Source organism: Buttiauxella agrestis ATCC 33320, assembly GCF_000735355.1.
GTDB classification, from domain to species: Bacteria; Pseudomonadota; Gammaproteobacteria; order Enterobacterales; family Enterobacteriaceae; genus Buttiauxella; species Buttiauxella agrestis.
Genome location: NZ_JMPI01000029.1, coordinates 1 through 57,501, shown reverse-complemented (window position 1 = coordinate 57,501; position 57,501 = coordinate 1). Strand labels below are relative to the sequence as shown.

General features: G+C 51.7%; 54 protein-coding genes and 1 pseudogene (1 of these 55 only partly in view). 32 read left to right on the top strand and 23 right to left on the bottom strand.

The genetic code is table 11. The annotated features are described in order from the left end of the window. Positions 1-300 carry the end of an aminobutyraldehyde dehydrogenase gene (gene patD, locus GBAG_RS09700; protein ID WP_034495481.1) on the top strand. The gene continues 1,125 nt to the left of window position 1, outside the view, so 300 of the gene's 1,425 nt are visible here — the last part of the coding sequence; the start codon falls outside the window, past its left edge; its stop codon occupies positions 298-300. A 47-nt stretch (positions 301-347) separates the two neighbouring features. On the opposite strand, the gene GBAG_RS09695 is transcribed toward patD, so the two are convergent. The 3 genes from GBAG_RS09695 to GBAG_RS09685 all read right to left on the bottom strand — a co-directional run bounded on the left by GBAG_RS09695 (position 348) and on the right by GBAG_RS09685 (position 2,419). Beyond that, complete coding sequence (locus tag GBAG_RS09695) at positions 348-812, bottom strand: YybH family protein (protein WP_051873679.1); 465 nt, start codon at positions 810-812, stop codon at positions 348-350. Positions 813-948: 136 nt separating this feature from the next. Continuing rightward, positions 949-2,085, bottom strand: a complete 1,137-nt coding sequence (locus GBAG_RS09690; RefSeq protein WP_034495479.1) for an HlyD family secretion protein — start codon at positions 2,083-2,085, stop codon at positions 949-951. 4 nt (positions 2,086-2,089) lie between these two features. Continuing rightward, a complete protein-coding gene (locus GBAG_RS09685) occupies positions 2,090-2,419 on the bottom strand; it encodes a DUF3302 domain-containing protein (protein ID WP_034495476.1) in 330 nt (109 codons plus the stop codon). A 232-nt stretch (positions 2,420-2,651) separates the two neighbouring features. Here GBAG_RS09685 and GBAG_RS22120 point away from each other — a divergent pair, with 232 nt between their 5' ends. Together GBAG_RS22120 and yqfB are read left to right on the top strand one after the other, a co-directional pair. After that, positions 2,652-2,825, top strand: a complete 174-nt coding sequence (locus GBAG_RS22120) for a GhoT/OrtT family toxin (RefSeq protein ID WP_072011164.1) — start codon at positions 2,652-2,654, stop codon at positions 2,823-2,825. Between the two features lie 45 nt (positions 2,826-2,870). Continuing rightward, positions 2,871-3,200, top strand: coding sequence for a N(4)-acetylcytidine aminohydrolase (gene yqfB / locus GBAG_RS09680; protein ID WP_034495473.1), 330 nt, complete (start codon positions 2,871-2,873; stop codon positions 3,198-3,200). Between the two features lie 68 nt (positions 3,201-3,268). Here yqfB and GBAG_RS09675 read toward each other — a convergent pair whose 3' ends face one another. Next, positions 3,269-3,496, bottom strand: a complete 228-nt coding sequence (locus GBAG_RS09675) for an HP1242/YdcH family protein (RefSeq protein ID WP_034495470.1) — start codon at positions 3,494-3,496, stop codon at positions 3,269-3,271. A gap of 265 nt (positions 3,497-3,761) precedes the next feature. Here GBAG_RS09675 and GBAG_RS09670 point away from each other — a divergent pair, with 265 nt between their 5' ends. The 3 genes from GBAG_RS09670 to tsr all read left to right on the top strand — a co-directional run bounded on the left by GBAG_RS09670 (position 3,762) and on the right by tsr (position 6,863). Next, positions 3,762-4,523: a siderophore-interacting protein gene (locus GBAG_RS09670; RefSeq protein ID WP_034495467.1), complete on the top strand. Its 762-nt coding sequence runs from the start codon at positions 3,762-3,764 to the stop codon at positions 4,521-4,523. Positions 4,524-4,533: 10 nt separating this feature from the next. Further along, the gene (locus GBAG_RS09665) at positions 4,534-5,112 is read left to right on the top strand and encodes a PadR family transcriptional regulator (protein ID WP_081908397.1); all 579 of its coding nucleotides are present in this window, start codon (positions 4,534-4,536) and stop codon (positions 5,110-5,112) included. Positions 5,113-5,198: 86 nt separating this feature from the next. Next, a complete protein-coding gene (tsr, locus tag GBAG_RS09660; protein ID WP_034495465.1) occupies positions 5,199-6,863 on the top strand; it encodes a methyl-accepting chemotaxis protein in 1,665 nt (554 codons plus the stop codon). A gap of 114 nt (positions 6,864-6,977) precedes the next feature. On the opposite strand, the gene GBAG_RS09655 is transcribed toward tsr, so the two are convergent. Genes GBAG_RS09655 through GBAG_RS09645 form a run of 3 tightly spaced genes read right to left on the bottom strand, consistent with a single transcriptional unit; the run spans position 6,978 to position 8,640 of the window. Beyond that, positions 6,978-8,015, bottom strand: coding sequence for a type II toxin-antitoxin system HipA family toxin (locus GBAG_RS09655; protein WP_034495463.1), 1,038 nt, complete (start codon positions 8,013-8,015; stop codon positions 6,978-6,980). A 2-nt stretch (positions 8,016-8,017) separates the two neighbouring features. Further along, a complete protein-coding gene (locus tag GBAG_RS09650; RefSeq protein ID WP_034495460.1) occupies positions 8,018-8,332 on the bottom strand; it encodes a HipA N-terminal domain-containing protein in 315 nt (104 codons plus the stop codon). Beyond that, positions 8,317-8,640 carry a helix-turn-helix domain-containing protein gene (locus GBAG_RS09645; RefSeq protein WP_051873678.1) on the bottom strand — a complete coding sequence of 108 codons (324 nt, stop codon included), beginning with the start codon at positions 8,638-8,640 and terminating at the stop codon, positions 8,317-8,319. The genes GBAG_RS09650 and GBAG_RS09645 overlap by 16 nt, the downstream gene beginning before the upstream one ends. Positions 8,641-8,951: 311 nt before the next feature. On the opposite strand from GBAG_RS09645, the gene GBAG_RS09640 reads away from it, so the two are divergent. From GBAG_RS09640 to GBAG_RS09605, 7 genes and pseudogenes are all read left to right on the top strand, one after another. Then, positions 8,952-9,974 (top strand): MsnO8 family LLM class oxidoreductase, encoded by a 1,023-nt coding sequence (locus GBAG_RS09640; RefSeq protein ID WP_051873677.1) that lies wholly within the window; start codon positions 8,952-8,954, stop codon positions 9,972-9,974. 10 nt (positions 9,975-9,984) lie between these two features. After that, positions 9,985-11,106 (top strand): amidohydrolase, encoded by a 1,122-nt coding sequence (locus GBAG_RS09635; protein WP_034495458.1) that lies wholly within the window; start codon positions 9,985-9,987, stop codon positions 11,104-11,106. 17 nt (positions 11,107-11,123) lie between these two features. Beyond that, positions 11,124-13,415 (top strand): annotated as a pseudogene (locus GBAG_RS22910) (NtaA/DmoA family FMN-dependent monooxygenase). A gap of 10 nt (positions 13,416-13,425) precedes the next feature. Then, positions 13,426-13,932, top strand: a complete 507-nt coding sequence (locus tag GBAG_RS09620; protein WP_034495449.1) for a GNAT family N-acetyltransferase — start codon at positions 13,426-13,428, stop codon at positions 13,930-13,932. Positions 13,933-13,941: 9 nt separating this feature from the next. Further along, entirely contained in the window at positions 13,942-14,892 is a 951-nt protein-coding gene (locus GBAG_RS09615; protein ID WP_051873676.1) for an amino acid ABC transporter permease, read from the top strand. Next, positions 14,876-15,655, top strand: coding sequence for an amino acid ABC transporter ATP-binding protein (locus tag GBAG_RS09610; protein WP_034495446.1), 780 nt, complete (start codon positions 14,876-14,878; stop codon positions 15,653-15,655). The genes GBAG_RS09615 and GBAG_RS09610 overlap by 17 nt, the downstream gene beginning before the upstream one ends. Before the next feature lie 9 nt (positions 15,656-15,664). Further along, positions 15,665-16,561 carry an ABC transporter substrate-binding protein gene (locus GBAG_RS09605; protein ID WP_034495443.1) on the top strand — a complete coding sequence of 299 codons (897 nt, stop codon included), beginning with the start codon at positions 15,665-15,667 and terminating at the stop codon, positions 16,559-16,561. Here the strand turns inward: GBAG_RS09605 and GBAG_RS09600 are convergent, their stop codons facing one another. Then, entirely contained in the window at positions 16,562-17,149 is a 588-nt protein-coding gene (locus GBAG_RS09600; RefSeq protein WP_034495441.1) for a TetR/AcrR family transcriptional regulator, read from the bottom strand. A gap of 95 nt (positions 17,150-17,244) precedes the next feature. On the opposite strand from GBAG_RS09600, the gene GBAG_RS09595 reads away from it, so the two are divergent. Continuing rightward, complete coding sequence (locus GBAG_RS09595; RefSeq protein ID WP_034495438.1) at positions 17,245-18,135, top strand: ABC transporter six-transmembrane domain-containing protein; 891 nt, start codon at positions 17,245-17,247, stop codon at positions 18,133-18,135. Here the strand turns inward: GBAG_RS09595 and tyrP are convergent, their stop codons facing one another. Next, on the bottom strand, positions 18,136-19,347 hold the full coding sequence (gene tyrP / locus GBAG_RS09590) for a tyrosine transporter TyrP (RefSeq protein ID WP_034495436.1): 1,212 nt from the start codon (positions 19,345-19,347) through the stop codon (positions 18,136-18,138). 352 nt (positions 19,348-19,699) lie between these two features. On the opposite strand from tyrP, the gene GBAG_RS09585 reads away from it, so the two are divergent. Further along, positions 19,700-20,173 carry a DUF2846 domain-containing protein gene (locus GBAG_RS09585; RefSeq protein WP_034495433.1) on the top strand — a complete coding sequence of 158 codons (474 nt, stop codon included), beginning with the start codon at positions 19,700-19,702 and terminating at the stop codon, positions 20,171-20,173. A gap of 61 nt (positions 20,174-20,234) precedes the next feature. Here the strand turns inward: GBAG_RS09585 and GBAG_RS09580 are convergent, their stop codons facing one another. Beyond that, entirely contained in the window at positions 20,235-21,155 is a 921-nt protein-coding gene (locus tag GBAG_RS09580) for a DMT family transporter (RefSeq protein WP_034495430.1), read from the bottom strand. A gap of 155 nt (positions 21,156-21,310) precedes the next feature. Here GBAG_RS09580 and GBAG_RS09575 point away from each other — a divergent pair, with 155 nt between their 5' ends. Continuing rightward, entirely contained in the window at positions 21,311-22,225 is a 915-nt protein-coding gene (locus tag GBAG_RS09575; RefSeq protein WP_034495427.1) for a LysR family transcriptional regulator, read from the top strand. 40 nt (positions 22,226-22,265) lie between these two features. On the opposite strand, the gene tynA is transcribed toward GBAG_RS09575, so the two are convergent. Together tynA and paaZ are read right to left on the bottom strand one after the other, a co-directional pair. Continuing rightward, positions 22,266-24,527 carry a primary-amine oxidase gene (tynA, locus tag GBAG_RS09570; RefSeq protein WP_034495425.1) on the bottom strand — a complete coding sequence of 754 codons (2,262 nt, stop codon included), beginning with the start codon at positions 24,525-24,527 and terminating at the stop codon, positions 22,266-22,268. Between the two features lie 186 nt (positions 24,528-24,713). Next, positions 24,714-26,744 (bottom strand): phenylacetic acid degradation bifunctional protein PaaZ, encoded by a 2,031-nt coding sequence (gene paaZ, locus GBAG_RS09565; RefSeq protein ID WP_034495422.1) that lies wholly within the window; start codon positions 26,742-26,744, stop codon positions 24,714-24,716. Between the two features lie 286 nt (positions 26,745-27,030). Between paaZ and paaA the strand changes: the two genes are divergently transcribed. The 11 genes from paaA to paaK all read left to right on the top strand — a co-directional run bounded on the left by paaA (position 27,031) and on the right by paaK (position 36,648). Then, the gene (gene paaA / locus GBAG_RS09560) at positions 27,031-27,948 is read left to right on the top strand and encodes a 1,2-phenylacetyl-CoA epoxidase subunit PaaA (protein WP_034495420.1); all 918 of its coding nucleotides are present in this window, start codon (positions 27,031-27,033) and stop codon (positions 27,946-27,948) included. A 67-nt stretch (positions 27,949-28,015) separates the two neighbouring features. Then, positions 28,016-28,303, top strand: a complete 288-nt coding sequence (gene paaB, locus GBAG_RS09555) for a 1,2-phenylacetyl-CoA epoxidase subunit PaaB (protein ID WP_034495418.1) — start codon at positions 28,016-28,018, stop codon at positions 28,301-28,303. An 8-nt stretch (positions 28,304-28,311) separates the two neighbouring features. After that, positions 28,312-29,067, top strand: coding sequence for a 1,2-phenylacetyl-CoA epoxidase subunit PaaC (paaC, locus tag GBAG_RS09550; protein ID WP_034495416.1), 756 nt, complete (start codon positions 28,312-28,314; stop codon positions 29,065-29,067). 10 nt (positions 29,068-29,077) lie between these two features. After that, positions 29,078-29,575, top strand: a complete 498-nt coding sequence (paaD, locus tag GBAG_RS09545; RefSeq protein WP_034495414.1) for a 1,2-phenylacetyl-CoA epoxidase subunit PaaD — start codon at positions 29,078-29,080, stop codon at positions 29,573-29,575. 7 nt (positions 29,576-29,582) lie between these two features. After that, a complete protein-coding gene (gene paaE, locus GBAG_RS09540) occupies positions 29,583-30,650 on the top strand; it encodes a 1,2-phenylacetyl-CoA epoxidase subunit PaaE (RefSeq protein WP_034495412.1) in 1,068 nt (355 codons plus the stop codon). Continuing rightward, entirely contained in the window at positions 30,650-31,417 is a 768-nt protein-coding gene (gene paaF / locus GBAG_RS09535; protein ID WP_034495410.1) for a 2,3-dehydroadipyl-CoA hydratase PaaF, read from the top strand. Before paaE ends, paaF begins: the two co-directional genes overlap by 1 nt. Positions 31,418-31,419: 2 nt before the next feature. Next, a complete protein-coding gene (gene paaG / locus GBAG_RS09530; protein WP_034495408.1) occupies positions 31,420-32,205 on the top strand; it encodes a 2-(1,2-epoxy-1,2-dihydrophenyl)acetyl-CoA isomerase PaaG in 786 nt (261 codons plus the stop codon). A 2-nt stretch (positions 32,206-32,207) separates the two neighbouring features. Next, positions 32,208-33,689: a 3-hydroxyacyl-CoA dehydrogenase PaaH gene (paaH, locus tag GBAG_RS09525; RefSeq protein ID WP_034495406.1), complete on the top strand. Its 1,482-nt coding sequence runs from the start codon at positions 32,208-32,210 to the stop codon at positions 33,687-33,689. Then, on the top strand, positions 33,679-34,104 hold the full coding sequence (gene paaI / locus GBAG_RS09520; protein WP_034495404.1) for a hydroxyphenylacetyl-CoA thioesterase PaaI: 426 nt from the start codon (positions 33,679-33,681) through the stop codon (positions 34,102-34,104). Before paaH ends, paaI begins: the two co-directional genes overlap by 11 nt. Beyond that, complete coding sequence (gene pcaF, locus GBAG_RS09515) at positions 34,101-35,309, top strand: 3-oxoadipyl-CoA thiolase (protein WP_034495402.1); 1,209 nt, start codon at positions 34,101-34,103, stop codon at positions 35,307-35,309. The genes paaI and pcaF overlap by 4 nt, the downstream gene beginning before the upstream one ends. A 22-nt stretch (positions 35,310-35,331) precedes the next feature. Then, a complete protein-coding gene (gene paaK / locus GBAG_RS09510) occupies positions 35,332-36,648 on the top strand; it encodes a phenylacetate--CoA ligase PaaK (RefSeq protein WP_156104873.1) in 1,317 nt (438 codons plus the stop codon). A gap of 22 nt (positions 36,649-36,670) precedes the next feature. On the opposite strand, the gene GBAG_RS09505 is transcribed toward paaK, so the two are convergent. Both GBAG_RS09505 and GBAG_RS09500 read right to left on the bottom strand, forming a co-directional pair. Continuing rightward, entirely contained in the window at positions 36,671-37,048 is a 378-nt protein-coding gene (locus GBAG_RS09505) for an HVO_A0114 family putative DNA-binding protein (protein WP_034495400.1), read from the bottom strand. Then, the gene (locus GBAG_RS09500) at positions 37,045-37,410 is read right to left on the bottom strand and encodes a toxin-antitoxin system TumE family protein (protein ID WP_034495398.1); all 366 of its coding nucleotides are present in this window, start codon (positions 37,408-37,410) and stop codon (positions 37,045-37,047) included. Before GBAG_RS09500 ends, GBAG_RS09505 begins: the two co-directional genes overlap by 4 nt. A 288-nt stretch (positions 37,411-37,698) precedes the next feature. On the opposite strand from GBAG_RS09500, the gene paaX reads away from it, so the two are divergent. Together paaX and paaY are read left to right on the top strand one after the other, a co-directional pair. After that, entirely contained in the window at positions 37,699-38,631 is a 933-nt protein-coding gene (gene paaX / locus GBAG_RS09495; RefSeq protein WP_034495396.1) for a phenylacetic acid degradation operon negative regulatory protein PaaX, read from the top strand. Between the two features lie 9 nt (positions 38,632-38,640). Beyond that, a complete protein-coding gene (paaY, locus tag GBAG_RS09490; protein WP_034495394.1) occupies positions 38,641-39,237 on the top strand; it encodes a phenylacetic acid degradation protein PaaY in 597 nt (198 codons plus the stop codon). Between the two features lie 32 nt (positions 39,238-39,269). On the opposite strand, the gene feaR is transcribed toward paaY, so the two are convergent. Further along, positions 39,270-40,178 carry a transcriptional regulator FeaR gene (gene feaR / locus GBAG_RS09485; RefSeq protein ID WP_034495392.1) on the bottom strand — a complete coding sequence of 303 codons (909 nt, stop codon included), beginning with the start codon at positions 40,176-40,178 and terminating at the stop codon, positions 39,270-39,272. A 247-nt stretch (positions 40,179-40,425) separates the two neighbouring features. Between feaR and GBAG_RS09480 the strand changes: the two genes are divergently transcribed. After that, positions 40,426-41,925 carry an aldehyde dehydrogenase family protein gene (locus GBAG_RS09480; RefSeq protein WP_034495388.1) on the top strand — a complete coding sequence of 500 codons (1,500 nt, stop codon included), beginning with the start codon at positions 40,426-40,428 and terminating at the stop codon, positions 41,923-41,925. 330 nt (positions 41,926-42,255) lie between these two features. Here GBAG_RS09480 and GBAG_RS09475 read toward each other — a convergent pair whose 3' ends face one another. The 6 genes from GBAG_RS09475 to GBAG_RS09450 form a co-directional block, all read right to left on the bottom strand. Next, complete coding sequence (locus GBAG_RS09475) at positions 42,256-43,563, bottom strand: glycoside hydrolase family 10-like protein (protein ID WP_034495385.1); 1,308 nt, start codon at positions 43,561-43,563, stop codon at positions 42,256-42,258. Between the two features lie 68 nt (positions 43,564-43,631). Next, positions 43,632-44,966, bottom strand: a complete 1,335-nt coding sequence (locus tag GBAG_RS09470; protein WP_034495382.1) for an HlyD family type I secretion periplasmic adaptor subunit — start codon at positions 44,964-44,966, stop codon at positions 43,632-43,634. 6 nt (positions 44,967-44,972) lie between these two features. Continuing rightward, positions 44,973-46,712 carry a type I secretion system permease/ATPase gene (locus GBAG_RS09465; RefSeq protein ID WP_034495379.1) on the bottom strand — a complete coding sequence of 580 codons (1,740 nt, stop codon included), beginning with the start codon at positions 46,710-46,712 and terminating at the stop codon, positions 44,973-44,975. Positions 46,713-46,722: 10 nt separating this feature from the next. Further along, a complete protein-coding gene (locus GBAG_RS09460; RefSeq protein WP_034495376.1) occupies positions 46,723-52,047 on the bottom strand; it encodes a peroxidase family protein in 5,325 nt (1,774 codons plus the stop codon). A gap of 736 nt (positions 52,048-52,783) precedes the next feature. Then, positions 52,784-53,743 carry a YbgA family protein gene (locus GBAG_RS09455; protein ID WP_034495374.1) on the bottom strand — a complete coding sequence of 320 codons (960 nt, stop codon included), beginning with the start codon at positions 53,741-53,743 and terminating at the stop codon, positions 52,784-52,786. An 88-nt stretch (positions 53,744-53,831) separates the two neighbouring features. Beyond that, a complete protein-coding gene (locus GBAG_RS09450) occupies positions 53,832-54,560 on the bottom strand; it encodes a MerR family transcriptional regulator (protein ID WP_034495372.1) in 729 nt (242 codons plus the stop codon). 118 nt (positions 54,561-54,678) lie between these two features. Here GBAG_RS09450 and GBAG_RS09445 point away from each other — a divergent pair, with 118 nt between their 5' ends. After that, entirely contained in the window at positions 54,679-55,203 is a 525-nt protein-coding gene (locus GBAG_RS09445; protein ID WP_034495371.1) for a lipocalin family protein, read from the top strand. Between the two features lie 89 nt (positions 55,204-55,292). On the opposite strand, the gene GBAG_RS09440 is transcribed toward GBAG_RS09445, so the two are convergent. After that, positions 55,293-55,784: a DMT family transporter gene (locus GBAG_RS09440; protein WP_034495369.1), complete on the bottom strand. Its 492-nt coding sequence runs from the start codon at positions 55,782-55,784 to the stop codon at positions 55,293-55,295. Between the two features lie 9 nt (positions 55,785-55,793). Then, positions 55,794-56,228 (bottom strand): DMT family transporter, encoded by a 435-nt coding sequence (locus GBAG_RS09435; protein WP_034495367.1) that lies wholly within the window; start codon positions 56,226-56,228, stop codon positions 55,794-55,796. 97 nt (positions 56,229-56,325) lie between these two features. Here GBAG_RS09435 and GBAG_RS09430 point away from each other — a divergent pair, with 97 nt between their 5' ends. Further along, on the top strand, positions 56,326-57,261 hold the full coding sequence (locus tag GBAG_RS09430) for a LysR family transcriptional regulator (protein ID WP_034495365.1): 936 nt from the start codon (positions 56,326-56,328) through the stop codon (positions 57,259-57,261). Positions 57,262-57,501: the final 240 nt, after the last annotated feature.

The following is a 57,501-nucleotide window of genomic DNA, read 5'->3' as shown; positions in this document are numbered from 1 at the left end:
CAAAAAGAGGTGTTCGGCCCGGTTGTCAGCGTCACAACGTTTGACGATGAAGAGCAAGTTCTGGGCTGGGCCAACGACTCCAGTTATGGGCTGGCTTCATCAGTCTGGACGAAAGACGTGGGTCGCGCACATCGCCTGAGTGCGCGGTTGCAGTACGGTTGCACCTGGGTGAATACCCATTTCATGCTGGTGAGCGAAATGCCACACGGCGGGCAAAAGCTTTCGGGTTACGGTAAGGATATGTCGCTATTCGGGCTGGAAGATTACACCGTGATTCGGCATGTGATGATTAAGCACTAGCTTTTCGTGAAAGTGGATAGCGATTATCGCTATCCACTTTTATAAATTCACACGTAACCTAACTGCGTAAATAACGTTTTCAGGCTATTGAGAAGGACAGAGTGTTGCGCAAACGACCAGTTGGCATGGGCGATTTTCCATTGACCATCCGTCAGGCGATACACCTCGGTGCAGTTCCACAGCGGAATTTGATGTAATTCGTCATCATTTTTACTGCGAATGTGATTTTGCTGGTTGTAAGTCAGAATAGCGGTATTTGCCGATTCGTTGACGACGACATTAATATTTGACCATTCCGCCTTTTCTATCTGAACGCCTAAATAAGATTTATCGAAATACGCCCTCACTGCATTTTTATCAGTGAGCACGCCGGGTGTCATCGGGTCAACATACGTGACGTCATCATGGTAAATATCCAGATATCCGGAAACATCCCCTTTATTGAAACGCTCACTCGCTGCGCGTTCAATTTCTAATATCGTGCTGATAATCTGCTTATGTAGATGTTCCATTTACAAATCCCTGTATGATTTATTGCCACTCATCGTAATCTAAAAACAACTCAAATAAATGCCAGTTATTCACAGATCTTAATGAGCAAAACAAAATCAGAATTTGTTTAAAGCGTTTGCTTATAAGTTCTTAATATTAATGATCAAGATACAGATAGTGCATCCAACTGGTCATCCGCAGCAGGACTTTACGCATCACCGAAACGTGAGTGAAGTGGTCAGAGTAAACGGCGACCTGCGCAAAAATCCCATCCGGTAGAGCATCGACTTGCTGGTTTGGCTCAAGCTCAATAACTGCGAGAACTCCGTCACTGCCGGGTGTGAGCGTTAATGACTGCAATGTTCCTTGTGCCTGGTAACTGCCGCCAGGCACCACCGGGAGAATTGAAGTGAGTTTTCCACGGAAAACCTGGCCGGGAAGAGCGTTAAACACCACTTCAGCTTCATCACCCGCTTCCAGGCGTAACAGGGAGTTTTGCCTGAACTGCGCAATTATTTGTCGTTTTTGTTGCGGTATAAACACCATCACCGGGCGTAATGGCAGGGCGGCTGCATAAGTGCCGGGGCGAATTAGCACTTGTGTTACGTACCCGTCGCTAGGGGCGCGAATCACTGTCTGGCTGAGATTATATTTGGCTTCAGCAAGCTGGGCGCGCAGGCTGACAATCTGCGATTGTTCGCCATTCACCATGCTGTCTAACTGGCTTTTAATTTGCGATTGTTCAGCAAGCGAACCTTTCACCAGCGCATCCTGAGCCAGGTAATTCTGCCGGGCATTATCAATATCGCTTTCAGAGAACGGGTTTACTCGCGCCTGACTGCCGCGCAAGTAACGTTGGTAATCTTTATATAATCTATCGCGCTCTGCGCTGACTCGCGTGGTATTCGCAATGGCTTCATCGAGTTCACCTTTAAGCGACTGGGTGCTGTGAATTGCCGTGGTTAAATCAGCCTGGAGTCTATCCACTCGCGTTTGGTAGCGGGTGGGATCTAATTTAAACAGCACTTCTCCTTTTTTAATCATCATATTTTGTTTATCAGTCACTTCACTCACCACACCGGTGACTTGCGGAGTAAGTGGAATAGAAATGACCGCTTTTTGCGCTAAATAAGTATAAGGATGGTTGTAGTTCATTAACAAAATAAGCGCGCCAATTAAAAATACGCCGCCGAGGGCAGCCGTTGGCACTGTCCATTTATTTACCGGTATTTTAAATATTTTGAAAATTGACCAGGCAATAGCAACATATGTCAGGATAATGAGCAAATCCATGATGTTACTCCGATGGCGGTATTATTTTATTGTCGCCTAACTTTTGCTCCAGCTCAGAAACCCTTTGCTGCAACGAAGCCAGTGTAGCGTCGGGGTTTTGTTGCATACCCCAACCTCTTTCAGGTCGGTAAAGAGTGGCCCAAATCCACAAAAACGGCCAGATAACATGCAGCGTAAACAAACTCACCCAGCCAGCCACATGAATAGCATCGGCATGGGGATGATTACGAGCTTTCGCAATAAGATATGGAATATCGTGAAGAATAATGATCCCGTAAAAAATAATCAGGAAAACGAAAATAAGCACTCCGAGCGCAAAATAGTTAAGAAACATAGCGGCCTCGATTCATAGAACGACGGTTCTTCATTAAAGATAGACGCTATAAAACCAGGCGGTAGGGAATTATAAAAAATCTTACTCGTTATCATTAAGTTCTCCCCATTAAGAGGGATGACACGTGCTTTTCCTTGATTGCTTTGAAGCCCAGCAGGGTCGCTAAAACTTGATCTGAGTCATAAAAAACGGCATATTTCGCAACATAATTTTTCAAAGCCCTTAATTATTCATGACTACTTATCAACATATGTTGGTTTTTTACGCTGTAATGTCGTTAATCACCGCTTTTATCACATGGTTTTTGGCTCGCGATACCAAACGCATTAAACTGTTAAGCTCTGTGCTGGTGGGCGCAACGTGGCCGATGAGTTTTCCAGTCGCGTTGATGTTTTCTCTTTTCTAAAACCCGTCATATACATGGCTTAGGGTTTAGCCGAACAGGTATTCCATGAACGACATAACATTTTTCCAACGCTTTGAGAGTGATATCGTTGCCGGGCGCAAAACCATTACGCTGCGCGATGTTTCGGAGTCGCACTTCATCCCAGGTCAACAGTTGCGCGTCGGGCGTTATGAAGATGACGTTTACTTTTGTACCATTGAAGTGGTGAGCGTGACCCCTGTAGCGCTTGAAAAGCTGACCGACGAGCACGCGCGTCAGGAAAATATGACGCTGCCGGAACTCAAAGAAGTGATTGGTGAAATTTACCCCGGTTTGACGGAGCTTTACGCGATTGTTTTTAGATTGCTGACAAAGAGCGATAAACGGGTTTTGTAGGGTGGATAAGCGCTAGCGTCATCCACCTTTAGTGTGAATAGTGTCGGATGACGCTTTGCTTATCCGACCTATGAAGAGGTTGGCTGACTGGCCTTCTTCAACATCTGATACAACTCATCTTTTAGCCGCAACTTTTCTTTTTTCATCTGCACAACCTTTTCGTTGCATCCCGTTCCTTGCGGTCCTCCCTTGCGTAAAATCTCGTCGTCGAGTTGATTGTGCTTGTCAAACAAGCTGAGGAAACGCGGGTTAGCGGATTTTAGTTCGTTGATCAATTCACGGTACTCAGGAAACATGACATACCTCCTGGACTTGGGTGGGTGAATGGAATGTCGGTTGGCACTTGCTGCCATAGCCAGTGTAGGCACTCCTTAAGGCAAATTGAAAGCACCGCTTCGTAAGGGTTTGTCAATTTGCGACCCATCTTGTGAGTTCACTATTCTGATTATATTTTCGCCACTTTATACCTTGCATAAAAGCAAAAATTGACAACGACAATCTCATTATCGTGTGCTAAAACATATCTATGATATATCTTAAACACCGAAAAATGAGAATCCAATGACCTTACAAACCAAACCCAATCTCCCGCAGCGCGTAAAAAACGAACTCAAATTCCGCGAGCTAACCGTTAAAAATAAAGAAACTATTGCCGGCTGTTTTCACCGCATTGTGTTTACAAGCCCCGAGCTGGCTGGCTTTTCCTCACAGGGTTTTGATGACCACGTAAAAGTCTTCTTCCCACCTGAAAACGGTGACTTCGCACGTCCATCCGTGACTGACGACGGGATTGTCTGGGGGGAAGGCGCTCGCCCCATTTCCCGGGACTACACGCCGCTGCATTTTGATGCGACGCGTAATGAACTGACGCTGGATTTCTATATTCACGATGGTGGCGTTGCCAGCCTGTGGGCGGAAACCGCACAAGCAGGCGATACGCTGCTGATTGGCGGGCCAAGAGGTTCGCTGGTTATTCCCGTTGATTACGCTTTCCAGCTTTATGTTTGTGATGAAAGTGGCTTGCCTGCGGTGCGCCGTCGATTGGCTTCGCTGGCGCAGCACATTTCCCCGCGGGTGCTGGTTAACAGCCACCACCCGGATACTCACGATTACCTCAGTGAGTTTGAACACGCACATATCGAGTGGCTTGATACCGAATCTATCACCAGACGCATCAGTGAACTTGAATTCCCATCCAGCGACTATTTCATCTGGATAACCGGTGAAGGGCGCGATGTGAAACAACTGAGCGATGAACTGCTGGAAAACCGAGGGCTGGACGGGGATTACGTCCGCGCTGTGGCTTACTGGCATAACAAATAAGGATACCAATATGAGAATCCATCATCTTCACCACGGCTTTTGTGCCAGACATGAACGCCACGAAAGACACGGCCTGCACGGCGGTCACCACGAACACGGCGGCATGGAAGGCAAAGCACGCATGCGCCGCGAACGTCTGTTTGATGCCAGCGACATTCGTTTGCTGATCCTGCATTTCCTTTCAGGTAACTCAGCCCACGGTTACGAGCTGATTAAGTCCATCGAAGCGACGGCTAAAGGTGAATACGTACCAAGCCCTGGAATTATCTACCCGAACCTTTCGTTACTGGAGGAGATGGGATTTATCGCTGCGGTGCAGGGCGACAGCAGTAAAAAAGCCTGGATGTTAACCGAAGAGGGTCAGGCTGAACTCGCGCAACAACAGGAACATCTTGGGCATATCATTGCGAAGCTCGAATCGTTAGGCGTGCTGGGTGACAACCGCCGTTTACCTGAGATTCAGCGCGCGATTCATAACTTCAAAATGGCGCTCAATACCAAACTTGGCCAGAGCGATTTACCCAAAGAGACGCTGTATAAAATCATCGACACCCTGGATCAGGCCGCGAAAGATATCGAGCGGAGTTAATTTCGTCCATTCTCGACAATGAAGCATAAAGATTCGCCCAAATCTGCCGAAACTATATGCTTCTGTTGCCATGAGAATAAAAAAGCATGTTAAATCGTATAAAAGTTGTTACCAGCCTACTATTTGTGCTGGGTTTATTTGGAATTTTACAAATGACGTCCGGCGGGTTGTTCTTCAACGCGCTGAAAAACGACAAAGAAAACTTCACTGTGCTGCAAACGATTCGCCAGCAACAGTCGACGCTCAACGGTAGCTGGGTGGCGTTATTGCAAACCCGCAACACGCTTAACCGTGCCGGCATCCGTCATATGATGGACACCAACAATATCGGCAGCGGTGCGACGGTCAATGAGCTGATGCTGATTGCCAGCCAGTCACTCAAGCAGGCCGAAAAAGAGTGGGCCGCGTATGAAGTGCTGCCACGCGATCCGCGCCAGAGCGAAGAGTCCATCAATGAAATCAAGCGTAACTATGCGATTTATCATGGTGCGCTGGCCGAGCTGATTCAGTTGCTGGGCGCGGGTAAAATTAATGAATTCTTCGACCAGCCGACGCAGAAGTATCAGGACGGGTTTGAGAAAGAGTACGTTAACTATCTGCAACAAAACGACCATTTGTATCAGGAAGCGGTTGACGACAATAACCAGTCTTACTCACAGGCCATCTGGATCCTGGTTGTCATTCTGGCGCTGGTTGTCGCGGCCATTGTCACCGTGTGGTTGGGTATCAAGAAAACGCTTATCGAACCGCTTCATCGCTTGATTGATAACATCCGCCACATTGCGGATGGCGATTTGGTGCACACCATTGATGTGCATGGCACCAATGAAATGGGCCAGTTGGCGGCAAGTCTGCGACACATGCAGTCAGAGCTTGTGAGCACCGTTAGCGAAGTTCGTAACGGCGCACATGCGATTTATAGCGGTGCCAGCGAAATCTCTATCGGTAATAACGACCTGTCTTCCCGTACCGAGCAACAAGCCGCTTCGCTTGAAGAGACGGCTGCCAGCATGGAACAGCTGACCGCGACCGTTAAGCAGAACGCCGAAAACGCCCGCCAGGCAAGCCAGTTGGCGTTGAGCGCGTCAGAAACCGCGCAGAAGGGCGGAAAAGTGGTGGATAACGTGGTGCGTACCATGAATGACATCGCTGGCAGCTCGAAGAAAATTGCCGACATTACCAGTGTGATTGATGGTATCGCTTTCCAGACCAATATCCTGGCGCTGAACGCCGCTGTTGAAGCAGCGCGTGCCGGTGAACAAGGCCGAGGTTTTGCGGTGGTGGCGGGTGAAGTGCGCAACCTGGCGCAACGCAGCGCGCAAGCGGCGAAAGAGATCAAAGGCCTGATTGAAGATTCCGTCAATAAAGTGGATACCGGTTCAACGCTGGTTGAAAGCGCGGGCGAAACCATGGGTGAAATCGTCAATGCGGTCACGCGGGTGACGGATATCATGGGCGAAATCGCATCGGCATCGGATGAGCAAAGCCGGGGTATCGACCAGGTCGGTCTGGCGGTGTCTGAGATGGACCGCGTAACCCAGCAAAACGCTGCCCTTGTTGAGGAATCTGCTGCCGCTGCTTCTGCACTGGAAGATCAGGCGAGCCGTTTGACTCAGGCTGTTGCCGTGTTCCGTATTGGTCAGGAAGCCAAAAAGGAGTCCCGTCAGGTTGAGCCAAAACTGACTGTCGCTCCGGTGATGAATCGTAAAGCCGCTGTCAGCGATTCAAACGAGAACTGGGAAACCTTCTGATTTTCGTGATGTAAATGTCATTGGTGGATGACGCATTCGCTTATCCACCTTACAAATTTGAAATCGTCGGTCGGGTAAGCGTAGCGTCACCCGACTCTTTTTCACCCTTCAGTTTCACAACGGTGCTTCATCCAGGCGCATCAACCTGTCCAGCCGCTGATGGTAACAACGCAGCGTGGCGTCAATCGCCTCGGGTGGCATAAACGAATCACGATATACCGCTTCCACAATACGGCTCTCTTTTTGCAAATCACTCAATAACTTCACGATAAGTTTGTCGGTCAATCCTATCGCCAGGCCGAGTTCCCGGAAATCCATACCAAGATATTCACCATATGCAGTTTTAAAACCTGGTGCTAGCTCGCGGTCGCCTTCCTCGCAACTCAGTAACGGCAGCGCCATAAACCCTGAGCTAAAAATGGCCGGATAGGGCGCAACCGAGACAAAATCGTAAACCGGCGATAATGTCGGCTCGCCGATACGCGGGTGTATCAGCCCGAAATTGCGACGATGCATATCGTTATTGCCCAGCAGATACGCGTAAGCAATGCGCCGGAACAGGTCGATTTTAAAGGCGAGGTTGCTGTTCACATGTTGCGTCAGAAACTCGGCTAATTGCTGATAGCTGACGTTCTGTTTGCCGTCACTGCCGGTTTTACCGTACTTTTCGCCGACATTCATCGCCGCATCCAGTTGCTCCTGGTGGATCGCGGCCCCAGTTTGAATGTCTCTGTCAAAGCGGCGGATCACAAAGGCCAGTTCTGGCGTGGCTTGGTTGTCTTCACGCGCAAAACTCACCAGCCCATGAGGCGGCACGTCAAATCCCAGCCGCGACATAAGCGTCATGGTGGCGTGTTCGTTTTCCGCCAGATAGGGGAATTCTGCCGGAGACGGTTTAAGAATGTATTCGCCCTGGTGTTCGACCACGGCAAATTCACCGTCGCGCACCACCATTTGCAGTTTAGGCTGATAGCCGGAGATGCTCATTCCGCGCTGGGCTTTGGGCAATTCATGAATAAATTCATTGCGCGTAAAACTTAGCTGCGGGTTCACTTTGCCGGAGCCAGTCAGGTGCTTCAGCCCTTTGGTTGAATAGCCGGACTCCTGCTCTTTAGCCTGCACCAGCGGCGTCAAAAGAATATGGCAACGCATCGTTAATCCTCCTGCATGCTGACCAGTTGCACCGCACCAATCAGGTTTTTACCGTTGTCGATAAGCATCCCGAGAAGGTCATGCTCGTCGCGCTGCTGTAATTGGCTGTAGCGCATTTTCAGCCAGCCTTCCGGTGCCAGCGAGGCAAAAAAGGGTGGCAGTGTCGGGCTTTGAAAATGACCCACACGCACCGGTAAACTGAGCGACAGCGGCGGGCCGATATAATCGGCGCGATAGCTAAACGCAAAACCGCCGTCGTCCTGGCGCAGCTCACCCACCGGCTCACCGTATAACCAGACCTCTACACGGCGGCGCATAATTTCACACCCAGTGCATTGGCAACGCGTAATACCGTGCCAAATTTGACCTGTTCCGGATCTTTAAACAGGCGTTTGAGCGTGGATGCCGATACTCCGGTTTGCAGCTCAAGTGTTGCCAGGTCGATGTCGAGTTCTTTGCGGCGCTGGTTGAGTTGCACCCCGAGTTGGGCTGATTCACTAATAACGTGTTCGCTTACCGCCAGGTCTGATTCTTGTGCCCGCAGGATCACCGCTTTTTTAACGTCATTCAATAATTCGCCCATAGCATGCAGTTTGTCTGCAAGCGTGGTGGTGTCGTAGTTCATATTTGACCCCAATCGTATTTTTTATTTTATAAATGGTTATTTATGACCCATGAAAACAGAAATGTATCATAAATGGTCTTTTTGTTCTCAATTAAATCAAATTGGGTCAATTAAGGTCTTTTCAGACATTAGCAGGTCATAAAAAGTCTTATCACTATTTTTAATTTTAAATATAGACCATATATGAGCTTGAAGGCGGGGTATAAAACGGCTTATCCAGATTCTGGATAACCAAATGTAAATTAATTGTTTCACTCAGGTAACGCGAATCCCTATTAATGAAGGTATGTTAATCAACACGAGTTTGTTGCATGTCTTATCGAATCAGTTTGTTGGATAAAATCCCGGTCGCACAGGATGACACGCCTGCTGAGGCTTTGAAGCACACGTTGCATCTGGCACAACAGGCCGAAACCTGGGGCTATCACCGCTTCTGGATTGCCGAGCACCATAACACCACCCGGCTGGCAAGCCCTTCGCCGGAATTGCTTATTGCATGGATCATCGGGCAAACAAATCGTATTCGTGTCGGTTCCGGCGGGGTGATGTTGCAACACTACAGCCCGTATAAAGTGGCCGAAAACTTCAACTTACTGGCGAACCTGGCGCCGGGACGCATTGATCTCGGGGTTGGTAAAGCGCCTGGCGGTTTACCGCTTTCGACCAAAGCGTTGCAGCGCGGCGTGCAGGATAAAGCCTCATTTGCCGATCAACTCGCCCAGCTTGATAACTGGCTTTCTTTGCCTGCCGCGCAAGATGACGAAGAAACCCTGCGTGCCACGCCGGTTCCCGCTCGTAGCGCAGACCGTTTCTTGTTAGGTGCAAGCCTTGAAAGTGCGACGCTTGCCGCAAACCTGAACTGGAATTTTGTCTACGCCGCCCATCTGAATGGCGACAAAGCCCTGATGCGCGAAGTGTTGAGTTCATGGCGCAGCCGCAGTTCGCTCGACACGATAGTCGCGGTGCAGGTAATAGTCGCCGCTGACGCTGAAAAAGCGGATCAACTGGCCAGTCTTGTTGAGATCTGGAGTGTTGAGCTGGAAAACAGCCAGCGCGTCAGTGTGGCCAGTGAAGTGCAGGCCCACGCTTTTGCTCGCCAGGCCGGGAGTGCCATCAAAAAAATCGAACGCCGGGAACCTTCACTGCTAAAAGGCACCGCGGAGACGGTTCACGCCGGGCTTGCAGCATTAAGCAAAGAATTTGGTATCGACGAATTTATTATTGATACCCCGATTGCCGACCCAACTGCTCGTCTTCAATCGCTGCGTTTGTTAGCTGGCGTTCAACCTGCCATATCGCACCTCGATTTTGCTGCACAGCATGATGCCTGGTAAGGGGACGCAGATGACATTTGGACAGCAGCTTATCGACTGGCGGCGTGAACTCCACCAGAACCCGGAACTGTCGGGGGAAGAGGTGGCAACAACCGCGCGGATACGCCACTGGCTGGAATCTGCTGGCATACGGTTATTGCCTTACTCACTGGCGACCGGCGTGGTGGCAGAAATCGGGCAGGGCGAGAAAGTGATCGCGCTGCGTGCGGATATTGACGCGCTACCGATTCAAGAAACCAGCGGCGTTGCGTTCAGTTCACATAATGAAGGGGTGATGCACGCGTGTGGGCATGACGTTCACAGTAGCGTGATCCTCGGCGCCGCATTGTTATTAAAAGCGCGGGAATCGCAACTGGCCGGGCGCGTGCGCCTGTTATTCCAACCCGCGGAAGAAAACTTTACCGGCGCGAAAGCGTTGATTAAAGCCGGGGCGCTGGAAAACGTGACCGCGATTTTCGGCATGCACAATGAACCGGGTTTACCGGTAGGCACCTTTGCCACCCGAGGCGGCGCGTTTTACGCCAACGTTGACCGTTTTGTTTTGCGGGTGCAGGGCAAAGGTGCGCACGCGGCCCGTCCACATCAGGGGAATGATGCCATTGTGCTCGCCAGCCAGTTGGTGATTGCCCTGCAAACCATTGCCAGCCGTAATATCGACACGCTGGATTCAGTGGTCGTCAGCGTCACACGCATTCAGGGAGGGAATACCTGGAATGTGTTGCCTGAACACGTCGAACTCGAAGGAACCGTGCGTACCCATAACGCCGATGTTCAACGTCACGTTGAGAAACGAATCAGTGAGATTGCAGCCGGTTTAGCCAGTGCGTTTGGCGCACACATAGAAGTGGAATGGTTTAACGGGCCAATAACATTGCTCAACGATGAACAATGGGCGGCTTTTGCGATGCAGGTCGCACAAGATTTTGGATATCAGACCCAAACCTCTGAACTGCATATGGGCGGCGAGGACTTCGCGGTTTATTTGCAAAACATTCCCGGCGCATTTGTCAGCATTGGCAGCGCCAGCGCATACGGTTTACACCATTCGGCATTTAATCCGGATGAAGCATTAATAGAAGATGCAGCAAGATATTTCGCCACACTTGCTGAACAGGCGCTACTGGTCAATTAACTATTTGGAGAACCACCATGTCAAACAACAGACAATTGCGCCTGGGCACCATATTACATGGCGCGTCCGGGAATATGTCGGCCTGGCGTCACCCGGCAGCTATTGCGGATGCCAGTATTAATTTTGAGTTTGTCAAAGAGACAGCATTAAAAGCCGAAGCCGGGAAGCTGGATTTTTTATTTGTCGCGGACGGTTTATATATTAACGAAAAATCTATTCCGCATTTTCTGAATAGATTCGAGCCGCTCACGGTGCTGTCGGCATTAGCCAGCGTGACCACACATTTAGGGCTGGTCGGTACGCTGTCCACCTCTTACAGCGAACCTTTTACCGTCGCACGCCAGTTCGCAAGCCTGGACCATTTAAGCAAAGGCCGCGCGGGATGGAACGTGGTGACTTCGCCGCTGGAAGGTTCGGCGAAGAACTTCTCTCGTGAGATACACCCGGAACACGCGCTGCGTTATCGCATTGCGGATGAATATCTCGATGTGGTGAAAGGGCTGTGGGATTCCTGGGAAGAAGATGCATTTATTCGTGATAAAGAAAGCGGGCAGTTTTTTGATGCGAATAAATTACACACCTTAAATCATCACGGCGATTTCTTTAAAGTAGCAGGGCCGCTGAATATTTCTCGCACCCCACAAGGTCGCCCAATTGTATTTCAGGCAGGGGCTTCTGATGATGGTAAAAAATTAGCCGCGCGCCATGCAGATGCTATTTTCACCCATCATGAAACCCTTGAAGAAGCGCAGCATTTTTATCGTGACGTGAAAGGCCAACTGGCAAATCACGGGCGCTCGCCTGAGGATCTGCATATCTTCCAGGGTGTGAGCGTGATTGTCGGTAAAGATGCCGCCGACGTTGAAAACCAATATCAAACCACCGCCGCGCTGGTTTCTATTAATGATGCTCTGAATTACCTCGGTCGCTATTTTGAACATCATGATTTCAGCCAGTATCCGCTGGATGAAGCGTTCCCGGATATCGGGGATTTGGGGCAGAACAGTTTCCGTAGCACCACGGATGAAATCAAACGTAATGCCCGCGAGCGCAATCTGACATTACGCCAGGTGGCGCTGGAAGCGGCGTCGCCTCGTCCGCGCTTTTCTGGCACCGCGCAACAGGTGGCAGACGGATTACAACAGTGGTTTGAGAGCCATGCCGCAGACGGTTTTATCATTCAGGGCGGCACGCCGGACACCTTCCCACGCTTTGTGGATGAAGTGGTTCCGGTCCTGCAAGCCCGCGGGTTGTTCCGCACCGAATATCCGGGTACCACGCTGCGTGAAAGCCTCGGGCTGGCGAGTCCGGTTAATCAATATTTGTGAAATCGTCATCCGACAAAAACATCAAAATAATAAAGAGAACCTGTTATGAACAAAACATCGCTAATTCTGGCTATCGCTCTGGCACTGTCATCGGCACAAACCTTCGCACAGGAGGTCACGATCAACGGCACTGGCGTCAGCCTGGAAGCAAATAAAACGCCTGTTAATACCGCCGTGAATCCGGCTGCGGTGGCACAACTGCCTAAAGACTATCGCTTTGCGGTGCCGGGGAAATTTACCGTGGCGGTTGCGGCACTCAATTCGCCGCCGCTGACGGTGTTTGCCGAAGACAACAAAACGCTGCTGGGGAGTGAAGTGGATATTGCCCGCCTGGTGGCAGACAGCTTAGGGCTTGAGCTTAACGTGGTGCCGACCTCCTGGGAGGACTGGCCGCTGGGCGTGACATCAGGGAAATACGATGCGGCAATCAGCAATATTACCGTCACCAAAGATCGCAAACAGAAATTCGACTTTGCGACTTACCGTAAAGATTCGCTCGGGTTCTACGTGAAAGCCAATAGCCCGATTAAGAAGATTGAGAAAGCAGAAGATATTGCCGGGCTGCGCATTATCGTCGGCTCAGGCACCAACCAGGAATCTATTTTGCTGGCGTGGAACGCAGAGAACCTGAAAAAAGGACTTAAACCTTTCACGCCGGTTTACACCAAAGACGATGCCGCACAAACCCTCGCGTTGCAGTCTGGTCGCGCCGATGCCTTCTTTGGACCGAACGTAACCGGTGCCTGGAAAGCAGCGTTGACCCAGAAAACACAATTAGTCGGCGTGGTGGATGGTGGCTGGCCGAAAGCGGCGCATATTGCTGTCACGCTCAAGAAAGGCAGTGGCCTGGTTGACCCGGTGCAAACCGCACTCAACGGCGTCATCAAGAATGGCGATTACAACAAAGTGCTGAACCGCTGGGGAGAAGGCGTCGAGCAAATCCCGGCATCTGAAATCAACCCGGCAGGCCTTGGCGATTAAGGAGACGAACATGAGTGAACAATTTCGTGATGTTTCTCCGGAAGCACCAGAACTCCAGCCTATTATCGCCGGGCTGTTTGGCGAATATGAAGCGCGTTACGGGGACTACTTTTCCCGTGATGCGGAAGTGGAATTAACCGAATGGTATCTGGCGCCTCAAGGGTTGTTCATCGTGCTTGAACGTGACGGCGAGATTATCGCTACCGGCGCGTATAAGCCTTTCGATGAAGTTACCGCCGAGATAAAACGTATCTGGACGCATCCCGAATTACGTCAGCAAGGGCTTGCCCAGCGCATGATGCGGGAGCTGGAAAACAGGGCGCTGCTTGCCGGTTACAGCCATCTTTATCTCACCACCGGCTTTCGCCAGCCGGAAGCGGTGAAGCTGTATCTGAGCCTTGATTACCAATCGCAGTTTGATATCTACCGCGACCGGGAAGAATACAGCGTGGCTCCTTTCGACGGGCGCTTACGGTTTACCAAACAGCTAACCGTTGCGCAGCTGAAAACGGCCTGAGGAATCATCATGACAACACCTTCAAATACACCTTCAAACACCCCATCAACTATCAAAGTGGTTCCGGCGCGTTATCCGTGGCGCACTTTCGGGGCGATTGTCGCCCTGTTTGTGTTGGCGATTGTGGTTCAGTCGGTGGCGTTTAACCCGCGCTGGGAATGGAGCGTGTTTGCCCGCTGGTTCTTTGATCCGGTGATTCTGGAAGGGCTGGCGCAAACATTGCTGCTGACGCTGATTGGCACCGCGCTGAGTGTCGTATTTGGGGGATTGCTGGCGCTGGCCAGGCTCTCATCATCATGGCTATTGAATAGTCTGGCGTGGGGTTATATCTGGCTGTTTCGCTCACTGCCGCTGATTGTGGTGCTGATCATCCTCTATAACTTCTCCTATTTGTACGACACACTTTCGATTGGTATTCCGTTCACCCAAATCAGTTGGGGAAGCTATCAGACCATTAACGTGCTCGGCCAGTTTTCAACGGCGGTTGTTGGGCTAACTTTAGTGCAAAGCGCGTATACGGCGGAGATTATTCGCGGCGGATTTCTCGGCGTCGATCACGGGCAATATGAAGCAGCTGCGGCGTTAGGGCTTCCGGCATGGCGACGTACGGTGCGCATTATTCTGCCGCAGGCGTTACGGACCATTTTACCGTCCGGTTTCAATGAAATTATCAGCCTCGCTAAAGGGACGGCGATGGTTTATGTGCTGGCGATGCCGGAGTTGTTCTACACCATTCAGATGATTTACAACCGCACCCAGGAAGTGATCCCGCTGCTGATGGTCGGCGCGGTCTGGTATCTGGTTATCACAAGCGTACTGTCTTTGATTCAGCATCTGGTCGAACGTTGGCTGGCTCGCAGTGAACGCCGCTCGGCTATCAATCAACAAAGTCCGGCCCGCCTGGCACCACGCCAGCCCGTACTGCAAACTCAGGAGGCCGCCCATGCTCCAGTCCCATAATCCAACCGGCCATATTTCGATTACTGGCGTCAGTAAATATTTTGGCCGCCATAAAGCGCTGGATAATATTTCCCTCGAGCTGGAACCGGGTTCAGTCACGGTGATCCTTGGGCCGTCAGGTTCCGGTAAATCCACCTTATTGCGGGCCATTAACCACCTGGAACGTGTTGATGAAGGTTTTATCCAGATTGACGGCGATTACATAGGCTACCGTCAGTCCGGGGACAAACTGTATGAGCTGAAAGAAAAAGAGATCCTGCGCCAGCGCGTCAACGTTGGTTACGTATTCCAGAACTTCAATTTGTTCCCGCATCTCACGGTGCTGGAAAACCTGATTGAAGCGCCGATTGCCCATAAGCAACTCAATCGCAAAGCGGCGGTTGAACAGGCGTATCAACTGCTGGATGTGGTGGGGCTGCGTAATAAAGCAGACGCCTGGTCACGGCATCTTTCCGGCGGGCAGCAGCAACGTATCGCCATTGCCCGCGCTCTGGCGCTGCGCCCGCGCGTGATGTTGTTTGATGAGCCCACCTCGGCGCTTGACCCTGAACTGGTGGGCGAAGTGTTGGACGTCATCAAAAAGCTCGCGCGTTCCGGTACTACGCTGGTGGTCGTGACCCATGAAATCGGTTTTGCCCGGGAAGTGGCGGATAACGTGGTGTTTATGGTGGATGGCAAAATTGTTGAGCAAGGTAGCAGCGACGAAGTGCTTAACCATCCGCAACATTCGCGAACGCGTCAGTTTTTATCGAAAGTTCTTTAAGGAGCAGGCATGAAATTTGTCCCACTGGCGCTGATTGTTTTGAGTACCGCGAGCTTTGCTCAGGGAAGTCTGGATCTGAACGCGAATGAACAGCCGATACATACGGCTAAAGATCCGATTGCTATCGGTAAAATTCCGCAGAACTATCAATTTGTTGAACCGGGAACGCTGACGGTGGCAATTTCCGCCCTCAATTCGCCACCGCTTGCGATGCTGGCGAGCGATAACCGCACCCGGATCGGCAGCGATCCGGATATCGCCCGTTTGCTGGCCGATAGCCTCGGGCTGAAACTCAAACTGGTGCCGACCGCCTGGGAAGACTGGCCGCTGGGGATTACGTCCGGGCGATATGATGTTGCCCTGGTGAATATCGCGGTGACAGAGCAGCGTAAAACGAAGTTTGATTTTGCGACCTATCGCGTAGATTTCCTGGCGTTTTCGGTGAAATCGGACAGTCCGATTCAAAAAATTGCAGGCCCGGAAGATGTTGCCGGGTTACGGATTATTTTGGGTTCTGGCACGAATCAGGAAAAGATCCTGTTAGGTTGGAATGAGCAAAATGAACGTGAAGGGCGCAAACCGGCCCAGCCGATTTACCTGACGGATGACGCTTCAGGGAATCTGTATATTCAGGCTGGCCGGGCAGATGCAACGTTTGGCCCGCAAAGTGTGGTCGCCTATAAAGCGGCGTTAACCGGGAAAACACGCGTTGTGGGGCTTGGGCCTAAAAAAGCGTATGTCGCCACTACCACCAAAAAAGGCAACGGGCTGGTTTATGCCTTACAAGCCGCGCTTGATGGTGCGGTGAAACGTGGCGAATATCAGCAGGTTCTCGACCGTTGGGGAGAAAAGGGCGAAGAAGTCGCGGCGTCTGAGGTGAATCCGCCCGGCATTACTTATCCTTGATTAACGCTTAACAACGAGCAAAACCTGCTCAATAAAACCATAAATATCTTCCAGCGCCTGATCTCTGGCCAGCGGGGCGCTGTCGATGATCAGTTGATCCGAGTACCCGTTCAGCAACGCACCAAGCTGGCGGGTCACTCGCCAGACATCGGTCTGGCGAAATACGCCGCTTTCAATGCCTGCGCGAATGATATTCGCCAGCAACGCATCCCACTTTTCAGTCAGCGTTAGCGCAAAGTCGGCATACACCTTGTTATGCACCGCGAGACGCCACAACGAGCCATACAGCTCCCAAACTGCGTCGGCGCGGTCGGGTAAATAGTCTTCGATAAAAATCTTCAATCCCTGCTCAGGCGGCAGCGCGCAAGACTTTTGGCTAAACGTTTCCAGCTCTGCATACATGAAACGCGAAAATGCTTCGAGACACAGCGTCTGCCAGTCGGGGAAATAGTGATAAATATGGCTGCGGGCGATGCCGACTTGCTCGGTTAATTCACGCGTGGTGACTTTTTCCACCCCTTTTTCAGTGAACAGCACGATCGCGGCATCGAGAATATTCTCTTTCAGAACAGATGCTTTTTCTTTCATCACAGTACCCTGGTTGACTTTGAGCAAGTGCTCAAATAGACTCTTTTCATTCTTTGAGCAACCGCTCAAGAATAACAACTAAAGAAATTAAAGTCATGGAAACCTCACAAGCCGCGCAGCTTCAGCCTTCACGCGGTGCATTAAAAACCATCAAAAAACTCGCAAAACTCCACAGTAAAAAATTAGTCATTACTCTGATGCTGGTGGTCGCCGAAAACATCATTTACCTGCTTTACCCGCTGATGGCCGGTTTTGCTATTAACGCCATTATCAAAGGCAAGCCGCTTCATGCATTGCTGTATGCGCTGGTGGTCTTTGTGATGTGGGCGATTGGCGCGGCACGCCGCAGCATGGACACCCGCACCTTTGCCAGAATTTATGCGGAACTGGCCGTGCCGGTGATTGTGGCGCAGCGTAAAGATGCGCATAGCCATTCGACTATCGCTGCGCGTGTGACGTTGTCACGTGAATTCGTCAATTTCTTCGAGACACACCTGCCGCTGCTGATTACTTCCGTGGCATCAATAATCGGTGCCGTGGTGATGCTGCTGACGATAGAGTTCTGGGCCGGGGTGGCGTGTCTGGCGGTGCTGATTTTCTTCTCGCTGTTTCTACCGAGCTATACACGCAAAAACGAAATGCTGTATGAAAAGCTCAATGACAGACTGGAGAAAGAGGTCGGGTTCGTGGGCACAGCCAGTGAAAATACGCTAAACAAGCATTACGACTTTTTAGCCCGCGTGCGTATTCGCCTGTCTGACCGTGAAGCATTCGGTTATTTATCAATAGGTATTGCCGCCGCGTTCCTGTTTGCCACGACCATCTTTCTGATGACCGCGAAAGGCGTCGGGAACGCCGGGCATATTTATTCCGTCATGACGTACATGTGGATGTTCGCCATGAGTCTTGATGACGGCCCATCTCTGCTGGAAAAATACTCCCAGCTTAAAGAGATAGGCAAACGGGTGAATACCGGACTGGTGTAATTAACCGACTTCCGGTAATGCGCCGCTGGCGATCAGCGCCTGAATCACAATCACAGCGATACCGCAGGCGAACACCAGAATCAGCAACGGTTTTCCGCCAGCCACACGGTAAACCGTTTCCGTTTGCACCTGGCGGCTTTTCCAGACCAGCAAAGATGGGATAATCAATGCCAGAATTGCCAGTGCCACACCGGCATAACCCAGCGCCATCACAAACCCTTGCGGATAGAACAGCGCGAATACCAGCGGTGGCACAAAGGTCATCAGCCCGGTTTGCATGCGCCCGGACGCCTTGCGGTTGCGGTTAAACAGGTCGCCCAGGTAATCAAACAGCCCTAGCGAAACCCCAAGGAACGACGTCGCCAGTGCCAGATCGGCGAACAGATGCACCGCCAGTTCGACGTGCGGCGAGGCCACCACTTCACGCACCGCCTGCAACAAACCATTTAGCCCTGAATGGCTGGCTAACAGCCCGCTGAATACACCCGAGTCAATCGCGCCCAGTGTGGCGATTTGCCAGAAGATATAGGCGACTAACGGAATGGCGCTGCCGATGATAAACACCCAGCGCAGTTTGCGCAGGTTGCCATCGAGATAACTGACAATACTCGGCACGCTGCCGTGGAAACCAAACGAAGTGAAAATCACTGGAATCGCCGAAAGCGCGAGGCCTTTTTCCAGCGGCAACGTCAGCAAATTAGTGTGGTGGATGTGCGGCATCATCAGCGCCAGCATCACCACTAACATGACTATTTTTGCGCTGAACAACACGCGGTTGAACATATCCACCATGTGCGTGCCGATGCAGACAATCCCTCCGGCAACAATCGTGAACAGCAAAACCCCGCTCGTCACTGAAATATCGGTAGAAAACCACTGGCTAAGGCTTGCCGATAATAGCTCCCCCGCGCCGCTGATATATGCCGCCGTCAGGGCATACATCAGGAACAACATGCTAAAGCCGGTCAGCCATTGCCCAGGTTTCCCCAGGTAGCGGCGGGCAAGGGTGCCAAGCCCGGTGTCGGCGGATACATGTTGATAAACTTCCACCAACAGCAGCGCGGTGTAACACATCAACCCCCACAGGCCGACCAGTAAAAGCAATGTGACGCCAAAACCTACGCCCGCAGAAGCCAGTGGCATTGCCAACATTCCTGCGCCAATGGTGGTTCCGGCGACGATAAAGATACTGCCAAGAGTGCGATTCTTCACGCTTCCCTCTGAATTTACGCTTGTAATAACGAGATTATGCCGCGCAGGGTAAGGGATTGTGGTGAGGTCGTCAAATGAGGGTTACAGAGTGTGTAATTTTATATTTACGATCTTACTCATTGTTTATTGTACCTGGAAGATTCTCGGGGAAATTTAAGTTAAGGAACGAATGAAATAGACATCCCTACCATTATTAGTACTTATCCTATTGATTGCTTGACGTTTTATTCATCATTAGAGACATTACTCCGTCTTAAATTATTGAGTGTGAGCAAGTATCTTTCAGATGCTTGCGTCTTTTTTGCGCTCACAAAATAAAAAACACACAGTTGATATAAAAGGATTTGCGCGAATGAAAACTAAAAACTTATTTCTCTCTGCCTCTGTTTTAGCCGCGTTACTGCTCAGTGGATGTGCTAGCGTCCCTTTGGCTCCAGAGCAAGAATCAATTAATGCCAAAACATTCCCCGCGCCAGAGCAAAATAAAGCTGGACTATATATTTATCGCGATAGCTTTGCGGGTAAATCACTTAAAAAAGATGTGTATGTCGATGGTAAATGCGTGGGTGAAACTGCGGACAGAACGTTCTTCTATACACAAGTAACAGGCAATCAGACTCACAAGATTTCTACTGAGTCCGAATTCTCGCCAAATGATCTGTCGTTATTCATGCAAGCAGGTAAAAACTACTTCATCAGACAATATATAAAGATGGGGGCATTTGTCGGTGGTGCAGGTTTGAGCGAATCTTCAGAAACCGAAGGTAAGCGCGTAGTTTCCAAACCAGAAGTGAAGATGGCTCAACAAGGCCATTGCGATAATTAAGTCGATACCTCATAAAACGCTGTCTCAGCCATAACTGAGACAGCGGTAGCTAACGCATATTTTATCGACTGTATGGGTCAGGAGCTAAAAGCTTCTGCTTTGGGGCCATCGAGCAAAGAGCAATTCCCAGCGCAATAAGCAGGGCGCTGATCAGGTGAAAACCGTGTAACGGCACGTTGAGAAACAGTACGCTAAACACGCCGCCAGTCAGTGGAATCAGGTGCGAATAAACTTCACCCCGCGTCGCGCCAATCGCCTGAATGCCTTTATTCCACAGCAGATAAGATAGCCACGACGGGAAGATAACCAGATAAGCCAGTCCCAACATGAAGCCCGGATCTAAAGACAACTTTAACGGCGGGCCAAAATGAGTGGCAGAGTAAAACGATAAAACGGGCAGCAGCACGATGGCGCCAATCGCCGCGCTCACCGCGACAAAGGCGTTACCCCCAATCTGTTTGGGTTTGAGGCGCAAGAAAGCGCAATAAAGTGCCCAGCTAATGGCCGACGCCATCGTCCAGACATCGCCACGGTTCAAATTTTTGAGCGTATTCAAATGTAAAAGGTCGCCCTGCATCACCAGATATATCACCCCCAACGAACTGAGCACCACGCCATAAATATTGCGCCGCGAGATCGCCTCTTTGAAAATAAACTTATTGATCAGCAACACCAATGCGGGCGTGGTGGATAAATAAATCGCCGCATTTAATGAAGAGGTATATTGCAGGCCAACGTACAGCGTCACCGGGAATAATACTTGCCCACACAATGCGAGGAAAAACACCGTGTATTTGGCCTCCGTCATCGCCGCCCACTGTGATTTTATCTGACGAAAATAGAGACTGATAAGCAACAGCGCGGTGAGCATCCAGCGGGCTTCCGACAAGACAATAGGGTCAACCTGCGCCACTAACACATGGCCAACCACATAGTTTCCGCCCCAGAAACAGGCAGCAAGGCTTAACAGTAAATACGGCATAATTTCAGTTCCTGAAGACGGTTTAAACCACTCAGCTATAGATTCAATGCATATCCGAAGGATAATAAGAACATCGATTTGTGGACTACCATGCTAAAATTGCGATGAGTGAAAATCTAATTCATCTTTTTCGTGGCGAGGTATAGTTTAAAACTATGAGATTCACATTGCGGCAACTGGAATTTTTCATCGCTTTAGCACAGACGCAACAGATATCTAAAGCCGCGTCGCAATGTAATATCTCGCAGTCATCAATGACGGTTGCGATGCGCAATCTCGAATCCACACTAAACAACCAGTTATTTATTCGCCTGCCAAAGGGGATTCAGCTTACGGCCGCCGGTGAGCGCTTTGCGCATTACGCACGTAAAATAATTAATGACAGCCAGATTGCGATAGACGATTTGTTATATCAGCCCCAGCTGGAAAAAGGCACGGTGAATATAGGCATCGCCAAAACCCTTTCTGCTTATTTATTACCGGCGATTATTCTTGAAGTTGAACAGCATTTCCCCTTAATGACGATTAACTTCATCGAAGCCAACCCGCAGGTATTAACCGAATCATTAAAACGGCAAGAAACAGATTTTTCGCTATTATTAACCTCGAATATTCCACCTGATAGCGCGTTAAATACTGAAATCTTTATTCGTTCACCCCGTCGTCTGTGGGCGGCCCAGGGTCATCCGCTATTAAACCAGTCGGTCATTCATCTTGCCGATATCGAAAACCTGCCATTTTTACTACTCGATACTGACGAATATCCGGATGTGATCACGGAGCACTGGCGCTCGCAGGGTGGCAGTCCAAATATCAGCTTTACCACCACCTCATTTGAAACGGTACGCAGCCTGGTGGCAAAAGGAAAGGGCGTGACGATTTTATCGGACCTGGTTTATCGCCCATGGTCGCTTGAAGGTTTGCGCGTTATGCGCCGCAGTATTGCGGATAGCACCACGTATATGGATGTCGGGGCGGTGACGCTGAATCACTCGTCGATGACAGAGGCCGCCACGACAGTACTAAATTACTTGCGCAGGGCCATCACCCGGCAGGGTGATGAGAGTTGAAGGCGACAGGAGCGATATTCACTCCCGTCGCCATCCTGTATTACTTCGCTTCTTTTTTCCCCGCCAGATTTAACGTTGGCGTTTCGTCAAAGAAGTTCCACGGTTTGAGCAACGCATGAACCCATTCGGTTGGCATAATCGGCCACTCTTCAGCGCGGGCGACGTGGGTGGTGCCGGTGGTCATCCACACCACATCATCCTGATTATCCAGCGATTGGTTATCTTTAGTGTAAGCCCCTAAACCCGTATCGTGCGCCGAACGGTTAGGGTATTTGCCTTCCGGGTATCGTTCATCCGGGTTATAGCGTGTCACCCATAACTGTTTATCCATGAAGCTCAGACGGTGATAAATCCACTCGTCCGGGGCGAATTTCGCGCCAGTTGCCACGGGATGCGTACCGCCTGCATACGGAATGATTTGATACGAAACGGGGTTGCCCATTTTGTTCTCTTTGCTGGTATTACTGAGTAAACGAATGGTGCCGGGGTCAAACTTCTGCGCAGCTTCCTGCTCGGTAGCAATATCGTGCTGATTAATTTGCAGGGTACTGGTGCGCGGGCCGCCCGCCGTATTTGGTTTCACTTCCGGGTCAAGTGCGACGAGCTTGTTGCTCTCGCCATCGACGTCCATATCAAGGCGGAAGTTATAGATGTGCTGATGGGTGGTGCCGACAATATTATGGTCGATCAGCGTGCCATATTTGGTGTCGTCTTTGGCGGTATCGTCGTGCATGGTTTTGGCTTTCACGCCTTTTACCGCTTCAATACCCGTCGCGCCCGCGTCAATGCCGATGGTGCCATTCTGATGGAATACCCAGTCGAAAATGTAATCGTAGTTACCGACTGTGCTAATCCAGCGCACCACTAATTCCCGGCGCTCGGTGCTGATATTCGGTTGACCCATTTCCTGGTGTTTATATTCAGGCCCGGCGTAGCGTTCAAAAATCGCCACAGCATGTGGAATCGTGGTCGGTTTACCGGTGTAATCGGCAATCGTTTCATCAAGCAACACGGCGTTGCCCGGCGCGTCTTTTCCACGTGCAATGGGAGAGGTCAGCGTGCCCATGCCATAATCGCCTGCATCCAGATACGCCTTAAAATACCAGCCTACATCTGGGTCGCCATAAGGCACAATCATGCCGCCCAGCGAGCCTTCATACATGACTTTGCGTTTGGTGCCGTTGTCGTTATAGGTCACCGTTGACAGGATCGGCCCAACGCGCGAGTTCAGGCGCAGGTGGAAATCCCAGTTCTGCCAGTGAATAGTGTCGCCCGTGATGGTGTAGTTTTTGCCTTCCGGTTCGATGATTTCCAGCGGCTTAACAACCGGTGCAGTGCGGTCACGGCCATCAAAGGGACGCGGGTTCATCGGCACAGGAATAACCTGGCCTTCTTCGATTTTGATAATTTTCTTCTGCTCAAGATCGACCACCGCCACCAGGTTTTCGATAGGGTGCGCCCAATAGTTACCATCGCCAACGTCGAGATAACTCACGACTTTCAGCAATCGCTGGTTTTGCTCCAGCCCGTCTTTCCCATCGAAATATCCCACGGTCAGCGGGGTAGTCATCACCTTGCTCGGATCGTTTACGCCGTGTTTTTTCAGCGCCTCAGCATATTCTTTGCTGCCATTAATAATTGACTGCACGCTGGCGAAATCATCAAGCAGGACCATGCCATGCGCACCTTCAATCGGCTTCCAGGACACGACTTTCCCGGCGCTTAAATCCACCACGCCTTCAACAATATGAATCCCATCAAGCATAATCACGTCGGCCATGCGCGGAGCCGTCACCGCCTGGCCGCTCAACACAAACTGCCAGACCTGATCCTTCGGCGGTTCATGGAGTGATATTTCGGTAAAGCGGATCCCGGTTTTATATTCAGGTGCGGCCTGAATTACTTTGACCACCTGATTTATTTCATTCGCCGTCAGGGAATTAAGCGGATGCGGTTTTTTCTCGACCGCGAAAGTTTGATCAAGGCCAGACTGGAAAACTTCGTTAATAAAATCTTCCGAGATATAAGCGGTTTTATTTTTAAAGATGACCGGCACCAGTAATTGCAAAGTCTTGCCATTCACCATGGCCGATTTTGTATTGGGTTTTACCTTCACAAACGCACCGTCTTTAACGATGGTGAACATTTGCGCGTAGTCATCCCATTGCACATCAGCGCCAAATTCAGCCAATGTTTTTTCCATCGGAACCATATGCGCTTCGCCGCCGTGAGCGGAAGCGTTAGAAGAAATCAGGAGTGCAATGGCTAAAGCCAGGGCTTTCTTTCCGGTTGTTAAATTCATGAAATTCTCACTCCTGGAGGATGTCGATTATTGTTGTGGGGTGGATAAATAAGCATGAATTCAACATAACAATTTCCTGAGCCGGATATATTGTGCTGCTTGCCAGGTGTTTTGTTGGTTTTGCCAAAATAACGGTGGATGACGCTTACGCTTATCCACCTACAACGATCATCGGACAAAAATGGGCTAATTGTTTCGCGCAACCAACGTCAAAATGGAATACAACGCCACTGACTGGTTGTCCTGATTTAGCACTTCTACCGCCCATTCCACGACTCCGACCGGTTTATCCTCCGCCGTTTTTTGCGGCTTGGCGGTTTTGCGTTTACATGTCAGGCGCACCTGGATGGTATCGCCGATTTTTACCGGTTCGATAAAGCGCAGGTTTTCCATACCGTAGTTGGCGATGACTGGCCCTACACCGGGGTCGACGAACAGCCCGGCCGCGGCAGAAACCACAAAGTAACCGTGGGCCACGCGCTCGCCAAAGAACGACTCTGCCGCGCCGATTTTGTCGACATGCGCGTAGAAATGGTCGCCGCTGAGGTTGGCGAAATTGACAATATCGGCTTCGGTAATGGTGCGGCGGGCGGTCAGCAAACTCTCGCCAATGACCAGCTCTTCAAAATGTTTACGAAAAGGATGAATCGGATCTTCTTTGACTGCCGCGCCATAGCTCCACTGTTTGCTCACTGCGGCCAGCATAGAAGGGCTGCCCTGAATTGCGGTACGCTGCATGTAATGTTTTACCGCCCGCAGGCCGCCTAACTCTTCACCGCCACCCGCGCGACCTGGCCCGCCGTGCACCAGCATCGGCAGCGGAGAACCGTGTCCGGTAGATTCCACGGACGACTCCTGATTCAGCACCTGAATACGCCCGTGAGCACGCGCCGCACCGAGAATAAACTGGCGGGCAATGTCACCATCCGCCGTCACCAACGTTCCGGCAAGGCTACCCTGGCCTGCACGCGCCAGCGCCATCGCATGTTCGCCATCGTGATAAGGCATGACAGTGGCGACCGGACCGAAGGCTTCGAGTTCATGTACGGCGGGTGTTTCATCAGGTTGCTGGCATAACAATAACGTCGGCGGGAAGAATGCCCCAGCGCGTGTGGTATCGGCTTTTCCACCTACAACCACCAGGCAGCCAGCCGCAATCAGCTGATCCACTTTGTTTTGCACATCATCACGCTGCTCGAGACTGACCAACGCGCCCATTTTCACGCCTTCCTGCGCCGGATCGCCGGGCTGGATCTTTTCAAGTTTTGCCTTCAGCGCCTGAGTCACATTCTCCAACTGCGCCTGTGGAACGATAATCCGGCGGATAGCGGTACACTTTTGTCCGGCTTTCGCCGTCATTTCGCGAACAATTTCACGAATGAACAGCGCAAATTCAGGCTGTTCTGGCGTGACATCTTCCCCCAGCACGCAGCAATTCAGTGAATCCGCTTCCATGGTGAAGGGGACTGAGCGACCGATAATATTTGGGTGACAACGTAACTTCTGGCCGGTCTGTGCGGAACCTGTAAACGTCACCACGTCCTGCTCGTCGAGCAAATCAAACAGGTTACCCACGCCGCCGCTAATCAGGCTGATCGCACCTTCCGGCACCAACCCGGAATCGACAATAGATTTCACCATCGCGTGAGTTAACTGAGCGCTGGCTGTACCTGGTTTTATCATCGCAGGCATTCCCGCAAGCCAGGTCGGCGCCAGTTTTTCTAACATGCCCCAGCACGGGAAGTTGAAGGCGTTGATATGCAGTGCCACGCCGGATTTTGACGTCAGCACATGGCGGGCGGCAAAACCGCCTTGTTTCGACAGCGGGATCATTTCGTCTTCAGGCCACAACACGTCGTCCGGTAATTCGCGGTTCCCCATTCCGGCATAGGCGAACAGCGTGCCAATTCCGCCTTCGATATCCACCCAACTGTCAGCGCGTGTCGCACCCGTCTGGTAAGAAACCTCGTAAAACGACTCTTTGTTTGCCAGCAGATGTTTCGCCACTGCTTTGAGCAGGGCGGCGCGCTGCACGAAGGTCATGGCGCGTAAAGCTTTGCCGCCGTTGTCGATGGCATAACGACGAGCCTGCGCCATATCCAGTCCTTCGCTCGTCACCTGGTACAACGCTTCGCCGCTAATTGCATGATTTATCGTGCGTTCTTTGCCATGGCCCATCAGCCATTGGCCCGAAAGATAACTGGTTAACTGCTGCATCTCACACCTCATTAAGTATTACGTTTAATGCAATCAATGTTTGATTTGTGAATCATAAAAATCAAGCTGTAATTTAATAATTTGTTAACAATGTGATTGGGTGTGGTTTTGATGATTTTCATATGAGCATGTTTAATAACGTTTTATGAAAATATATCGTGATAACGCTCACAAAGCGTACGTGTTATTTTTGCTGTTTTAGTTAACTTATCTGTAACTTTTAATCATTAAGTGATTCACATAAAAATGTTTTGTGAATCTAAATTGAATCATAAAAGGTGATGACGTGACTGAACAACACCGCTTTGATGAGCGAATCGCGCAGGAAATTGCGATTGAAGCGCAGGACTGGATGCCGGACGAATACCGTAAAACGTTGATTCGTCAGATTGGGCAACATGCGCATTCCGAGATTGTGGGCATGTTGCCGGAGGGCAACTGGTTGACGCGTGCACCGAGCCTGAAACGTAAAGCGATTTTGCTGGCGAAGGTGCAGGACGAAGCCGGGCACGGGCTTTATCTGTATAGCGCGGCGGAAACGCTGGGTTGTGCGCGGGAAGACATCTACCAAAAGATGCTCGACGGCAAAATGAAATATTCCTCGATCTTCAATTATCCCACGCTGAACTGGGCTGATATTGGCGTGATTGGCTGGCTGGTTGATGGCGCGGCAATTGTTAACCAGGTCGCGCTGTGCCGCACCTCTTACGGCCCGTATGCCAGAGCGATGGTGAAAATCTGTAAGGAAGAGAGTTTCCACCAACGTCAGGGGTTTGAAGCCTGCATGGTTCTGGCACAGGGAAGCGATGAACAGCGCCAGATGTTGCAGGACGCAATCAACCGTTTCTGGTGGCCAGCACTAATGATGTTTGGTCCCAACGACGACAACTCGCCGAACAGCGCCCAAAGCCTGGCCTGGAAAATCAAACGTTTTGGCAATGACGAACTGCGTCAGCGCTTTGTCGATAACACCGTGCCGCAGGTGGAAATGCTCGGCATGACGGTTCCGGATAACGATCTGCGTTTCAACGAAGCCACCGGTCATTACGAGTTCGGTGAAATCGACTGGGAAGAATTTAACGAAGTGATCGCCGGTCGTGGACTGTGTAACGAAGAGCGCCTGGCCGCCAAGCGCAAAGCCTGGGAAGAGGGGGCATGGGTTCGTGAAGCCGCTCTCGCTTATGCCAGCAAAAGTATCGCATAACGTTTTGATTTTAGGTCGGATAAGCGCAGCGTCATCCGACATTTACGCCCGATTTAAAGGAAAACACATGAGCAACGTTCACTGGCCGTTATACGAAGTATTTATCCGCAGTAAACAAGGGCTTTCGCATCGTCACGTGGGCAGCCTACACGCCGCCGACGAACAAATGGCGCTGGAAAACGCGCGGGATGCTTACACCCGTCGCTCCGAGGGCTGTTCGATTTGGGTGGTGAAAGCGAGCGAAATTATTGCCTCACAGCCAGAAGAACGGGGTGCGTTTTTCGACCCGGCGGAAACCAAAATTTATCGCCATCCCACGTTCTACACCTTGCCTGATGGCATCGAGCACATGTGAGGCGCGACATGACTTATTCCCCGTTAACCACATACACACTGCGTCTTGGCGATACTTGTCTGGTTCTGGCCCAGCGTTTAACCGGCTGGTGTGGACACGCGCCAGAGCTGGAAATTGACCTCGCGCTGGCAAACATTGGCCTGGATTTACTCGGCCAGGCACGCAATTTCCTGAGTTACGCGGCAGAACTTCAGGGCGAGCAGCTTGATGAAGACAAACTGGCTTTTGGCCGTGATGAACGCCAGTACCACAATTTGTTGTTAGCTGAACAACCAAACGGTGATTTTGCCGACACGCTAATGCGCCAGTATTTGCTGGATGCCTGGCATGTCGAACTGTTTGAGCGTCTTGCCCAAAGCCGCGACCCGCAACTGGCCGCGATCGCTGCAAAAGCCATTAAAGAGGTGCGCTACCACCTGCGTTTCAGCCGTGGCTGGCTGGTTCGCCTGGGCAACGGTACAGAATTCTCGCAGCAGAAAATGCAGCAGTCCCTGAACAAACTGTGGCGTTTTAGCGGCGAAATGTTCCATGCCGACGAGCTGGAAATCAATCTGGCAGAACAGGGCATTGCGGTTGACCCGCGTAGCCTGCGAGCAGCCTGGGAAGCGCAAGTATTTGGCGCTCTGAATGATGCCTCGCTGGTCAAACCGCAGGAGACGCAATACCGCAGCGGCGGCAAGCAAGGGCTGCACACCGAGCACCTCGGCCCGCTCCTGGCAGAAATGCAGTATTTGCAACGCGCTTATCCTAATCAGCAGTGGTAGCGAGGAGAAGATGCAAACTCTCGACGTGGTTGAACCGGCGCAGGTGCGCGAAGTGTGGCGCATTCTCGGGCAAATCAGTGACCCGGAAATCCCGGTCCTGACCATCACCGATTTGGGGATGGTGCGCAGCGTGCGCCATCGCGAAGACGGCTGGCACATCGGATTTACGCCAACCTATTCCGGCTGCCCGGCGACTGATTTTCTGCTGAAGGCGATTCGCGAGGCGATGGAAGCGGCCCGGCATACCCCGGTGCATATCGAACAGATGTTGCATCCCGCCTGGACCACCGACTGGATGACACCAGGCGCGAAAACACGTTTGCGTGAATACGGCATCAGCCCGCCGCAGGGGCATGCCTGCCATGCCGATTTAGACCGCGAAGTGAGTTGCCCACGCTGCGGAAGTTTGCAGACCTCACTGATTAGCGAATTCGGTTCCACAGCCTGCAAAGCGTTATACCGCTGCGATAGCTGCCGCGAACCCTTTGATTACTTTAAATGTATTTGAGGTTGCCATGACGACGTTTCATTCGCTAAAGGTGGCGCGCATTGAGCAGGAAACTCCTGAAGCGGTTGCCATCACTTTTGAAGTGCCCGCAGATTTGCAGATCCATTACGCCTTCAAACCCGGCCAGCATTTGACCCTGAAAACTCGCCTTGGAGGCGAAGAACTGCGCCGCTGTTATTCCATTTGCCGGGCTGAAAAACCGGGTGAAATTTGTGTCGCGGTGAAGGCCATCGACGGCGGGCGTTTTTCGCAATATGCCGTGACCGATTTAATTGCCGGAATGGCAATGGATGTGATGATCCCGCAGGGGACATTTGGCTACCAGCCGCAGCCTGAAATATCTGGCAACTATCTGGCGCTGGCCGTCGGTTCCGGCATTACGCCAATGTTAGCCATCGTCAGCGCCACACTGGCAACTGAATCAAACAGCCGCGTGACGCTGGTTTATGGCAATCGCAGCAGCCGCAGCATGATGTTCCGCCAGGCGCTGGCCGACTTAAAAGACCGTTATCCGCAGCGCCTGCAACTGATCTATCTGTTCAGCCAGGAAGTGCAGGAAAGCGAGTTACTGAGCGGACGACTGGATGGGGCGAAGATCAAAGCGCTGGGCGACAATTTGCTCAGCCTAAAAGGCTTTGACCGCACCTTTATCTGCGGCCCGCAAGGCATGATGCAGGAAGCTGAGACGGCGCTGCTGGAAATGGGTGTCGCGCAGCAAAACATCTTCATTGAGCACTTCAACACCCCAGGCACCGTACCAAGCCTGCGCCGCCGCGAACAAGCGGCAGGCAAAGTGGTGACGCTGCGCCAGGACGGGCGCGACCGCCGCATCACCCTGGATTCTCACGACGAAAGCATTCTGGATGCCGCATTGCGCCAGGGCGCGGATTTGCCTTACGCCTGCAAAGGCGGCGTTTGCGCAACGTGCCGCTGCAAAGTGGTGCGCGGCGAAGTGGAAATGGGCGTCAATTACAGTCTCGAGCCGGACCAACTGGCGGCGGGTTATATCCTGAGTTGCCAGGCGTTGCCCAAAGGCGATGACGTGGTGCTCGACTTTGACGCGCAGGGGTTGTGATGAGCGAATTGCTGATTAGCCAGAACGAACGCGTCCTCACGCTGACGCTTAACCGCCCGCAGGCTCGAAACGCGCTGAACAACGCGCTGCTTGAGCAAATCGCGCAGGCGCTGGAAGTGGCGCAGCAAGATGAAACACTTGGTGCGGTAGTCATCACTGGTAACGAGCGTTTTTTTGCCGCCGGAGCCGATCTCAAAGAAATGGCGAGCCGCGATATGCCCGCCACGCTAAACGACCCACGTCCGCAACTTTGGGCGCGAATCGAACGCTTTAACAAACCGTTGCTGGCGGCGGTCAACGGCTATGCGCTCGGTGCGGGCTGCGAGCTGGCTATGTTGAGTGACATCGTTCTGGCGGGCGATAACGCCCGTTTCGGGCTGCCGGAGATCACGCTCGGAATCATGCCCGGAGCAGGCGGCACGCAGCGCCTGATTCGCAGCGTGGGTAAAGCGCTGGCCTACAAAATGGTGCTAACCGGCGAGGCCATTACGGCTGAACAAGCGCAGCAGGCCGGATTAGTTGCCGACGTTCACCCCTGCGCGCTGACGCTGGAATACGCCCAGAACTTAGCCGCCCGCATCGCCCAACACGCTCCTCTGGCGTTGCAGGCAGCAAAAACTGCACTGCGACAGGCGCACGAACTCTCTCTGACCCACGGATTACAACAGGAGCGACAGCTTTTTACGCTGCTTGCTGCTACTGAAGACCGCCAGGAAGGCATCAATGCTTTCCTCGAAAAACGCCCCGCAGCGTTCAAAGGACGATAACTATGACTTTTATTGTGAGTGAAGTGCAAAACGGCGTAATGACGCTGACTCTAAATCGCCCGGAACGCCTGAACAGTTTTAACGATGAAATGCACCGTGAGCTTGCGCAAGTACTAACCCTGGCCGAGCGCGATGACACCATTCGTTGCCTGTTAATAACCGGCGCGGGAAGGGCATTTTGCGCGGGGCAGGATTTGAACGACCGCAATGTTGATCCGTCCGGGGAAGCGCCAGATTTGGGCGCATCGGTAGAAAACTTCTATAACCCGCTGGTAAAACGCCTGGCCGCATTACCAAAACCGGTCATTGCGGCGGTAAACGGCGTGGCCGCAGGGGCTGGCGCGACACTGGCATTAGGTTGCGACATCGTGATTGCTGCCCGATCAGTAAATTTCATTATGTCTTTCAGCAGATTAGGCCTGATTCCCGATTGCGGCGGCACCTGGTATTTACCACGCCTTGCCGGGCGCGCACGAGCGATGGGGATGGCTCTGATGGGTGACAAACTCAGTGCGGAACAGGCGCAACAGTGGGGAATGATCTGGCAAGTTGTTGATGACGAAGCGTTGAGTGATACCGCTCGCCAGCTTGCCAACCATTTTGCCAGCCAGCCAACATTTGGCCTCGGCCTGGTGAAAAAAGCGCTGCTGGCCTCTGAAACCCACACGCTTGAAGAACAGCTCGATATCGAGCGTGATTATCAGCGACTTGCGGGGCGCAGCGAAGATTATCGCGAAGGGGTATCGGCATTTCTGGCAAAGCGTCCACCCGTGTTTAAGGGGAAATGATAATGCTGACGCCACAATCAGTTATCGCCGTGATTGGCAGCGGAACCATGGGTGCAGGCATTGCGCAGGTTGCCGCGCAGGCCGGACATCCGGTCAAAATTTATGACATTCAGCATGGAGCTGCTTCACGTGCAATCGACAATATTGCGACCGTACTAAGCGCCAGGATGGCGAAAGGCAAACTTTCTGAAAGTGACAAAAATGCCACCGTCAGTCGATTACACGCCGCAAACAGCCTGAATGACCTGGCCGATGCAGCCCTGGTGATTGAAGCCGCCGCCGAGCAAATCGACATCAAACAGGCGATTTTCCGCGATCTTGCTGCGGTCTGTTCCGCGCAGACAATTTTCGCCAGCAACACCTCATCAATTTCGATTACAGCCATTGCCAGCGGCGTTGAGCATCCGCAACGCGTAGCCGGAATGCATTTTTTTAACCCGGCTCCGGTGATGAAACTGGTGGAAGTGGTGAGCGGCCTGGAAACCGCGCCAGCCGTGCTGGAGAGTTTAATCACGCTGGCGTTGCGTTGGGGGAAACAGCCGGTACGTTGCCATTCAACGCCAGGGTTTATCGTCAACCGTGTGGCGCGTCCTTTTTATTCGGAAGCGTGGCGGGCACTGGAAGAAAATATTGCCCCTGCGGGTGTGATTGATGCGGCGCTGCGTGACTGCGGCGGCTTCCCGATGGGACCGCTAGCGCTGACCGATTTGATTGGTCAGGACGTGAATTTTGCCGTTACGTGCTCCGTGTTTAACGGCTTCTGGCAGGAGCGACGTTTTCTGCCCTCGCTGATTCAACAAGAGCTGGTACTCGGTAAGCGACTGGGTAAGAAAACCGGGCAGGGAGTGTATCGCTGGCCGCTCAACGAAGCGCTGCCGTATCTGCCCGCCGAGCCAGCTACAGCCGGGGCTAAAAAGATTTATTGCCACGGGCGTGCTGCCTGGCTGAATAATCACTCGACAAGTGACAGCGTCACTGAATCTTCACTGGAACTCGACGATGTCTGGGTGCAGGTGACGCAGGGCGAAACAGCAACGCAGCTGGCAAAACGCCTGCAACGCCCGGTAGTGCTGCTGGATTTGGTGAATGACTGGCAGCGCTCGCCCTTGGTTGTGCTGGCTGCGGCAGCGAATAACCGCCCGGAAGATACCGCCAAAGTGATTCACTTCTTCCAGCAACAGGGCAAACAGGTGCTGATGATCAACGACTACCCTGGCATGTTGGTGTGGCGCACGGTGGCTATGTTGGCAAACGAAGCGACAGACGCGGCTCAGAAAGGCGTCGCCAGCGAGCAAGACATTGATACCGCGATGCGCCTGGGCGTGAATTATCCGCATGGCCCGCTGGCGTGGGGGGCAGAACTTGGCTGGCAGCATGTGTTGCGCCTGCTGGAAAACCTGCAACAACATTACGGCGAAGAGCGTTATCGCCCCACGTCCTTACTGCGCCAACGCACGCTGCTGGAGACGCAACATGAGCATTAATGCATGGGCTAACGCCCGGGAAATGTACGCCCGCGATAACTGCGCACAGCAGATGGGCATTGAATTCCAGGAGATGGGCGAAGGTTTTGCGCGCCTGACGATGACCATTACCGAAGCGATGCTCAACGGCCATCAAACCTGCCACGGTGGGCAGCTTTTTACGCTGGCGGATACCGCCTTTGCCTACGCCTGCAACAGTCAGGGGCTGGCGGCAGTGGCATCCGGTTGCAGCATTGATTTTGTCAGACCGGGTATGGCGGGAGATACGTTAACGGCGATTGCCCAGGTGCGCACTCAGGGGCGACAAACCGGCGTTTATGACATTGAAATCATTAACCAACAAGAGAAAACGGTGGCGCTGTTTCGCGGGCGTTCACATCGCATCGGCACAACAGTACCTGGAGCCAAACTATGAATGACGCATTTATCTGTGACGGCGTGCGCACCCCGATTGGCCGCTATGGTGGAGCACTTTCATCAGTGCGTGCCGATGATTTAGCGGCCATCCCGCTTAAAGCGCTGATGGCGCGTTATCCGAATCTTGACTGGAGCGCGGTCGACGATGTGATTCTCGGCTGTGCGAACCAGGCGGGCGAAGACAACCGCAACGTGGCACGTATGGCGACGCTGCTTGCCGGGTTGCCGCAGTCACTTTCTGGCACCACCATCAACCGTTTGTGCGGCTCCGGCCTTGATGCGTTGGGCATGGCGGCAAGGGCGATAAAAGCGGGCGATGCCGAACTGATGATTGCCGGTGGCGTGGAGTCGATGTCGCGTGCACCGTTTGTTATGGGCAAGGCCAACACGCCATTTCAGCGCCAGGCAGAGATGTTCGATACCACGATTGGCTGGCGTTTTGTGAACCCGCTCATGGCTGAACACTTTGGTACTGACAGCATGCCCGAAACAGCAGAGAATGTAGCGCAGTTGTTAAATATAAGCCGTGAAGATCAGGATGCTTTCGCCTGGCGGAGCCAGCAACGGGCGCAGCAGGCTTTCGATAATGGTGTTCTGGCGCAGGAAATCGTCCCGGTGGTGTTGAAAGTTAAGAAAGGTGTAGTGACGGAAATTCGCGAAGACGAACATCCACGCCCTGAAACAACTTTGCAACAACTCCACGCGCTAAAAGCGCCATTTCGCCAAAACGGCGTGATCACTGCCGGAAACGCTTCCGGTGTGAACGACGGCGCTGCCGCGCTGATTATTGCCAGTGCCGCCGCCGCTCAGCGCCACGGTTTAACGCCAAAGTCACGCATTGTGGCGATGGCCACGGCGGGTGTGGAACCCCGTCTGATGGGCCTTGGCCCAGTGCCCGCGACGCGCAAAGTGCTGGAACTGGCGGGGCTGTCAATCACTGATATGGACGTTATCGAACTGAATGAAGCTTTTGCCGCACAGGCGTTGGGGGTTTTACGACAATTGGGACTTCCTGACGACGCCCCACATGTTAATCCCAACGGCGGCGCAATTGCGTTAGGCCATCCATTAGGCATGAGTGGAACCCGACTGGCGCTGGCCGCCAGCCACGAACTTCATCGCCGCAAAGGGCGTTACGCTCTGTGTACGATGTGTATCGGTGTTGGTCAGGGCATTGCCCTGATCCTTGAGCGTGTGAGCTAATCAACCCTGCGAGTACCCTATAATGATAACCTCTACTACAAAGCTGGAACCGATTGAAACCGCGTCAGTTGATGAGCTGCAAGCCCTGCAAACGCAGCGAATGAAATGGACGCTGAATCACGCCTACAACAATGTGCCGATGTACAAACGCAAGTTTGATGCGGTCGGCGTGCATCCTGATGATTTTAAAGAGCTGAAGGATATTCGTCTCTTTCCTTGCACCACCAAGCAAGACCTGCGCGACAACTATCCGTTTGACACTTTTGCGGTGCCAATGGAGCAGATCGTGCGTATTCATGCGTCGTCCGGCACGACCGGCAAACCAACGGTGGTGGGTTATACCCAAAAAGACATTGATACCTGGGCGGATATTGTGGCTCGCTCTTTGCGTGCTGCGGGCGGTACGCCTAAAGATAAAATTCACGTCGCCTATGGTTACGGGCTGTTTACCGGCGGCTTAGGTGCGCACTACGGTGCAGAACGCCTGGGTGCCACGGTGATCCCGATGTCCGGCGGCCAAACAGAAAAACAGGCACAGCTTATCCGTGATTTCCGCCCAGATATGATTATGGTGACGCCATCATGGTGCCTGAATTTGATTGAAGAACTGGAACGTCAGATGGGTGGCGATGCTCGCGATTGCTCGCTGCGCGTGGGGGTGTTTGGTGCGGAACCGTGGACTCACGCCATGCGCCGTGAAATCGAACGCCGCCTGGGCATTACCGCGCTGGATATTTATGGCCTGTCAGAAGTGATGGGGCCGGGTGTGGCGATGGAATGCCTGGAAACCACCGATGGCCCAACGATTTGGGAAGACCATTTCTACCCGGAAATTGTTAATCCTATCAGCGGCACACCGCTGGAAGATGGCGAGCAGGGCGAATTACTGTTTACCACGTTGACCAAAGAAGCGCTGCCGGTGATTCGCTACCGCACCCGCGATTTAACGCGTTTGCTGCCAGGAACCGCGCGTACCATGCGCCGCATGGATCGTATCACTGGCCGTTCAGATGACATGTTGATTATCCGTGGTGTGAATGTGTTCCCGTCGCAACTCGAAGAAGAGATTGTGAAATTCGAACATCTGGCCCCGCATTATCAGCTGGAAGTGCATCGTGACGGGCATCTCGACACGCTTTCCGTCAAAGTGGAACTCAAAGAAAGCAGCCTGCATTTGAGCCATGAACAGCGTTGCTCCGTGTGTCACCAGTTGCGCCACCGCATCAAATCAATGGTAGGGATTTCTACGGAAATCAGTATCGTGAATTGCGGCAGCCTCCCACGCTCGGAAGGGAAAGCGATTCGCGTGAGTGATTTGCGCCAGGCGGCAAATCAGTAACAACTTGCCGCATCTATGTGCCTCACGCGGCATTGATGCGGGCTTCAAATGCACTGTCGACGATGATTTCAAAGTCGGTATACAGCGCTTTAGGTTTTACTTTGCGACCCGTTTTGATTAGCTCAACGAATCCGTGCCCATTTAGGGTTTGTAAGGTGACAGACAGATTACTGAGTTGGCGATTGGAAAGGGCCGCAAGTTCGGAGATGGTTTCGGGCTGATGTTTGGTCATGAGTCGCAAGAGTGCGATGTTTTCAGGATTCAATATTTGCCCGAGCGCGTTGATTGATACGAACCATATTTTCGGTTCATCCGCTTCCCGGTGATATTTCCCGGACGCAATAGCCAGCATATATTTTTGAACGAGTGCATTCGACATGATACCGATTCTTGCTTTCATCGTTTTCTCCTTGAATTGATGATCTCTTCACTACGTTTAAAAAAATCCTCCAACAGCTGTGCTGCTGTGGAAAATTCATAGAAATGCCCTTTATCTGATGCAGTCAGGTGAACGTGATCCCGAACGATACGACTACCAAACTTCCCTTTGCTGGCTGTTCTGATGCCATGCGCATTGTCATAACCAAAAATGCGAGTGTTGTACTTGTTATGTAAAGTTAACGAATAACGAACACCGTGTGGGCAAAGGGCGGAAGGGGCGACACGCCACGCTTGCGCTTTCCACCAATAACCCTCTTCCAACTGGACCGAGACACCGTGTAATTCGAGTAACCACTGCAAGCCAAAATCTTCTCTTTCCATTGAGCAAAATCCTTACTTATGATCGTATCATAATATTGGTTTGATTTTTATGCAATGGAAGAATGTAGGGAAATAAATAGCTGCACAATGCTGGGGACAAAAACCGTGGAAACCGCTCGCAAAACGCAAATTTATTTAAGGTTTTGTCGCATGGTGTGATGCTAATCCGACCTACAAAAATTGTATTTCTCAGAATTGTGAATCACATTGTTAATGACATGATTTAAATCATCTTTATTGTGCTATGTTTTATATTGCTATCGACTTTAACCACGGATTTGGCGGGCCATGAGCAACAAACTGGAACAGTTTATTCAGCAGGCGGTGAGCGCAGTTCCTATTAGTGGAACGTCGCTGATTGTCTCATTGTACGGGGATGCGCTGGCGCATCGCGGCGGTGAAATCTGGCTTGGCAGTCTGGCGACGATGCTGGAATCACTGGGCTTTGGTGACCGTTTTGTACGAACATCGCTGTTCAGACTCAATAAAGAGGGCTGGCTCGATGTGGAGCGCGTTGGACGGCGCAGCTTTTATCGCCTGACCGAAATGGGGCAGCGTATGACTCGCCGGGCAGAAGCCAAAATTTACCGTGCCGGGCAACCGGAATGGGACGGTAAATGGCTGCTGTTGCTTTCAGAAGGGCTGGAGAAAAACACGCTACAACAAGTGAAGAAACAGCTTATCTGGCAAGGGTTTGGCACGCTTGCGCCGAGCCTGATGGCATCGCCATCGCAAAATCTTGCTGATGTACAAAGCTTACTGCATGAGGCGGGCGTGTCGGACAACGTGATGTGTTTTGAAGCCTCTTCACCGCTTCAGGCTTCGAAAACGGCTCTTAAAGCGCGTGTCGAAGAGTGCTGGTTGCTGACGGACAAAAACGAACGCTATGGCGAGTTTATCAACTCGTTTCGTCCTTTGCTGCCGTTGCTGCGAGAGGCCAATGAAAGCGAGTTGACGCCGCTACGCTGCTTCCAGATTCAGCTTTTGCTTATTCACTTCTACCGCCGTGTGGTGCTGAAAGACCCCCTATTGCCTGATGAATTGCTGCCGCCGCACTGGCAAGGGCAAAGCGCCCGCCAGTTGTGCATTAATATCTATCAACGAGTTTGCGCAGGCGCGTTAGCGTTTGTCACTGAGCACGGTGAAACTTCAGTGGGCGATTTGCCGCAGCCGGGCAGCGGTTATTTCCAACGTTTTGGTGGACTCACGCTGAGTCCGTAAGGAGAGATTATGCCGATATATCAAATTGACGGGCTGACGCCTGTCGTCCCCGAAGATAGTTACGTGCACCCAACGGCGGTACTGATTGGCGATGTGGTGCTCGGTCATCGTGTTTATATCGGGCCAAATGCCAGCTTGCGCGGTGACTTTGGGCGCATCATCGTTAAAGATGGGGCGAACGTGCAGGATAACTGTGTGATGCACGGTTTCCCGGAACAGGACACGGTGGTTGAGGAAGACGGGCACATCGGCCACGGTGCGATTCTGCATGGCTGCTTAATTGGCAAGAATGCGCTGGTCGGAATGAATGCGGTGATTCTGGATGGCGCGAAAATCGGGGAGAACAGTATTGTCGGGGCCGCTGCGTTTGTGAAAGCCAGGGCTGAATTTGGTGCCAGGCAAATGATCCTCGGTAGCCCGGCGAAGTTTGTCCGTGAATTACGCCCCGATGAAATCGAATGGAAGAAAAAAGGCACGCGTGAGTATCAGGATTTAGTGATTCGCTGCCAGCAAACCATGCATCAGGTGGAGCCGCTGCGCGAAGTCGAAGCAGGTCGCAGTGAGAAAAACATGAGCAGTGTTTACCAACCAAAATTGCAGAAGTGAGTGGGCTGGGGGCAGACGGAGTAAAAATCCCTTTACTGCCAGCGCTTACGATATTCCCCCGGCGAAATACCAAAACGCAGCTTAAAGGCTGTAGAGAAGTGACTATGATCCGTAAACCCCCAGTGGTAGCCAATTCCTGCTAACTTTTCCGAGCTGTTCGCCGTGCGTAATGCCTGAGCGCAGAGATCCAGACGACGATTTTTGATGTACTGCGCGACGACCAGACCTTTGTCGGCAAACATGCGATACAGGCTGCGCACGGACATTCCTGCTTCGCTAGCGATCCACTCCGGGCGCAGGTCTTCAGACTGAATGTTGTTATCAATCAAACCCATCACCCGGTCTAATTGCTTTTCGCGTTTTGACGGCACCGCGTCACGCACCTGCAACACCGGGCGCAACAGGCAAATAATCGCTTCCAGTGCCGCCTCACTTTCACCGACGTTAAGCGTTGGGTTCTTCATGCTTTCATGCAGCAGACGCTGGCTCATTTTCACCACCGGCATCCCGGCATCTAAGCGTTGCGCGCATGGGATAACGCCGGTGCGCAGGTTTTGCTCAAGCAAATGGCGCGGCACCAGAAGGGAAATTTGTCTCGCGGTTTGCGAATAGGTAAAGCGGCTGGGACGTGAGGCATCAATCAGGGTGATATCACCCCGGCGCATCAACGCCTGGCTATCGCCTTGTTCCATGACGGCTTCGCCATCAAGCTGAAATACCGTGTAAAACCAGGCGTCGTTGCCACCGTCGATTTCACGTTGAGTGCGGAGCAAGCGGGCATGGGCAATGTTGACCATGCTGAGTTTCATGGCGTTGGCGTGGTATTCCTGCAAGCTGCCATGGAAACCTTCGGCCAAAAATTGCCCGGAGAATTGGCCGCAAGCTCGGTTGATATTTCCAAGCCAGCGATCAAAACGTTCGTTAGTTTGCGATTCTGCCATTGCTTACCTCACCAACTGCTTAAGTGTTAATTCATTGTTACAGCTTGCGCGATACGGGAGAAGAGATTCGCGTCTGGTATAGGAATTCACTATAGATAATTCCCGCGTCAAAACGGCGAGCTTTGTCGCCAAATGCGTGTGCTGTCACAGGGAACAAAGCAATTGTCAGGCAGAGAAAAACCTTTTCTGCGGCGTGACTCTAGACTTCTGGCAGGGCTTTTCGCCATGACGATAATAAGGAGAAACTATGTCTGCAAATACAGTTGCTGTTCTCGAGTCGGTTCAACGCTTTCTGGCACGCCACCATGGGTTGTACATCAAGGGAAGCTGGCAGCCTTCAGCGTCGTCAACGCGCCTGAGCGTGTTTAACCCGGCGGATGGACTGCAAATATCCAGCAGTGCAGATGCCAACGAAGCTGATGTCGATAAAGCCGTCGCGTCAGCCTGGCGGGCATTTACCAGCGGAGTATGGGCCAATATGTTGCCTGCCGGCCGTGAGAAAATTCTGCTGAAGTTTGCCGATCTCGTTGAGCAAAACAGCGAAGAACTGGCGCAGCTTGAAACACTGGAGCAAGGCAAATCGATTAACATTTCTCGGGCGTTTGAAGTTGGCTGCGCGCTGAACTGGATGCGTTATACCGCGGGGCTTACCACCAAAATCAGCGGTCGCACGCTTGACGTGTCGATTCCAATGCCGGAAGGGGCGCGTTATCAGGCGTGGACGCGCAAAGAGCCGGTCGGCGTGGTGGCGGGCATTGTGCCGTGGAATTTCCCGCTGCTGATTGGCATGTGGAAAGTGATGCCCGCGCTGGCGGCGGGGTGTTCGATTGTGGTGAAACCCTCGGAAACGACACCGCTCACGCTGTTACGGGTGGCGGAATTAGCCAGTGAAGCGGGTGTACCAGATGGAGTGTTTAACGTTGTTACCGGGAGCGGTGCGGTCTGCGGGCGGGCGCTCACGGAACATCCTATGGTCGCTAAAGTGAGTTTTACGGGATCGACGGCTACCGGGAAAGGTATTGCGCGTGCCGCGGCAGATCGTTTAACGCGTGTTACGCTCGAGTTGGGCGGTAAAAACCCGGCCATTGTTCTCAAAGATGCCGACCCGGCGATGGTAATTGAAGGCCTGATGGCGGGAAGTTTCCTGAATCAGGGGCAGGTTTGTGCGGCAAGTTCACGTATTTATATTGAGTCACCGCTGTTTGATTCTCTGGTGAGCGGCTTTGAACAGGCGGTGAAATCCCTGTCTGTGGGCGCGGGAATGGATACCAACACGCATATCAATCCGCTGGTTTCACGCACACACCAGCAAAAAGTCGCCAGTTATCTGGATGATGCGCAACGAAATCATGCCGAGCTGATTACTGGCAATAACGGGCCAACCGGTGAGGGATATTACGTGACGCCAACGCTTGTGGTGAACCCGGCGGCGGAGCTACGTCTTAATCATGAAGAGGTGTTTGGCCCGGTCGTCAATCTGGTACGGGTCAAAGACGCAGAGGAGGCGCTCCGCCTTGCCAATGACACGGAGTATGGTCTGACGGCCAGTCTGTGGACCCGCGACCTACAGGCGGCGATGAGTTACACCTCGCGCATTCAGGCTGGCACCGTTTGGGTGAACAGCCACACATTGATTGACGCCAATATGCCATTTGGTGGGATGAAACAATCGGGTTCCGGTAGAGATTTTGGCCCGGATTGGCTGGACGCTTACACCGAAACAAAATCAATTTGTGTGCGCTATTAATTAATTACCCCGGGTCCTTCCGGGGTGAATTTATACCAGGCGTAATCTTAATGGTAGTGATGGTGATGCCATCCGTGGTGACGGCCACCATCGTGATATATACATCCTGAAAGACTCATAACAATTACTATACTGCTGATAATCAATGCAAATTTCTTCATGTGTTCATACCGCTTTTCACTGTGAATATTGCATTTGATTATCGGTCTATATAAATCCGGAACAACCAGAATAAACTCAAATTTCCGGCCTTCACATTTTCCTCAATATTGCTCAATTATTATCCTGGGCAATACCATCAATATATTCCTCTATATTAATGGTATTGCGTTAACCGTTATTCCAGCGATGTTTAATGTAACTGACCGCTTCCTGCGTTTGTGGTTGGTTGAGATAATTCTCGCGGAACAAAATTGTGCCGTTGATGTTGGGAAGAGACTCATTTAAATCGAGTTGTTTTTTCAGTTCAGGCACACCGCCATTGACCGTCCAGTCTGGTTCATTTTTTGATGACTCACCGACTTTATAAAACGCCACGCCAATATAAAGACGAGTGTTGGTCGGTTTCACCACATCAGCCCACCATTTTGCCAGCACATCATAACGCGCGGCTTTACGTGAGAAGGGCCAGTAGACCTGCGGGGCGATGTAATCCAGCAGCCCTTTTTGCACCCAAAGACGCGTATCGGCATAGGCTTCATCATAAGCCGCGGCACCAGAAGTTTCGGAACCGGCCGGATCGTGTGAGCGGTTGCGCCAGACGCCTGCGGGGCTTACCCCAAATTCGACGTTGGGATTTAACTGTTTGATAGTCCGGGAAACTTGTTCAATTAACAGCTGCGTATTGTGCCTGCGCCAGTCAGCTTTAGACGCGAAACCCTGACCATATTTCTGGAAAGTCTGGCTGTCATTGAGCGTCGCCCCTGGCGATTCAGTATAGAAATAGTCATCAAACTGAACACCATCAACAGGATAGCGCTTAACAACTTCAGCAACGACACTGGTTATCCAGTCCCTGGCTTCAGGGATCCCAGGGTCCACGACATAGCGATCGCTTGCCGTGCGAATCCAGTCGCGATGCAGCACAAATACGCTTGGCGGCTGGTTTGATAAAGTGTTGTTGAGTTCCGCGACGGTTGAGGCTTTGGTGTTCGTCGAAACACGATAAGGATTAAACCACGCATGGACTTTCATGCCGCGCTTGTGCGCTTCATCAAGCATAAATTGCAACGGATCGTAGCCGGGATCCTCGCCAATTTTGCCGGTTAATGTATCTGACCACGGCAAAATCTGTGATGGCCACAGCGCGGTGCCATCCGGTTTCACCTGGAAAAATACCGTGTTGACCCCGAGGGTTTTAAGCTTATCGAGCTTGTCGGTTAACGCTTTTTGTTGCTGGCTAATCCGGTTTGCAGGACTGGCATTCACGGAGGCGACAGGCGGCCAGTCAAGACGTGAAACGGTTGCCAGCCAGACGCCACGCATCGGTTCTTTATTAAGCTGAGATTTCCCCGGTAAGGGCTGTTTTGCTACCGGGGGAAAAGGCGTAACCAAAGACTGCGGCGGTTTCGATGAACAACCTGCAAGTAAAAGAGCAAACGCAACGAGCGTTCCTGTTCGTTTAACCGTTAACTTCATCGTATCCAGGCTCTTTTAAGGCGTTAATAATGCATGGCCTGCAAGATTATCAGTAAATATAGAGGGTGTCAGTATTCCTTAAACGCCAGTTCCAGGCGGGCGATCAGCGGCTTGAACAAGTAACTTAAGAAGGTTCGTTCCCCGGTTTTTATCGTTACGCTTGCGGGCATACCGGCTTTAATTTTGTAATCGCCAAGCAATTGTACGCCTTCTCGTGAAACCTGGACTTCTGCGAGGTAGTAGGGTTGTTGTGTGACTTCATCCATTAAACGGTCAGCCGAAATAGTCAGGACGCGAGCCGGAACCGACGGTAACAAAGCATGGTTGAGGGCAGGGAATAACACATCCACTATTAGTCCTGGCGCCATTTTATCAATCGCATGTACCGGGATTTTGGCATCTATTTGCAGAGGTTGCCCGGCGGCGACAATATCCATTAAATGTTCACCCGGCTGGATAATTCCGCCGACGGTACTGACTTTAACATCCAGAACAATGCCATTAATCGGCGAGCGGATCTCAGTGTTATCCAGTTCATGCCGTGTCGATACCAATTCATCTTCCAACATCGCGACTTCTTTTTGTTTATCCGATAACTCGGACTCCACTTCGCGCAGGTATTGATGACGTACTTGATAGGCTTTAATCTTTAGCTCGTTTTGCTGGGATTTTAGTTTGGCAATATTCAGAATATCTTCGGAAACACTACTGGATATTTCAGCTGCTTCACGTTCAAGCACCAGTAATTGTGCTTTTGGGTAATAGTTTTTTTCACTGAGCGCTCTGATGGCACCCAGTTCGCGGCTGATCAGTGTGAATTGGTGATCGCGGAATCCTTTTATTTTATTCAGGTTTTCGGTTTGCCCCACCAGGCCATCGAGTGTTTCCTGAATCATTGATAATTCGTCCTGGATGGTTTTCCGGCGCGTATCGAATAGCTTTTCCTGGAGATTTCTTGCATCTGCCAGGCGTTTATTATTGGCGAACTGTTTTGTCAGGCTCGCATCGAAAGCGATAGTTTCCAGACCATCTCTTTCCGCCAGCAAACGGTCTTCATTGCTTTTGGCTGAGATATATTGCGCGTTTAACGCACTGAAACGCATGTCGAGTTGCATTTTGTCCAGGCGCACTAATATCTGATTTTTTTGGACCGCATCTCCCTCTTTAATAAAGATGTCGGTCACTCGCCCACCGCTCAGGTGTTGAATTGTTTTGCGGTTGCTTGAAACGGTGACGGTGCCGTCAGCCACCACACCAGCGTCCAGCGGTGCCTGTACCGCCCACAATAAGAACCCTCCAACGCCTATGACTATCACAATAATCCCGCGCAGAATCGGGGGCCAAATTTGAGTATCCACGCTGCCGGAACCGTCTGTTTCAGGGTTATTTTTGTTCTTTTTCATTTTCTGTCAGGCCTCACGTTGCTGAACATTCGCCGCTGAAGCAGGAGTGGCTACCGGTTTTAATATGTTGGCTTGTCGCAAATTCGCGAAGACCTGATCGCGGGTGCCGAACTCCTGCACGGCCCCCTCGTTGAGAAGTAAGACTTTGTTGACCACGCCAAGCAGTGTTGGGCGGTGAGAGATAATGACGGTGGTTTGCCCTTGCGTGCGCAGCGTATTAATGGCCTTCACGAGGGCAAACTCACCGGCATCGTCGAGGTTGGCGTTGGGTTCATCGAGGACGATAAATGCCGGGTTGTTGTAAACCGCACGCGCAAGCCCAATACGCTGGCGCTGCCCGCCGGAGAGTTGATGCCCGCCCGCGCCCAGTGGCGTGTCGTAACCTTGTGGGAGGCGTAAAATCATGTCGTGTACGCCTGCCAGTACCGCGGCTTCGACGATAAGCGTGCTGTCATTGTTGGAAAAGCGGGAGATGTTTTGCGCGATGCTGCCATCAAATAATTCAACATCTTGCGGCAGATAGCCCATAGATGGGCCAAGCAGTTCTTTATCCCACTGGCAAATGTCCGCTCCGTCCAGGCGAACTTTTCCGGATAACGGTTTCCAGACCCCAACCAGAAGTTTGGCGAGCGAAGTTTTGCCGGAAGCCGATGGGCCGATGATGCCCAACACTTCGCCTTTTTCGAGTTGGAATGAAATATTACGCAGCAGCGGAGCATGCTGGCCGGGCGCTGCGGCAAAGACACTTTCAACGCTAATATTGCCCTTTGGCCGCGGCAGCGTAAGGACTTCTTTCGCCGCCGGATATTCTTTCAGCAGTGTGGATATCTGGTGCCACGCGCTACGAAACTGCACGAACTGTTTCCAGCTACCAATGATTTGCTCTACCGGATTCAACACTCGCCCAAGAATAATGGAGGCGGCAATCATTAACCCCGGAGTAATTTGCCCCCCGATCACCAGTAATGCCCCAGCCCCGAGTGCAACGGATTGCAGTAATACCCGCACAAAGCGGCTCAAACTGCTTAAATTCGCGGTTTTGTCGGCAATCTGGGTTTGGAGAATCAATACTTTGCTGTGCTGTTCCTGCCAGTTAAGTTTCAGGGTGGAGAGCATGCCCATGGCTTCAATCGTGTCGGAGTTTTGCAGTTGTTTATTGAGTTTTGTGGCGTTATTGATGGTTAACGCGTGGGCTTGCTGGATAGGGCGTTTGGTTGAGAATTCAGAAACCAGCGTCAGAATAAAGAGTATTAATATCCCGGCCAGAGAGAGGTATCCCAATAGCGGGTGGACAAGAAAGGCCATGAATAAATAGATTGGCGTCCAGGGGATATCCAGTAATGCAAATAAACTGCTGCCGGAAAGAAACTGGCGAATTTGATCCAGTTCTGCCAATGACTGCGCAGGGTTATTTTCGCCAGTGGCGACCTTGCGTTTAAAGGCGGCATTAAAGACTAGCTGGCTTAATTTAACATCCAGACGATTACCGAGTCTTATCATGACGCTGGAACGCGCGGATTCAATCATCGCAATCACGATGTAAATGCCGACAATCAATAACGTTAACATCAGTAAAGTGGTGGTGTTTTTGCTAACCAGAACTCGGTCATAGACCTGCAACATATAGATTGCCGGCGCCAGCATAAGCATATTAATCACACAACTAAAAAACAGCAGCATAATAAAGGTGGGTTTCGTTCCCTTTAATGCATCCTTCAGTTCTGTTGGCGTATGCTGGCGCGACATGGTATTCCCCTTACGCGATGAGTGAGTTATTGCCGTTGTTAGCGGCAAACGGTGTCGGTATTTCCAGTACAAAATCACCAATATTGACGGTGGTAGAGTTAACGCCGACTAAAGTAATGGTATCCGCGCCGATGGTAACGGTGGTGTTACCACCGCTGCCGCCAATCGCGACGTTGCTGGCGAAGGTACTCGACGTAATGCCCAGCAGACTCAAATCGAGGTAATCCTGTCCGCCTGTCGCATTGCTATCGAACCCGTTAATGCGGTCTTGCCCGAAGCTTGCGCTGAAGGCGAAGATGTCATTTCCGGTGCCGCCGTCCATGATGTCATTGCCTGCCTGACCATTGAGTCTGTCGTTGCCTGTGCCGCCGGAAAGGGTATCCACACCCGCGCCGCCGAAGAGAACGTCATCCCCAATCCCGCCTTGCAGATTATCAACACCATCGCCGCCATCGAGGGTGTCATTTCCAGATCCCCCCACCAGTTGGTCGTTTCCTCCCATGCCAGACAGCGTGTCGTTACCGTTGCCACCGGTCATAAGGTTGGCCGTCGCATTCCCGATGCCGACGAAATTGCCCTGGCCGGTGAAGACCAGTTGTTCCACGTTTTCGGTCATGGTGTAACTATTGAGGATGGTTTCGACGATTTCCGTCCCGCCATTAAGTGCCTCGACGACGATATCACCCGCGTTATCAACGATGTAGGTGTCATTGCCGTCACCGCCTGCCATGGTGTCGGCACCCTGGCCGCCATCGAGGTCGTCGTCGCCTGCATCACCTTGCAGAGTGTCGTTTCCTGTGCCGCCGGAAAGGGTGTCACTCCCGGTTCCGCCGACTAACAGGTCGTCACCCGCGCCACCATTAAGGGTGTCGTTGCCACCTTCACCGCGCAGAATGTCGCTCCACGCCGTTCCGGTGAGGACGTTACCGGTATTTGTGCCCGTGATGAGGTCGCCAACAGGTTGAGTTGTCGTCGAAGTCAGAACGACAGGCGGGTTGCCTTCATCATCAATGACGGTGACAACGACCTGTATGGTTCTGCCCACCATGGCCTGCGTCGGGGTGTAAGTTGCCGCGGTAGCGCCGACAATGTTGGTGAAACCAGTCCCGTTGCTCATTCTCCATTGGTAGCTAAAGTTACCGCCGCTCAAGCCATCAGCATCCGCGATACCGGAGACTACCGCCGTCAGCATCAGGCTTTCGGTCGGCGTCGCATCGCTGATCACCGGAGCGCCGGTGGTCGGCATATTGCGTGGGACTACCGCCTGAGTTTGGCCCGAAACTAATCTTTCGGCATCACCCATACGGTCGTTGAACGTGGCGACAACGCGTACTGGCGCACCCTGAATCGTGCCCGGTACTCTGAACTCTTCGCCAACGGACTGATCCCGCCATTCACCGCCAATCAGTGCCTGCCAGGTCAGCGTGATAGCGACGTCTGCGGCCAGCCCGTTACCATCATGCAAATCGGCAATGTTGACGCGCAGAAGATCACCCACCTGAGGCGTTGCGCTACTGACGGAGAGATTGCCCGTGGCCTGTTGCGCCGTGACCCAGAGCTGTTCACCGTTGCCAAACTCCAGTTTTTCGATGTTCAGCAGGCGGTCGATACCATCATCAAGATTCAACGCGGCATCCGGCGTGGCGTGGTCAACTCTGAGGCTGCCGTCCTGCATACGGGTAAAGACATAGTTGCTGCTGATATCTCGATACACTGCGACGTCAGTTTCTGTGCCATCACCTTCACGCAAGATTTCACGCACGATCGCGAGTTGGTCGGGTTTTAAGGTGCCAGCCAGCATATAAGATTTCAGCTCGTTCATGCTGTCGACACTGGTGATACCCGGCAATCCCGTGACTGCGATGCGCACGTTCAGCCATGCGTCACCATCAATGATGTCATTGCCTGCTTTACCGGTTATGCGGTCGCTGCCGCCGCCGCCCAGTAAAATATCGCTGCCATCATCCGGGTTTAACAACACCGCGTTAGAGTCTGCGGAATGCGCAACGCCGAGGATGTCCTGAAGCCCGGTGATCCTGTCAGCACCTTCCTGGGTGAGATTATTAGAGAGGGGAGTTCCCAGAACCGGTGCGGTCCCGAGAGGTTGTTCGGTGCCAACTAACACATCGTTATATTTCCATCCCGATAACCCTTCGACCAGGTCAAAACGGTCGCGCAGGATGAACTCCTGTTGGTTGACGAAAATCGGAATGCCGAGGTCAGAGTTCGCGCCGTGCGGGTCGCCTTTGTGGATGGCCCAGTCGAAACCGGCCATGCCATTGTTGCGCTGAATACCCGCCCCCTGAACCATGATGTCGTCGCCCGCTTCGCCATCGTAGTCCGTATCGTTACCCTGGCCGTTGAGCACGTCGTGGCCGACAATGGTGCTGTTGAAGAACAGTTCGGAGTTTTCGCCCGTTAACGAGTCAAACCCGTCACCACCTTCCAGCCAGTCGTCACCTTCGTTGCCAAGCAGGGCGTCAGCGCCCGATCCGCCCAGCACAAAGTCATTGTCCCGGCCAGCAAACACTTCCTGGGCATCTTCGCCGACAACCACGAAATCACTGCCGGTGCCGCCGAAGACCAGGTCGTTACCGTTCCCGGAGAAGATCACGTCATTACCTGCATCACCATGCAGGAAATCGGCATCACCAACCGGTGTTCCGGTGTCGGTAATAATGTCATCGCCGTCACCGCCGTGGACCACATCAGCCTCGTCGCCACCATCAAGGCGGTCGTCGCCACCGTCGCCCCAAAGGCTGTCGATACCTTTACCGCCAATTAGCGTATCGTTCCCGGCGGAACCGCCGAGCACCACATGACCATCTCCGGTGTATTTAAGATATGCGCCGTCAGCCGCGCCATCACCGTCCACATCCTGAGTGGCTGCACGCCGCGTCATCAACGGAGTGAGCAAATCCTTGAGCGGATTTCCCCATTTCGGATCGACTTCTGTTTGCAGCGCCTGGTTTACTTCGAAAATGTGATCCGGGGTCTGGAACAGGTTAGCAGGCAGGTGCGAGGAACCGTTTTCGCCCAGGTCACTGTTGCGCATCACCAGAGCGGAGAACGAATTCGCTTCCAGTTCATTGAGCATATTCATCCCTTGAACACGGCTCAGGTAGTAGAAACGGTCGCCGTCTTGCAGCATTTCCATCTGCGTTTCAAAGACGAAGTTGAAGGTCGAACCGAGCATGCCGCCAAACTCGTTTTTGCGCTCCGCAAGGCCGCCAATCCAGAAATCGACCATATTCAGGCCGCTCTCTTTTGTCGCCCAGGCGCCGGTGCTGTTGAAGAAATCAAGCGCGTCGGCAGGAGGCGCGTTAACCCCATCGCCGAACAGCAGGAAATTCACCGCATCGCGTTTCCCTTCAATCGTGGAGGCGGCCAGAATCAGCTCGTGTTGGCCATAGGCGGCCATAAAGTTAATGACGGAAGCCGGGTTTTTTAGGTAAGTCGTAAAATCAGACCAACTGGTATAAGGCCGCAGTTCACTGTTTCCGCTTAATTCAAAGAACTGCTCGCGAGCCTGGTTCAGCGTCGGCATTGCCGTATCACGGCCACGGGCAATGTTCAGCGCACCTAAATCCAGCGGCAGTCCGATCAGGTTATTACGCAGGGCATCGGTAATAAATTCATCAATTTCGTTACCGACTTGACGCGTCATACCTCGCACAATCGCGCCGATTGCCTGCTCATCCGTGACGTTGGCGCCGTTAATTTCATTAAATGCGACCGGATTGAGGAACGCTTCAATCAGGCCGATATCGCCGTTTTCCATATCAATATCGGTACGGGCGACGGTTTCTGTCAGCATCGAGTGGCCAAAACGGTAAACCACATGCGCGAACTCAGCGAAGATTAGCGGGTTGATATCCGCGCTATTGGAGAAGACAAACGGGTCGACTGCGGGTTGCACCGTGCGGGCGAACTCTTCGAAGACCAGGTGTTGATACTGCATTTCGGTAGTAAAGCGGCCCGCCTGGAATAAGTATTCGCCGTTCCACACCAGGGTACTGGTATCGGCTGGCAGTTCAGTTATCTGGTGCGAAGGCATCAGCCATTGATTGATTAGGCTGATATCACCGGTTTCCAGCAGAGTCGTTTTGTACTCTTCCACCAGGCGGTTGTGTTCGCTGTGGAAGACGGCGTGTACCGCGGTTAGCCCGATGTTTTCGTTACCGCGTCCGTCGCCGGTGATGAAGTGGCGGTCGAGTAATTCGTCATCGTAAGTTCCAGCGGGTTGAGCGCCACCTATCACATCATCGTCATCGGCAACCAGGCCGGCTTTTGGTGCGGCGGTATGGGCAATGTCGTCGAGGAAAGCGTGACCGGTGCGCAGTGTTCCGGCAGGTAAAAAATCACCGTTAGCTTCAACCAGCCCTGCAGTGGTCACAATCTGCACTTTACCGTTGTCACTTAAGATTAAATTGCCGTAACGGTCGGTGGCCAACAGCGGAACATTGAACACATCCTGATCGGTGAGTTTGATACCGAGCAGAGTTTCAGCCTGGTTTTTGACATCGGCCCAGGTCGCCAGTCCGCCATTCGCACCGCCTAATAAATTGCCGGTGGGTTCAGGCTTGCCATCGATCATGACGTATTCGCGAATGAATATTTGATGTGAAGGGTGGGAAGTGTAAGTTTGGTTTTGATCGATGAATGGGGTGGTGAGATTTACCGTTTCATGATTGGCATCTACTTTTGCCCGGGTTAATACCATGAAGTTGGTCGCTGACCCTTCCACATATAAGGGGTCATCGGGTTGCAACGGAATAAATACAATGCCGTTTCCCTCCTTAGGTATTAAATCCAGACCATGATCAAAGAATTGCCCGAATAACGTCATCCAGCCGTTAAAAGCAGGGGAGAGTCCCACATCTGGCGACAGGTTAGGAATCGACAAGCTGCCATTTGCCGATGTCGTTCCTCCTCCTGGGGCATCTTGCAGGCCGTTATGCGCGTCGACCGCTGCCGGGTTAGATGCGGTTTGATCCGATATTAAGTTACTGATAATTCGCGGGTCTGCATCAACAACCATCCCACCGAGTTGGGTATAACTGGTCATTGCATCCGCATCTTGCCAGTTTAATGCGGTTAATCTTGGCATATTTTGATCGGCGGCACCGTAGAGTTCCTGGCCCGGCAGAAGGTTATTCCACGAGCCATCGACGGTACGTATCCCGTAAGGAAGCAACGGGCTGGAAACTAAATCGCGAAGGGCATCGCCATTAATACTGCCGTCCGGGTTTGTCGCTGCTTCAGATATTTTTATCTGCTTGAGAATAAAAGCAAGATCGTGCAGCGTGACAGTAAAGTCATATTGTGAGGCCATAAATAATTACCCCTATCTTTACTTTGAACTAGCTATCATCACTCGTTCCTGTCGTTTTCAAAAAAGGCAGGAGAATGAACCGTGTGTATTGAAAGAAATTATCGAGTTGCAATGAAGCAACCAGGGTCCATTTTTATTTAATTTAAATTGTGCACAACCTTTTTAGAGTTATTCTCCTTGCGTAAACCCTTAGCGGAATAAGTTTAATTTCACTCATAAAGATAATTGTTGGTCATTTACAGGCGACCTTAGCCCATTGAATGTGTAGATGCATTCAAGGCAAGGGGCTTTAAATATAAGCGTGCTATTTATTTGCCTGAGGTTTTTATCTCACATGACACTCTGGTTATGTTTCTAACTATGGTTTTTCTTTGTGTTACTTCTCTCATGCTTTTTTATTACCAATAAAATAAATCTGTAACTAATTTGTCATGCTTTATACATAAAACGGGACTTTTATCAGGTACCAGGCCGATATAAAGTGAGTAAATGATAAATAAAATAGGTCTGCGGATTATTTGTTGTGATCCATCTGACTGATAAATATGGATTGTTCTATTGGGGGACAGGGTGAGTCTAATGCGCCAAATGCATAAAACTCACAAATAAGAAGGGTTCTCATTAGCTATAGAGAGGAGGGCTTATTTTCATTTCTTTACGTTACTATTTAACTTTAAGCCTAAATTACCGTTTCGGATTTGAGCAATTTAGGCGATAGCAGCGAAAGGTTTAACGTTCAGTTAACCATCAAACGCAGGCATAAATTATCGGGATAGGGTGAAAAGTAATTTTGCGTCTCCAGGTAACGATCCGGGTAATCGCTCAGATAATGCTTCAACAGGGTCAGCGGCGCGAGGAGTGGCAACAGTCCATCACGGTAATGTAGAATCACATCCCGTAATTCGCCGCGCTGGCGGCTGGTTAACTGATTACGGAAGTAGCCCTGAATGTGCATCAGAACGTTAGTGTGATTTTTGCGCGACGCGGGCGTTTTCAGTATCGCCATTAGTTTTGCGCGATATTCCACGAAGAAGCTCTCAAGGTTTTCCCACTCGTGCAAAGAGGCGACGAAAGGCCCAATTTCCCGGTAACCTGGCTGATGATGCGCCAGCAACTGAAGTTTGTAGCGACTGTGGAAGTCCAGCAGCGCGCGGCGAGTGAGGCCATTTTCCCGCAGGGTGTTTAGTTCATGCAAGGCGAAGACGCGCTCGACAAAATTTTCCCGCAGCACCGGGTCGTGCAGACGGCCATCCTCTTCAACGGGCAGCCACGGGTATTTCTCCAGTAGCGCTTGCGTAAAGATGCCAACTCCCTCCTTGCGACCGCGATTGCCTTTTTCGTCATACAACCGCACGCGCTCCATACCGCAACTTGGTGACTTAGCGCAGACGATAAAGCCAGACAAACCGCCTTGAGAAGAAAGGTACGAGTCTGCGAAAGCGGTCATTTTGTCCGTAACATCATCGTGAGGTGCATGGCTAAAGCGCATCCGCAATTCCCCTTCGCCGGTCTGTACCAGACGTAGCGCCGGACGCGGAACGGGCAGGCCGATGGCCATCTCCGGGCAGATGGGTTTGAAATTCACCCACTGCGCGAGTCCGTCCATCACAAAGCCCATCCGTTTATGACCGCCGTCAAATCTGACTGTGGAGCCGGTTAAGCATCCGCTGATCCCAATGACTGGTTTAGTGCTCATGAATTTCACCTTGCCTGTGAACAATGTGGTAATCACATTATTAAAACTTAGACAAATAATAGTGTTTGTACAAGTTTAGGGGGGGATTTTAGAGCGCAATGACCTCGAGCGAAGCGATTTGCTGCTGCCAGAGCTCAATCTGATTTTTGCGCGCGGCGGTTAGTTTGCCGCTAGTGACCAGCAGCCATTTTCGATCCGGGAAGATCTCTGGGGCCAGCATGACAGGCGGCACAGGAAGCACGTCGATCCTCTGTCCTTGCCCTGTGCGCTTTAACGCTTCAAGCCAGATTTCGCAAGGGTCGGTAAGGTGCCAGCCGGTGATTAAGTAATTATCGCCCGGCGCTTTTTTATCACCTTCGAGGCAAAATGAGGTGTAGGAGATGATGATGCCGTCGAGGATTTCGCGCAGAGTCATTATCGCGGGAATGTTGGCGGAGACTTTACTTCGCAATGGACGCAGGACTTCCGTGACCAACTCCGGGCGCGGATATTCGCGGCCCGAGTCGTAAATCTGTTGACGCAGAGACTCGATTTTTCCCTCTTTCAGCCGCTGCAACATGCTCTCCTGAAGACTGAGCCAGTTGTTTGTCTGACGTGTTTCAGGCCTTGCCAGCAAGGGTTTAACCTGGCTGACCGGAACGCCTTTTTTTACCCAGTCGAGAATTTTTAACGCCTGCTCGACATCATCATCACTATAAAGACGGTGTCCGCCATCGGTGCGCATCGGCTTGATCAGGCCGTAACGACGCTGCCAGGCGCGGAGTGTGGTGGCGTTTATCCCGCAAAGACGGGCAAATTCACCGATGGAGTAGGGCATAAGTCTCACCTGATAACAGAGAATATTCTCAATATACTACGAATATTACCCCGCTGAATGTAGCGCAGGATGTTTGCACTACACTTTATTTCCAACCGCGTAGATGAAAGGAGTTCCAATGAAGCTATGGCCTGTTGTGACCGGAGTCGCTATCGCACTGACCCTGGTTGCTTGTAAATCTCCCACGCCGCCGAAAGGAGTTGAGCCTATTACTGGGTTTGATGCCAGCCGTTATCTTGGCAAATGGTATGAAATCGCTCGCCTTGAAAACCGTTTCGAACGTGGCCTTGAGCAGGTCACTGCTACTTATGGCAAGCGCAGCGACGGCGCTATTAGCGTGCTCAATCGTGGGTATGATCCGATTAAAAACAAATGGAATGAGAGTGAAGGGAAAGCTTCGTTCACTGGCGCACCAACGACTGCCGCGCTGAAGGTGTCATTCTTCGGGCCGTTTTATGGCGGCTATAACGTGATCAAGCTGGATGATGATTACCAGTACGCGCTGGTTAGCGGTCCGAACCGTGACTATTTGTGGATTTTGTCTCGAACGCCAACCATACCGGATGCTGTGAAGCAGGATTACCTGAACACTGCGCGCAATCTGGGATTCAAAGTCGAACAGCTGGTCTGGGTGAAGCAGTAAGTAAGTGCTCCGGGTTCTGACGGGCGAAAGATGCCTGAATCGAACCCGGTCATTATTACTGGCAGAATGCGCGTGTATCTAATCTGCGTTTAGCCTTGCTCTGACACCCGGTCGGTATTTTTTTCTATCGCCGCGACATTAGCTTTATTACTGGAATAGATGAAGCAAAGTGCAATTCCCAGGCAAACCACAGCGCCAAGGCGTGTCGCTGAAAAGTGAATGACCTCATTACCTAACCAGCCAAAATTGTCAATAAGCATACTCATTGTCAGTTGACCTAAGATAACCGCAACCGTTGCAACAGCCGCTCCAATACGCTGAACAGCCAGCACCATAATGACGATATAAGGAACACCACAAAGTGCGCCAAGCAACTGCCATTTCGGCACATCCAACAAGGTGAGGGCGTGCTTCGGTTCGAAGAAGAAAATAAGCAGGGCGGTGACCAGTGCCCCAACGGAGAAAGTCAAAAACGCACTGCGGAACACGCCAACGTTGCTGCCTAACTTTCCATTAATGGCAGCCTGCATGCTAAGGACCGCCCCCCCGATAACTGCCAGAAAAATCATTAATATATTCACAGATTGACCTCAGCCTTTTGCCACAAGAAACAACGCAGCAATAATAAAAATCAGCGCAATAATTCGTTTACTGTCAATTTTGCGATGCGCCGCGCCGAAAAAGCCGTAGTGGTCAATGACCAGGCTCTTGAAGACTTGTCCTGCCAGAATGCCAATCATCGTCATTGCAATCCCGATAATGGGAACCGCAACGGTCAGGATGACGACGTATACCGGACCCAAAATTCCGCCCAACAAAGTCCATGAGGGTTGAGTAAAGAATGAAGGGCTGTTTCGTGGGCTAAAGAACAACATCAGCAAGAATGTCAGCGCCGCGCCGACTCCGAAAATACTGAAAGTGGCCCATAAGTCGCCGACCTCGCCGCCCAGCGGCCCTAATAAACCCGCTTCAACGGATAACCCCATCCCGCCGGCAACGACGAGAAATATAAATAAAAGCTGCATATAACACTCTCCAGTGGCTTAGGTGCAGGATCCTATAGCAGCGGGGAATAATGAAAAACGGTATAATTCAGGAAACACCTTTGCAGGAATCGCGATAATGTACGATCCGAGTGCCATTAATTTCCGCACGCTGATGTTTTTCATCGGTGTGTTTGACGAACAGAGTTTTTCAGCTGTCGCAAGGCGAGAAGGGGTCTCAGCGTCAATGATTTCGCGGGTAATCCTGCAACTTGAGGACACGCTTGGGCAGCAGCTTTTTTATCGTAATACCCGAGCAGTGATCCCCACTGAAGCGGGTCGGTTATTTATTGACTATGCCCGCACTATGACTGACCAGTTGAGTGAAGCGCGTAAGGCGATGCTGGACCGCTCCCTCGAGCCCGCAGGGCTGATACGAGTCAATGCACCGGTATTTTTTGGCCAGCGACATATTGCTCCATGGCTTACTGAACTTTCAGCCCGCTATCCGAGGTTGCTGATTGAACTGACGCAGACTGATAACTATATCGATCCACACAGGGACGCGGCAGACGTGATTTTCAGAATTGGCACACTGACGGATTCCTCTTTCCATGCCCGCATATTTGGAACCCAGCATTATCATCTGGCAGCTTCCCCAGGCTATATAGAAAAGTATGGAGAGCCGGAGCTCCCAGCCGATCTCATTCATCATAAATGTCTGGTTTATAAAGGATCAGCAGGGCCAAACCGTTGGCTATTCAGGGAGCAAGGCGGCAGTTGGACTCATTATCCTGTTACCGGGTTACTGACATCCAATAATGCGGAATCTTTACTGACCAGCGCGCTGGGTGGTATGGGATTGGTTCTTTTCCCGGACTGGCTCATTGGCGACAGTCTTAAAAATAGTGATCTTGTCAGAGTCATGGAGGGATTCGAAGCCGCGATTAATCCAGAGCCGCAGCATATCGCCGCCATTTATCCCAACACGAGACGACCGCCATTAAACGTACGGGCGGTCATTGATTACTTTGTGGAAGTTTACGGCACGCCGCTTTACTGGCAGCTTGATTGATAATAGTTATATAGAAAGCGAAGTAAAATCCGATTACTCATCATAAGTTTTTAGTACGCAATACGGAACTGTGGACGGCTGCCAGTCAGCTATGTCAGTTCCGTTTGTTAACCAAGGGTGATGGCATGGGAATCTGGCAAAGGGTGAGGTGAGTTAGCCTGGTGAGTTCTGAGATGGTATCGGGTTTGTATCCTGATATTTGATTTAACATAATATACATTATGCGCATCAAGATTGTAG

Excerpts from the sequence above, each read along its gene's own strand:
- GBAG_RS09695 (WP_051873679.1), bottom strand. The coding sequence starts at position 812 with ATGGAACATCTACATAAGCAGATTATCAGCACGATATTAGAAATTGAA.
- GBAG_RS09690 (WP_034495479.1), bottom strand. The coding sequence starts at position 2,085 with ATGGATTTGCTCATTATCCTGACATATGTTGCTATTGCCTGGTCAATT.
- GBAG_RS09685 (WP_034495476.1), bottom strand. The coding sequence starts at position 2,419 with ATGTTTCTTAACTATTTTGCGCTCGGAGTGCTTATTTTCGTTTTCCTG.
- GBAG_RS22120 (WP_072011164.1), top strand. The coding sequence starts at position 2,652 with ATGACTACTTATCAACATATGTTGGTTTTTTACGCTGTAATGTCGTTA.
- yqfB (WP_034495473.1), top strand. The coding sequence starts at position 2,871 with ATGAACGACATAACATTTTTCCAACGCTTTGAGAGTGATATCGTTGCC.
- GBAG_RS09675 (WP_034495470.1), bottom strand. The coding sequence starts at position 3,496 with ATGTTTCCTGAGTACCGTGAATTGATCAACGAACTAAAATCCGCTAAC.
- GBAG_RS09670 (WP_034495467.1), top strand. The coding sequence starts at position 3,762 with ATGACCTTACAAACCAAACCCAATCTCCCGCAGCGCGTAAAAAACGAA.
- GBAG_RS09665 (WP_081908397.1), top strand. The coding sequence starts at position 4,534 with ATGAGAATCCATCATCTTCACCACGGCTTTTGTGCCAGACATGAACGC.
- tsr (WP_034495465.1), top strand. The coding sequence starts at position 5,199 with ATGTTAAATCGTATAAAAGTTGTTACCAGCCTACTATTTGTGCTGGGT.
- GBAG_RS09655 (WP_034495463.1), bottom strand. The coding sequence starts at position 8,015 with ATGCGTTGCCATATTCTTTTGACGCCGCTGGTGCAGGCTAAAGAGCAG.
- GBAG_RS09650 (WP_034495460.1), bottom strand. The coding sequence starts at position 8,332 with ATGCGCCGCCGTGTAGAGGTCTGGTTATACGGTGAGCCGGTGGGTGAG.
- GBAG_RS09645 (WP_051873678.1), bottom strand. The coding sequence starts at position 8,640 with ATGAACTACGACACCACCACGCTTGCAGACAAACTGCATGCTATGGGC.
- GBAG_RS09640 (WP_051873677.1), top strand. The coding sequence starts at position 8,952 with ATGTCTTATCGAATCAGTTTGTTGGATAAAATCCCGGTCGCACAGGAT.
- GBAG_RS09635 (WP_034495458.1), top strand. The coding sequence starts at position 9,985 with ATGACATTTGGACAGCAGCTTATCGACTGGCGGCGTGAACTCCACCAG.
- GBAG_RS09620 (WP_034495449.1), top strand. The coding sequence starts at position 13,426 with ATGAGTGAACAATTTCGTGATGTTTCTCCGGAAGCACCAGAACTCCAG.
- GBAG_RS09615 (WP_051873676.1), top strand. The coding sequence starts at position 13,942 with ATGACAACACCTTCAAATACACCTTCAAACACCCCATCAACTATCAAA.
- GBAG_RS09610 (WP_034495446.1), top strand. The coding sequence starts at position 14,876 with ATGCTCCAGTCCCATAATCCAACCGGCCATATTTCGATTACTGGCGTC.
- GBAG_RS09605 (WP_034495443.1), top strand. The coding sequence starts at position 15,665 with ATGAAATTTGTCCCACTGGCGCTGATTGTTTTGAGTACCGCGAGCTTT.
- GBAG_RS09600 (WP_034495441.1), bottom strand. The coding sequence starts at position 17,149 with ATGAAAGAAAAAGCATCTGTTCTGAAAGAGAATATTCTCGATGCCGCG.
- GBAG_RS09595 (WP_034495438.1), top strand. The coding sequence starts at position 17,245 with ATGGAAACCTCACAAGCCGCGCAGCTTCAGCCTTCACGCGGTGCATTA.
- GBAG_RS09585 (WP_034495433.1), top strand. The coding sequence starts at position 19,700 with ATGAAAACTAAAAACTTATTTCTCTCTGCCTCTGTTTTAGCCGCGTTA.
- GBAG_RS09580 (WP_034495430.1), bottom strand. The coding sequence starts at position 21,155 with ATGCCGTATTTACTGTTAAGCCTTGCTGCCTGTTTCTGGGGCGGAAAC.
- GBAG_RS09575 (WP_034495427.1), top strand. The coding sequence starts at position 21,311 with ATGAGATTCACATTGCGGCAACTGGAATTTTTCATCGCTTTAGCACAG.
- tynA (WP_034495425.1), bottom strand. The coding sequence starts at position 24,527 with ATGAATTTAACAACCGGAAAGAAAGCCCTGGCTTTAGCCATTGCACTC.
- paaZ (WP_034495422.1), bottom strand. The coding sequence starts at position 26,744 with ATGCAGCAGTTAACCAGTTATCTTTCGGGCCAATGGCTGATGGGCCAT.
- paaB (WP_034495418.1), top strand. The coding sequence starts at position 28,016 with ATGAGCAACGTTCACTGGCCGTTATACGAAGTATTTATCCGCAGTAAA.
- paaC (WP_034495416.1), top strand. The coding sequence starts at position 28,312 with ATGACTTATTCCCCGTTAACCACATACACACTGCGTCTTGGCGATACT.
- paaD (WP_034495414.1), top strand. The coding sequence starts at position 29,078 with ATGCAAACTCTCGACGTGGTTGAACCGGCGCAGGTGCGCGAAGTGTGG.
- paaE (WP_034495412.1), top strand. The coding sequence starts at position 29,583 with ATGACGACGTTTCATTCGCTAAAGGTGGCGCGCATTGAGCAGGAAACT.
- paaF (WP_034495410.1), top strand. The coding sequence starts at position 30,650 with ATGAGCGAATTGCTGATTAGCCAGAACGAACGCGTCCTCACGCTGACG.
- paaG (WP_034495408.1), top strand. The coding sequence starts at position 31,420 with ATGACTTTTATTGTGAGTGAAGTGCAAAACGGCGTAATGACGCTGACT.
- paaH (WP_034495406.1), top strand. The coding sequence starts at position 32,208 with ATGCTGACGCCACAATCAGTTATCGCCGTGATTGGCAGCGGAACCATG.
- paaI (WP_034495404.1), top strand. The coding sequence starts at position 33,679 with ATGAGCATTAATGCATGGGCTAACGCCCGGGAAATGTACGCCCGCGAT.
- pcaF (WP_034495402.1), top strand. The coding sequence starts at position 34,101 with ATGAATGACGCATTTATCTGTGACGGCGTGCGCACCCCGATTGGCCGC.
- paaK (WP_156104873.1), top strand. The coding sequence starts at position 35,332 with ATGATAACCTCTACTACAAAGCTGGAACCGATTGAAACCGCGTCAGTT.
- GBAG_RS09505 (WP_034495400.1), bottom strand. The coding sequence starts at position 37,048 with ATGAAAGCAAGAATCGGTATCATGTCGAATGCACTCGTTCAAAAATAT.
- GBAG_RS09500 (WP_034495398.1), bottom strand. The coding sequence starts at position 37,410 with ATGGAAAGAGAAGATTTTGGCTTGCAGTGGTTACTCGAATTACACGGT.
- paaX (WP_034495396.1), top strand. The coding sequence starts at position 37,699 with ATGAGCAACAAACTGGAACAGTTTATTCAGCAGGCGGTGAGCGCAGTT.
- paaY (WP_034495394.1), top strand. The coding sequence starts at position 38,641 with ATGCCGATATATCAAATTGACGGGCTGACGCCTGTCGTCCCCGAAGAT.
- feaR (WP_034495392.1), bottom strand. The coding sequence starts at position 40,178 with ATGGCAGAATCGCAAACTAACGAACGTTTTGATCGCTGGCTTGGAAAT.
- GBAG_RS09480 (WP_034495388.1), top strand. The coding sequence starts at position 40,426 with ATGTCTGCAAATACAGTTGCTGTTCTCGAGTCGGTTCAACGCTTTCTG.
- GBAG_RS09475 (WP_034495385.1), bottom strand. The coding sequence starts at position 43,563 with ATGAAGTTAACGGTTAAACGAACAGGAACGCTCGTTGCGTTTGCTCTT.
- GBAG_RS09470 (WP_034495382.1), bottom strand. The coding sequence starts at position 44,966 with ATGAAAAAGAACAAAAATAACCCTGAAACAGACGGTTCCGGCAGCGTG.
- GBAG_RS09465 (WP_034495379.1), bottom strand. The coding sequence starts at position 46,712 with ATGTCGCGCCAGCATACGCCAACAGAACTGAAGGATGCATTAAAGGGA.
- GBAG_RS09460 (WP_034495376.1), bottom strand. The coding sequence starts at position 52,047 with ATGGCCTCACAATATGACTTTACTGTCACGCTGCACGATCTTGCTTTT.
- GBAG_RS09455 (WP_034495374.1), bottom strand. The coding sequence starts at position 53,743 with ATGAGCACTAAACCAGTCATTGGGATCAGCGGATGCTTAACCGGCTCC.
- GBAG_RS09450 (WP_034495372.1), bottom strand. The coding sequence starts at position 54,560 with ATGCCCTACTCCATCGGTGAATTTGCCCGTCTTTGCGGGATAAACGCC.
- GBAG_RS09445 (WP_034495371.1), top strand. The coding sequence starts at position 54,679 with ATGAAGCTATGGCCTGTTGTGACCGGAGTCGCTATCGCACTGACCCTG.
- GBAG_RS09435 (WP_034495367.1), bottom strand. The coding sequence starts at position 56,228 with ATGCAGCTTTTATTTATATTTCTCGTCGTTGCCGGCGGGATGGGGTTA.
- GBAG_RS09430 (WP_034495365.1), top strand. The coding sequence starts at position 56,326 with ATGTACGATCCGAGTGCCATTAATTTCCGCACGCTGATGTTTTTCATC.